The following is a 56825-nucleotide window of genomic DNA, read 5'->3' as shown; positions in this document are numbered from 1 at the left end:
CTTCTCGGCGTCATAGCCGTTGAACAGGCCGTCCTCGAAGCCGAAGCCTTCCTTCACGATGAACGCGACATCGGTGTAGTTGACCACGTACTCGTGCTGGATCTTGTCGTTCTCCAGCAGGTAGTTGATCAGCCCGCCGAGGAAGGCGATGTCGGTACCGGTACGGATCGGCGCATACAGGTCTGCGACCGAGGCCGAACGGGTGAAGCGTGGATCGACCACCACCAGCCGCGCCTTGTTGCGCGCCTTGGCCTCGGTGACCCATTTGAAGCCGCACGGGTGCGCTTCGGCGGCGTTACCGCCCATGATCAGGACCAGATCGGCGTTCTGGATATCGCTCCAGTGATTGGTCATGGCTCCACGGCCAAACGTCGGGGCAAGACTTGCCACCGTCGGGCCGTGTCAGACACGTGCCTGGTTATCGAATCCCAGAATGCCGAGTGAACGCACCACTTTGTGGGTGATGTAGCCGGCCTCGTTGGAGGACGCCGAGGCGGCGAGGAAACCGGTGCTCAGCCAGCGGTTGACCGTCTGGCCCTTGTCGTTGCGCTCGATGAAGTTGGCGTCGCGGTCGTCCTTCATCAGTCGGGCGATACGGTCGAGGGCATCGCTCCACTCGATGCGCTTCCACTCGTTGCTGCCCGCTTCGCGGACTTCCGGATGGGTCAGGCGGTTGGGGCTGTGGACGAAGTCGAGCAGGCCGGCGCCTTTCGGGCACAGGGTGCCGCGGTTGACCGGGTGATCGGAGTCGCCTTCGATATGGATGATGTTCTGCGCGACGTTCTTGCCGCCGCTGCCCTGGCTGTAGAGGATCAGCCCGCAGCCGACGGAACAGTAGGGGCAGGTGTTGCGGGTTTCACGGGTGTTGGTCAGTTTGAAATGCCGGATCGACTCGGCATATGCCGTCGGTGGGGCCATGCCCAATGCCGCCATGCTCGACGCCCCAAGGCCCACACCGCAGACCTTGAAGAACTGTCGACGGTTCATGTCCATCGGTGTTCTCCTTCTCATCAGGCTGGAACGCCGATACTTTGCCGGCGTCTGCTTTAGCAGCTTAGCCAAGCTTTCAAGAAGTGAAGGATTAATGCTGCGCTTCGCTTGTGCCCGCAATCGCAAGGATGCCTAGGATGGACCGGCTGGGCACTCAGGCGCCGGCCGGCCTGGCGAGCTGGTTCTTCCATTCCCGTGGCGACTGCCCGGCTTGCGCCTTGAATGCACGTGACAGCGCCGCTTCGCTGCCGTAGCCGACCTCGGTGGCGATCACCTTCAGCGGTCGCCCTCGCTGCAGCGCCTTCTGTGCCAGACGCACGCGCCAGCCCTGCAGGTACTGGCCGGGCGTCTGCCCGAGCGTTTCGCGGAAGGTGGTGGCGAACACGCTGCGCGACATCCCGGCGACGCGGGCGAGCTCTTCGAGCGTCCAGTCCTGCGCTGGCGCTTCGTGCATCGCCACCAGCGCGTTGCGCAAACGCGGATGGGCGAGGCCTGAGAGCAGTCCGCCGCTGACCTCGTCGCTTTCCATCAGCTGACGCAGGATCTGGATCATCACCACCTCCACCAGGCGCTCGATCAGCGCCATGCGCCCGCAGCGCTGTTCGAAGGCCTCCTCGAACAGCAGCGAGAGCACCGGCTCGGCACCCATGACGCCATCCAGCGGCAGGCAGACCAGATCGGCCAGCGCCGAGGCGATCGGGTTGGCACTGCCGCCCTCGAACGCCAGGTTTGCGCAGACCATGTCCACCTCGCAGCCCGGCGCGGTGATGAAGCGGTGCGTCAGCGGCCGCGGAAACAGCAGCAGGCTCGGTTGCGAGACCTGCAGCACCTCGCGCCCATAGCGGACTTCCACCTCGCCGCGGCGTATTAGGTGCAGTTGCCCGTGCACGCCATCGCTCTGCAGCGTGTTGATGCCACACAGCGGCCCGGCATTGAACACCTGGGCGTGCATCGGGAAGTGCGTCATCAACGCAGCGAGGCGATCGGACATGTAAGTACTCCTGATCAAGTTTCCCGGACTTTACGTCACCAACAGTTTTTTCTGGTGAGCAGAATAGCGCTTACCGGACAACACCGCTCCGGCAACTTCAGAAAACAGGAGTCACCGCCATGTCCATCGAGAAGATCCTCTACACCGCTACTGCCACCGCCACCGGCGGCCGGGAAGGTCGCGCCACATCGTCCGACCAGGCGCTCGACGTGCAGCTGTCCACGCCGCGTGAGCTGGGCGGCGCCGGTGGTGCCGGGACCAACCCCGAGCAGCTGTTCGCCGCCGGATATTCGGCCTGCTTTCTCGGTGCCCTGAAGTTCGTCGCCGGCAAGCAGAAGGTCGCCCTGCCGGCCGATACCCGCATCACCGGCAAGGTCGGCATCGGCCAGATTCCCACCGGCTTCGGCATCGAGGCCGAGCTGACCATCAGCGCCCCCGGCATCGCCCGCGACGTGCTGCAAGCGCTGGTCGAGCAGGCCCACGTGGTCTGCCCCTACTCCAACGCCACCCGCGGAAACATCGACGTCACGCTGATCCTCGCTGACTGAATCCAGACCACTTTATCTACGAACAGGAGACCCACACCATGAACTCGATCACTCGCACCTTCGCCCTCTCGCTGCTGGCCATCGCGCTGCAACCCGCCTTCGCCGCCGAGGCCGCACAACCGGTGAAGCCCGGCAGCAGCGTAGTCGCCGCGCAGACCGCCAGCACCATCACCACCGCCGATGGCGTGCAGCTCTACTACAAGGACTGGGGGCCGAAGGATGGCCCGGTGGTTACCTTCAGCCACGGCTGGCCGCTGAGTTCCGACAGCTGGGAATCGCAGATGATGTTCCTCGCTTCGCAGGGCTATCGAGTGGTCGCTCATGACCGTCGCGGCCATGGCCGTTCCAGTCAGCCCTGGGAAGGCAACGACATGGACCACTACGCCGACGATCTGGCCGCGGTGATCGAGGCACTGGACCTGCAGGACGTGACCCTGGTCGGCTTCTCCACAGGTGGTGGCGAGGTGGCGCGCTACATCGGTCGCCACGGCACCGGGCGGGTGAAAAAGGCTGTGCTGGTCAGCGCTGTGCCGCCGATGATGCTGAAGACCGCGGATAACCCGGGTGGTCTGCCGCTGGAAATGTTCGACGGCATCCGCAAGGCTTCGCTGGAAGACCGCGCGCAGCTGTATCTGGACCTGGCTTCCGGCCCGTTCTACGGCTTCAACCGGCCGGGCGCCAAGGTTTCCCAGGGATTGATCGACAACTGGCGCGCCCAGGGCATGCAGGCCGGGCACAAGAACACCTACGACTCCATCGCCGCCTTCTCGGCCACCGATTTCCGCGAGGATCTGAAGAAGTTCGATGTGCCGACGCTGGTGATCCACGGTGACGATGATCAGATCGTGCCGCTGGACAGCTCGGGCAAGGCATCCGCAGCGCTGATCGAGGGTGCGCAGCTGATCGTCTATCCCGGAGCCCCGCATGGCCTGACCGACACCCACAAGGAACGCTTCAACAACGATCTGCTGGCGTTCCTCAAGAAGTGATGTGCAGCAGCCTCGTCGAGCGGCTCGGAGCACCGCGCCGCTTGCCGCCCAGAAACGACAAACCCCGCCAGATGGCGGGGTTTGTTTTGCAGACTGCGTTAAGGCAGACCGGATTCTCTACACGACGCCGATCAGGCGTTCTGACGGATACCGACGACCAGCCAGGGCTGGTTCTCGCCCTGCACACGCTCCATGCGCCAGCTTTCGCTGAAGGGCTCGCCCTGGTCGAAGCGCGAAGTCTTAGCCACGCCGCTGAAGGTCAGGGTCGCGGTGGTCTTCTCGGCGTTGTCGTCGACGCCGTCGAGCTGGATCTGCAGATCGTCGATGTAGGTCGACTGATAGGCATCACCGATCTCGGCGCGCTCCTGCTTGAGGAAGCCCAGCAGCTGCGGGGTGACGAACTCGGCGATCTTGTCCATCTCGTTGGCGTCCCAGTGCTGCTGCAGCGAGAGGAAGTGCTCGCGGGCCGCGGCGACGAAGCTCTGCTCGTTGAACCAGGCCGGGGCGTTGATCACCGGAGCGGCGGCGGCCGGGGCGGCGCTGCCACCGAAGATGGAGGTCGCGGGCTGCTGCGGCATCTCGCGCTGCATCGGCGCGTGGCCGGCCATGGCCGGTTGCTGCTGGCGACGACGGGCGGCGAGGAAGCGGAACAGCAGGAAGGCGATCAGGCCGAAGATCAGGATATCCATGAACTGGATGCCCTCGAAGCCATCGCCCATGAACATCGAGGCGAGCAGGCCGCCGGCGGCCAGACCGGCCAGCGGGCCGAGCCAGCGCGAGGCACCGCTGGCGGCAGCGGGCGTCTGACGGCCAGCCTGATTCGGTGCGGCCTGGGTCTGCTGGGGCGCCTGGCGGGTCTGGTGGCTCGGTGCCGAGCCGAAGCTCTTGCCGCCGCCGAAGCGCTTGGCGTGGGCGTCCAGCGCGAAGGTCAGGCTGATACACAGCGCCATGAAAATGCTAAGCACACGTTGCATTGAGTGTTCCCGCTTGAATTAAGTGGAGGTACGCGCGCCATCCTGCCGAGCCGGGCAAGGGTTGGCGAGGGGCAGTATGTTACGAGCTTTTGCTTGCGACCGTTGGTCGCGTTCGGCCAGGCCGACCAAGAGTCGGCTGGCCCTGATCGGCGCGCGGAGCCCGGCGGCTCCGCGCGCACGGCAGGTCAACGCCAGTTGTACAGTTCCTTCTCGGAGATCTCGTGCATCGGCTTGACCTGCGCCTGGAAGGCTTTCATCGACGCCCAGATGCGCCCGTTCAGCTCGCTCTGCGCAGCCAGCTCGCCGAGCACCAGCTCCGACTGCTCCTGCATGGCGCCGAGCACTTCGTCGGGGAAGCGCTTGAGCTCGACGCCCTGCTGCTTGAGCTGATCCAGCGCCAGGGCGTTGTTGTAGACGTAGTCATCCATCATGTCGCGGCTGGCCGCGCGGGTCGCTTCGGTGAGGATCGCCTGCAGATCCTCGGGCAGGGTATCGAACGCCTTCTGATTGACCAGCAGTTCGAGCACCGCCTGCGGCTCCTGCCAGCCGGGGTAGTAGTAATACTTCGCGGCCTTGTGCAGACCGAAGGCCAGGTCGTTGTACGGGCTGACCCAGTCGGTGGCGTCGATGGCGCCGGACTGCAGCGCAGTGAACACCTCGCCGCCAGGCAGGTTGACGGTGGTCGCGCCGAGACGTGTCAGCACTTCGCCGCCGAGGCCCGGCATGCGGATCTTCAGCCCCTTGAGGTCGTCCAGCGAATTGATCTCCTTGTTGTACCAGCCGCCCATCTGCATGCCGGTGTTGCCGACCACCATCGGCTTCACGCCGAACGGGGCATAGGCCTCGTCCCAGAACTTCTGGCCTTCGCCCTTGCTCAGCCAGGCGTTCATCTCGATGGCCGACAGGCCGAACGGCACGGAGGTGAAGAACTGCGCGGTGGGCACCTTGCCCTTCCAGTAGTAGGCAGCGCCGTGGCCCAGTTCGGCGGTGCCGCGCGAAACGGCATCGAACACTTCCAGCGCCGGCACCAGTTCGCCGGCGGCGTAGACCTTGATGGTCAGGCGACCGTCACTCATCACCTTGACGCGCTCGGCCAGGCGTTCGGCGGCGGTGCCCAGGCCCGGGTAGTTCTTCGGCCAGGCGGTGACCATCTTCCAGGTGTAGGTTTTGGCGGGTTCGCTGGCGGCCTGCTGGCCGGTGGTTTCGACTTTCTTGTCGTCGTTGCAACCGGCAAGGCCGAGGGTGGCAAGCAAGGCAGCGGCAGCACCGAACAGATGGCGGCGTTTCATGGGTCGGTATCCTTGGAAGATTCTTCTTATAAGAGTGGCTGGTTGGTATGGCGGATTGACGTTAGCGTCAACCTCACAGGGCTTCAAGTTTCGCGTAGCTGAGCATCAGCCATTTGCTGCCCTCGTCCTCGAAATTCACCTGCACCCGCGCCTGGGCGCCGGCGCCTTCGAAGTTGAGGATGGTGCCTTCGCCGAACAGCGAATGGCGTACGCGCTGGCCGAGGTTGAACGGTGTTTCCGGCACGCCGGCGCCGTCGAACAGCGACGAGCCGCTCATGCTCTTGCCGCTGAACGAGCGCGTCACCGTGTTGCTCAGCCGCACTTCCTGCACCAGCGCCGGCGGAATCTCGCGGACGAAGCGCGAGACCTTGTTGTAGGTCTCGCTGCCGTACAGCCGGCGTGTTTCGGCGTAGGTGATCACCAGCTGCTGCATGGCGCGGGTGATGCCGACGTAGGCCAGGCGGCGTTCCTCTTCCAGGCGGCCGGATTCCTCCAGGCTCATCTTGTGCGGGAACAGGCCTTCTTCCATGCCGACCAGGAACACCAGCGGGAACTCCAGACCCTTGGCGCTGTGCAGGGTCATCAGCTGCACGCTGTCCTCGTGATCGCCGGCCTGCTGCTCGCCGGCCTCCAGCGAGGCGTGGTCGAGGAAGGCGGCCAGCGGCGACTGGATGTCGTCGTCCTCTTCGCTGTAGTTGTCGAAGGCGCGGGCGGCGGAGACCAGTTCCTCGAGGTTTTCCACCCGCGCCTGGGCCTTCTCGCCCTTTTCGTCGCGGTGGTAGGCGAGTAGCCCGGATTCCTCGATGACCAGCTGCGCCATGCTGTGCAGCGGCAGTTTCTCGACCTTCAGCGCCAGGGTGTCGACCAGCTCGACGAAGCCGTTCAGCGCGCTGGCGGCGCGCCCGGACACCGCCTTGGTGCCGACCGCCTGGTGCAGCGCAGCCCACATCGACAGGCCCTGTTCACGGGCCAGCTGGCGCAGGCATTCGACGGTCTTCTCGCCGATGCCGCGGGCCGGCACGTTGATCACCCGTTCCAGCGCCGCGTCGTTGTCGCGGGTCTGGATCAGGCGCAGGTAGGCCATGGCGTTCTTGATCTCGGCACGCTCGAAGAAGCGCTGGCCGCCGTAGATGCGGTAGGGGATCTTCTCGCGCAGCAGCGCCTCTTCCAGCACCCGCGACTGGGCGTTGGAGCGGTAGAGGATGGCGATCTCGCTGCGGCTCATGCCGTCGCGGATGGCCTTCTCGATGCTCTCGACCACGTAACGCGCTTCGTCGTGCTCGTTGAACGCGGCGTACAGGCTGATCGGCTCGCCCTCGCAGCCGGAGGTCCAGAGTTCCTTGCCGAGGCGACCCTGGTTGTTGGCGATCAGCGCGTTGGCGGCCTTGAGGATGCAGGCGGTGGAGCGGTAGTTCTGTTCCAAGCGGATGGTTTCGGCATCCGGGAAGTCGGCGCTGAACTGGTGCAGGTTCTCGATGCGCGCGCCGCGCCAGCCGTAGATCGACTGGTCGTCGTCGCCGACCACCATCAGGCTCTCGCCGCCCTTGGCCAGCAATCGCAGCCAGGCGTACTGGACGGCGTTGGTGTCCTGGAACTCGTCCACCAGCACATGGCGGAAGCGCCGCTGGTAGTGCTCGAGCAGGCCGGGGTGGTCGCGCCACAGATCCAGCGCACGTAGCAGCAGCTCGGAGAAGTCGATGACGCCGGCGCGGGCGCAGGCCTCTTCATAGGCCTCGTAGATCTTCAGCTGGGTGGCGAGGAACAGATCACCGCCGGCCTGGATGTTGCGTGGGCGCAGCCCTTCGTCCTTCTGCGCATTGATCCACCACTGTGCCTGGCGCGCCGGCCAGCGCTGCTCGTCGAGGCCGAGCTCGCGGATCACCCGCTTGACCAGGCGCTGCTGGTCGTCGGAATCGAGAATCTGGAAATTCTCCGCCAGCTTCGCCTCGCGCCAGTGCGCACGCAGCAGGCGATGGGCCAGGCCGTGGAAGGTGCCGACCCACATGCCCTGCGGGTTGACGTGCAGCAGCTGCTCGATACGCTGGCGCATTTCCGCGGCCGCCTTGTTGGTAAAGGTCACCGACAGGATCGAGTGCAATGATGCGCGCTCGACCTGGTGCAGCCAGGCGATGCGGTGCACCAGTACACGGGTCTTGCCCGAGCCGGCGCCGGCCAGCACCAGTTGCCGGCCCAGCGGCGCGGCCACGGCCTGGCGCTGGGCATCGTTGAGGGAATTCAGGAGAAGGGAGAGATCGTCATGCATCGCGGCATTCTATTGGAAATGCCCGCGCTGCGCTCGCCCTGCGGTCCGTTTGACCGAGCACCATGCATCGCGGCGGGAGCATGCTTCGCCTTATGGCTTATGCCGGAACTCCGTTGGTCGGTGAGCACGGCCCACAGACCAATTTCCGATGCAGCATGTATGACGCGAGACTAGCAACGTGCCATTATCGGCCGTGTTTTGGTTCCGAGAGAGCCTGATTCGGGTGCAGTTATTACTAGAACAACAGACATGACCGATTCCATTCGAACCGCCTTCCCGGGGGCTGCGACCGCTGTTGCAGACGGGATGGCGCCCTCCGACCACATTGCCGAACGCACGCGTTTGCTCTATCTGGGGTCGCGCGTCCCGGCGCTGTTGCTATTGCTCTCGACGCTGATCTGCGGCGTGGTGCTGTGGGAGGACAACGGCGGCATCGAACTCGGCGGCTGGATCGGCTGGATGCTCGCGCTGGGCCTGCTGTGGCTGCAGCAGGTCATGGCGTTCGGCAAGGCGAGCCCCGAGGGGCAGGCCGATGCGCACTGGCGCTGGCGGTTCTTTCTCGGCAGCAGCATATGTGCGGTCAGCCTGAGCTATGCAATGGTCGCGCTGATACCCGCCGATGCTTTCGCCACGCAGGCGCTGCTGTACGGTTTGATCGGTTCGGTCGTCGTCGCCGCCAGCGTCGCTTATGGCGTCTGCCTTCCTGCTTTCTTCTGTTTCGCCGTGCCCAGCCTGCTGCCGACAGGTTTGCTGTTGATGACCAGCGGCCATCCGTTGCAGCAAGGTTGGGGGCTGCTGGCGATGATCGTGCTGGCGACCTTGAGCCTGACCGCCTGGCAGATCAGTCGATTGATCACTGACAGTATCGAACAACGCCTGCACCGGCAGCGCCTGATCGAACGGCTGGAGAGGGCCGGTCGCGAGGCCGAGCTGCTCAATCGCCGGCTAGGGTCGGAGATCGAACAGCGTTGCCATGCCGAGCAGCAGCTGCGCAGCGCTTACGATGGCCTCGAGCTGCGTGTGGCCGAACGTACGGTGGAGCTTGCCCGGGCCGCGGAAGAACTCGGTGAAAGCGAAGCACGGCTCAATCTTGCGCTCGATGCCAGCGGCCTCGGTCTGTGGGATTGGGACCTGGCGAACAACCGGGTCCACCACTCCCGGCTGGAAGTGGTCTTCGGTGTCGGCCTGCCCGATCGTCGCGATGAGCATGGCTCGCCGCTGCCGGACATCCATCCCGACGATCTGGAAGCCGTCCGTGCGACATTGATCGCGCATCTGAAGGGTGAAACCGAATTCTTTACCGTGGAGTATCGGGCGCTGCGCGCCGATGGCAGCGAACTCTGGCTCGAAGACCGCGGTCGGGTGATCCAGCGCGATGCCGATGGGCGAGCGTTGCGCATGATCGGTACCCGCCGTGACATCAGCGAGCTGCGCAGCCAGGCCGAGCAGCAGCGCCTGGCGGCCACGGTGTTCGAAGCCGCCAGCGAAGGCATGGTGATCATGAACGCCCGCTACCGCGTGTTGGCGGTGAATGATGCCTGCTGCGCGCTATCCGGCTACAGCCGCGAGGAGCTGATCGGTCACAGCGTGGCGCGAATCGCCGGCTCGCAGGAGAGCCAGCGCCAGTACCAGACCATGCGCGAAGCGCTGGAACTGCACGGTCACTGGCAGGGCGAGCTGATCGAGACCCGCAAGAGCGGTGAGGTCTACCCGCAGTGGGTGCAATTGCGCGAGGTGCGCGATGCCAACGACAGCGTCACCCATGTGGTTGCCTTCATCTCCGACCTCAGCGTGCGGCGCAAGATCGAGGAGCGCCTGCGCTACCTGACTCATTACGACGACCTCACCGGGCTGGCCAACCGCGGCCTGCTCAAGGAGCGTCTGCACGAGGCCTGCCAACGGGTACGCCGCAATGGCCGCAACATGGCGGTGCTCTACATCGATCTGGACCGCTTCAAGCTGCTCAACGAAAGCCTGGGCCATGAGGCCGCCGACGCGCTGCTGCGCGAGATGTCGCGACGGATCACCCAGACCCTGGGCGAGGCCGACACCATTGCACGGCTGTCCGGCGACGAGTTCGTCGTGCTGATCGACGCCTACGGCAGTCTCAGCAGCCTCGCGCATCTGGGCAGCCGGTTGCTGCAGCGCATCCGCAAGCCAGTGATCATCGACGAGCAGGAGCTGGTCATCAGCGCCTCGATCGGCGTCAGCCTGATGCCGGATAACAGCCGTGATGCGGAAGTGCTGCTGCGCCAGGCGAACATGGCCATGCAGCAGGCCAAGCACCTGGGCGGCAACACGCTGCAGTTCTTCACCGACCGTCCGCAGGCGTCGAGCATGCAGTACCTGCAGCTGGAGAATCAGCTGCGCAAGGCGCTGGATTCCGGCCAGCTGGAAGTGTTCTATCAGCCTCGTCTGACGCTGGCCAACGATGCCCTGGATGCTGCCGAAGCGCTGGTGCGCTGGCGTCACCCCGAGCGCGGACTGGTCGCCCCGGCGCACTTCATCCCGCTGGCGGAAGAGACCGGTTTGATCATTCCGCTCGGCGAGTTCGTCTTGCGCGAGGCCTGTCGCCAGGCGCGCCAGTGGCAGCAGCAGGGGCTGGCCGAGATCCGCGTCTCGGTGAACCTCTCGGTCAAGCAGTTGCGCCAGGGCAACTTCGTCAGCCTGGTGCGCCAGGTGCTGGAGGAAACCGGCCTGCCGGCGACCATGCTGGAGCTGGAACTGACCGAAAGCCAGTTGCTGGACGACATCGACAACGCCATCAGCATCAGCGAGCAGCTGCGCGCGCTGGGCGTGCGACTGGCGATCGACGATTTTGGCACCGGCTTCTCGTCGCTGAGCTACCTCAAGCGCTTCCCGGTGGATTACGTGAAGATCGACCGCTCGTTTATCAGTGAGCTGGAGCATTCCAGTCAGGATGCGGCGATTACCCGGGCGATCATCGCCATGGTCCACAGCCTGGAGCGCAAGGTGGTGGCCGAAGGGGTGGAAACCCAGGCGCAGATGGATTTCCTCAAGGCCAACCAGTGCGACGAAATCCAGGGTTACCTGCTCAGTCCGCCGGTGCCGGCCGAGCAGTTCGCCGAGCTGCTGCGTTAAGCTGCGACGTCGTAATGCGACGCCAGCTCCGCGCTCAACCGCGCGTGGTGCTGCCGTCCAGTTCGCGCATCAGCAGGGCGTAGCGCAGATCGACGTCTTCCGGTACCGGCAGGTACACCGTATGGCCGTCGCCCGGCGCTACCTCGATGGCTTCGCCGCGCTTGTCCTCCAGCCGCTCAAGACGCAGGTTGAGATTGCCCTGCGGCGTCATCAGCTCCAACCGGTCGCCCACCGCGAAACGGTTCTTCACCTTCACCTCGGCCAGCCCGTTGCGCCGCTCGCCGGTCAGTTCGCCGACGAACTGCTGGCGCTCGGAGAGCGAGAAGCCGCGTTCGTAGTTCTGGTATTCGTCATGCACGTGACGGCGCAGGAAACCTTCGGTGTAGCCGCGGTGCGCCAGCGATTCGAGGGTGTCCATCAGAGACCTGTCGAACGGTCGGCCGGCGAGGGCATCGTCGATGGCCTTGCGGTAGACCTGCGCGGTGCGTGCCACGTAGTAGTGGCTCTTGGTACGGCCTTCGATCTTCAGCGAGTGCACACCCATCTGCACCAGGCGCTCGACATGCTGCACGGCGCGCAGGTCCTTGGAGTTCATGATGTAGGTGCCGTGCTCGTCCTCGGTGGCCTCCATGAACTCGCCAGGACGCGAGACGTCCTCGAGCAGGAATACCTTGTCGGTGGGGGCCCCGACGCCCAGGGTCGGGTCGTCCTGCGCCGCGACCTGCTGTACGGCGATGGGCTCGTAGAGATGAACCGAGTTGCCCAGCTCATCCTCCTTCGCCTCGTGGGTCTTGTATTCCCAGCGGCAGGCGTTGGTGCAGGTGCCCTGATTGGGGTCGCGCTTGTTGATGTAGCCGGACAGCAGGCAGCGGCCGGAATAGGCCATGCACAGCGCGCCGTGGACGAACACTTCCAGCTCCATGCCCGGCACCTGTTCGCGGATCTCGCCGATCTCCTCCAGCGATAGCTCACGGGACAGGATCACGCGGCTGACGCCCTGGCTTTCCCAGAACTTCACCGTCGCCCAGTTCACCGCGTTGGCCTGCACCGAAAGGTGGATGGTCTGCTGCGGGAAGTGCTGGCGCACCAGCATGATCAGACCGGGATCGGACATGATCAGCGCATCCGGTCCCATCGCCACCACTGGCTCCAGATCCTTGATGAAGGTCTTCAGCTTGGCGTTGTGCGGGGCGATGTTGACCACCACATAGAACTGCTTGCCCAGCGCGTGCGCCTCGTCGATGCCGAGCTTGAGGTTGGCGTGGTCGAACTCGTTGTTGCGCACGCGCAGGCTGTAGCGCGGCTGCCCGGCATACACCGCATCGGCGCCGTAGGCGAAGGCGTAGCGCATGGATTTCAGCGTGCCGGCAGGCGACAGCAGCTCGGTGCGGTTGGGGGTGCTCATGGCGCGGAACTCGCAGGGGTAACGAAAGCGCGGCATTTTACTGCGCTTGCCCGGCGATTGCGCGTCGTCTTCGATGGTTGCAGAGCGTGACGGCGCCCCGCGGGGCAGGGCGCCGGGCCGTCAGGCCGCGGATGCTTCCTTGAGCATCTCGTAGAGACGGTCCTTGAGCTGCAGCTTCTGCTTCTTCAGATTCTCCACCTCGCTGTCGGTACCCGGCACGATGTGCGCTTCGATGTTCTTTACGTGCTGGTCGAGGTCGTTGTGCTCGTCGAACAGACGGGCAAAGGTCTTGTTTTCCGCCTTGAGACGAGTGATCAGGTCGCGGTACTCGGGAAACATGGCAACTCCTGCGTTGTGGATGAGCGGGCGAGCCGGTCAGGCGTAAGCCGTGACCGGCCTCTTGTCTCCATAGTCATCCTGCGCGGTGCCGGCGGTATTGATCGGTGTCATGCGTCCAGACAGCAAAACGCCGGGACGAGCCCGGCGTTTCGGTCCTGCACTTGGATCAGGCCGCGGCAATCACGTCGCCGTGATTCTCCGGCTCGATCAGCGCGCGGTGCAGCGCGGCGATGGCGGCGTCGTAGTCTTCCTCGTTGACCACGCACTGCATCTCCACCTGGCGGATCGACTGGTGGATCGCCTGGATGCTGATACCTGCCTCGGCCAGCGCGGCCACGGTCTTGGCCAGGATGCCCTTGACCTTGAGGTCCGAACCGATCGCCGAGACGATCGCCAGGTTATGTACGGTGACCTCGGCGGCCGGATACTTTTCCTCGATCAGGCGAGCGGCGCGGGTGATCAGCTTGCGCGAGCCGGAGGTGTAGTAGGTGATGCTGTTGGCGTCGGAATCCTTGTTCACCACATAGAGCTTGAGCTGCTTGAGCAACTTGCTGATTTCCATGTCATGGCTGATGTCGCCGAGCATGTCCTGATCGAACACCTCGATGCCGAAGACGTCCTTGCGCCCGGCGATGATCTCCACGCAGGGCTTCTCGGACTTGTAGTCCTGGCTGATCAGCGTACCGCCGTGCTCGGGCTCGAAGGCGTTCTTGATGCGCAGCTCGACGCCGGCGCGACGCAAGGTCTTGGCCGCGCGCGGATGGATCGCCTCCATGCCGAGGTTCGACAGCTGGTCGGCGACGTCGTAGTTGGTGCGGCCGATGGTCACCACCTTGTCGGCACCGACCAGGTTCGGGTCGGCAGAGGAGAGGTGGAATTCTTTGTGGATGATCGCTTCATGCGCGCCAGTAGCGGCGGCGATCTGGGCGAAGGTGATCTCGCTGTAGCCGCGGTCGTAGGTGTTCATCAGGCCTTCGGCGCAATGCGTATAGCCGGTGGCGACCACCAGTTCGCGGCTCAGGTCGAAGCCGGCGAAGTGGCTGGCGATCATCTCCTCGAACGGCAGGGGCGCTTCCTGCTGCCAGCCGGTGAGGTCGGCCAGGCGCGCGTTGACGCCGCGCTGCTTGAGCGCCAGCACCGAGTTGAAGGCGCTGTGCGCTTCACCGAGGGAGGCGAGCATCTCGCGCACCTTCATCAGGTGTTCGGAGAGCTGGAAGTGCCCGTAGGCGCAGAGCTTCTGCAGGCTGTGCATGCACTCGCTGGCATCGTCGATGCGCGAGTTGATGAACTGGTTGGCGGCGTGCAGCTCGTACTCGGAGCTGAACAGTTCGGCGTTCTTGGCCAGCATGCGCTGGCGCACGTGCTCCAGCGCCTCGCGCCAGGCGCCTTCGCTCTGGGCGTCGGCGAAGCGCTGATAGACGCCGGGTTCGCCGGTTTTCTTGTGTTCCAGCAGCAGGTTGGTCATGCCGCTGTAGGCCGAGACGACGAAGATGCGCTGGTACAGCGCTGCGCCTTCCCGGCGGCCGATGAAGATATTGTCGAGGACTTCCTCGAAGCGGCTCATCGACGTGCCGCCGATCTTTTCTACGGTATGCATCTTTTTATTGCGTCCGAATCTGGCAGGCCGTTGACGGGCCCGGCGCGGCTGGCGCACCTGTCGATCAACGAGCTGGAAGTGAGTTCATCCCTGGGCGAATAAGCGATCGGCCGAGCCGGGGGATCGGGCCCGTCATCAGACGCGCCCGATCGCCTCAGAGATACTGTTGCGGCTGAATGTCCAGCGGCTTGAAGTTCTCACGCTCGGCGACGAAGGCCGGGCGGGGTTTCTGCTCGCAGAACGGCGGCTGCACGGCATTATCCACGTGGTTGTAGACGTAGAACAGATTGCTCCGCGCGCTGGGTGTGATGTTGCCGTTGGAGCCATGCATGGTGTTGCAGTCGAAGAACACCACACTGCCGGCCGGGCCGGTGGCGCAGTCGATGCCGAAGCGGCTAGCCAGCTCGCTCAGGCTGTTCTGATCGGGCACGCCGAACTCCTGCTTGCGCAGGGATTTCTCGTAGTGGTTCTCCGGTGTGGCGCCGACGCAGCGCACGTAGTGCTTGTGCGAGCCGGGCATGAGCATCAGCGGGCCGTTGTGCGGCTCGTTGTCGGTCAAGAGGATCGAGCAGGACAGGCAACGCATGCGCGGCATGCCGTCCTCTACGTGCCAAGTCTCGAAGTCCGAGTGCCAGTAGAACTCCTTGCCGGTGAAGCCGGGCTTGAAGTTCATCCGCGACTGGTGCACGTACAGATCACCGCCGAGGATGAAGCGGGCGATGCCGGCGGTGCGCTCATCGGAGGCTACGCGGGCGAACAGTTCGTTGTCGCTGTGGATGTCGAACACCGAGCGGACGGCGCCGCTGTCGGGTTCCTTGATGGTCTTGCCGGAGCCGGCGACGGCCGGGTCCTGGCGCATGCGCTCGAGTTCGGCACGGAATACCGCGACTTCATCGGCGCTGAACAGATTGGGGATGACCAGGTAGCCGTCGCGTTCGAAACGTTCGATCAGCTCCGCCGCTATCGGCGCATTCTCCAGGTCGCTGCGGTAGACGACCGGATCCAGGCGTTCTTGCCAGCTGGGCTGGTCTTCCTGGCGCGAGGGATACAGGTCGGCTTGCATAGGGTTCACGCTTACCTCCTCTTCTGGTGATGGTGGGGCGGCGCGGTGGCCGCCCCGGTAAACCGGTATCAGACGGTTTCGGCCTCCAGCGGGTAGACGCCACTCTCGTCATGCACTTCCTTGCCGTTGAGCGGCGGGTTGAAGACGCAGGCCATCTTCATGTCCTCGCTGCCGCCACGCAGCAGGTGCTCGTCGTGCTTGTCGAGGATGTACAGCGTGCCGGGCTCGATCTTGTAGATCTTGCCGTCGGCGATGGTCTCGACCTCACCGTTGCCGCTCATGCAGTACACCGACTCCAGGTGGTTCTGGTAGTGGATGTGCGTCTCGGTGCCGGCGTAGATGGTGGTGATATGGAACGAGAAGCCCATGTTGTCGTCCTTGAGCAGCATGCGTGTGCTGTCCCAGGTACCGGTCTTGCTGTGGACCTTGCGGTCAGTCTGCTCGCAGTCGGCGAGTTTTCTCACGATCATCTGCGGGTCCTCCTCAGGAAGCCTGGTTGGCGGTCTGCTCACCCATCACGGCGGCAAACGCCTTGTCGAGAATGGAAAGCGCACGGTCGATCTGCTCTTCGCTGATGATCAGCGGGCAGAGACACTTGACCACTTCGCTGTGGGCGCCGCTGGTCTCGACCACCAGGCCATTGTCGAAGGCGTGACGGCAGACGGCCGAAGCGATTTCGCCATCCGGGCAGCTGATGCCGAGCATCATTCCGCGGCCCTTGAGGAACAGTGAATCCGGGCCGTGACGGCGGATGATGCGCTGCATGCCGTCGGCGATGCGCTTGCCCTTGGCCTTCACGCTATTGGCGAACTCGTCGTTCTGCCAGAAGTGCTCGACGGCCGCGGCGGCGGTGACGAAAGCGTGGTTGTTGCCGCGGAAAGTGCCGTTGTGTTCGCCCGGCTTCCACTGGTCCAGCTCCTGGCGCAGCAGCACCATGGCGAACGGCAGGCCGTAGCCGGACAGCGACTTGGACAGCGTGACGATATCCGGCTGGATGCCCATCTCCTCGAAGCTGAAGAAGGTGCCGGTGCGGCCGCAGCCGGCCTGGATGTCGTCGACGATCAGCAGCATCTCGTGCTTGCGGCAGAGCTTCTCGAGCTTACGCATCCACTCGGCCGATGCGGTGTTCAGACCGCCTTCGCCCTGGACCACTTCGACGATCACCGCGGCCGGCTTGTCGATACCGCTGGACGGGTCGGAGAGCAGCTTGTCCATCATGCCGATGGTGTTGGTCTTGTCGCCAAAGTAGTTGGCATACGGCATGCGGCTGACGTCGGTCAGGCCGATGCCGGAGCCGCCGCGGTGATGCTGGTTGCCGGTGGCGGCCAGCGCGCCGATGCTGCAGCCGTGGAAGCCGTTGGTGAAGCTGATGATGTTGCTACGCCCGGTGACCTTGCGCGCCAGCTTCATCGCCGCCTCGACCGCGTTGGTGCCGGTCGGGCCGGTGAACTGCATGCGGTAGTCACCCATGCCGCGCGGCTCGAGAATCAGGCGATTGAAGGTTTCGAGAAAACGCTCCTTGGCCGCGGTGTACATGTCCAGGCCGTGGGTGATGCCGTCGCTCTCGATGTAGTCGAGCAACGCCTGCTTGAGCACCGGGTGGTTGTGCCCGTAGTTGAGCGTGCCGGCGCCGGCGAGGAAGTCGATGTAGCGCTTGCCGTCCTGAGTGACCAGTTCGGCGCCCTGGGCCTGATTGAAGACCACGGGGAAGGAACGGCAGTAGCTGCGAACCTTGGATTCGTTCAGTTCGAAAGTTTTCATGCGTGCTCCTTGAGCTCTTCTTCTAGATGGGAAACGGTGAACGGGCCAGCGCGGTAGAGCACCTCGTCCTCGTGCTGTCCGGCGAAATGCTCGGCGCGCGAGAACAGCGTGCGCGTGGTGCAGTCGGCACCCAGCTTGTCGAAGGCCCGCTTGAACAGCGCCTGGGACGCTGCATTGTCCGGGGAGATGGTGGTTTCCATGTAGCGCACGCCGTGCTCACGGGCGACCCGTTCGGTCAGCGCCAGCAGCATGCGCAGGGCCAGCCCCTGGCCGCGCATCGAACTGTCGACGGCGACCTGCCAGACGAACAATGTGTCCGGCCGCGAAGGGGGGCGATAACCCGAAATGAAACCGACCAGCTCGCCCTGGGCGTTCTCTGCGGCGATGGCGGTGTCAGCGAAGTCGGAACACTGCAGCAGGTTGCAGTAGACCGAATTGGTATCGAGGGGCTGGCAGCGCGTCACCAGCTGATGCAGGTTGTAACCGTCGCCGTCGGTTGGGCGACGGAGCATTACGGTGGGGAAACTCAAAACAATGCCTTTGGGGTTGTTGATTGAATTCCTTTTTAGGGTAGGCATATCTTGGAAAGTTTCTCAACCCATGTTTCCCGATATGCGAAGTGCGGCGACGCCTATATATCGCCAGAGCCCGCGTTGTTCCTGCGCTGACGCCGCGGATGTTTCTGTCTGTTTCGGTCTCGACAACTGTCGAGCGATAGGCGAACTGCGTGGAAGTTTGCGGAGTGGCTCGGGAAGTTGGACGTAGGCCTGCCGCAGAAGTTCGCCTGAATCCTCATGCAGTCGGCTGCAGGCCTTGCAGTTGCTGGCTTTTGCTGTGATTTGCGGTGTCCGGATTTGGCGCGGGCGGCGAAAGGCCGATTGATCTGCGACGGTCGCGGAGTGTGACCTGTGGGCGCGCTGGTTGAATTAGCCGAGAAAGCCCTGGATATAAGGCGCGGCTCGCTGATTATATGTCGCTGATATGACCGGAATATGTAGGCGAATCATGGCCTGATCTGGATTAGTTGATTGCACTAGTTCAGCTGGCCATATTCGTCGATTGTGAAAACTCCGCCGATCCGCTCTATCACGCGTTATTCGGCGGCTGCGGCGAAGTTCGGATTAGTTCTTCTGGGTGCCTCATTGCCACCAGCGATGGCCCTGGCGCTCGATGAACTGGTGCGCCTGCTCCGGGCCATCCTCGCCGGCGGCGTAAGGCCGTGGTTTGCGGTAGTAGCTGCTCCAGCCGCGCAGGATCGGGTCGACCCAGTTCCAGGCCGCTTCCACCTCGTCACGGCGCATGAACAGCGTCGAATCGCCTTCGATGACATCCAGCAGCAGACGCTCGTAGGCCTCCCAGCGGCGGGTGCTGCTGAAGGCATGGGCCAGGTTGAGGTCCAGTTCCACCGGCTCGAGCTGCATGCCCTTGCCGGGTGCCTTGGCCATCAGCTGCAGGCTGATGCTCTCCTCCGGCTGCAAGCTGATGATCAGGCGGTTGACCTCGCCCTTGGCGAACAGCAGGTGCGGCACCTGTTTGAAGGTGATGATGATCTCCGAGCGCTTGCGCGCCATGCGCTTGCCGGTGCGCAGGTAGAAGGGCACGCCGGCCCAGCGCCAGTTGTCGATTTCGGCCTTCACCGCGACGAAGGTTTCGGTGTCGCTGTCATTGTCGATGTTCGGCTCGAAGTAGTAGGCCGGCACGTCGTGGCCACCGATGCGGCCGGCGCCGTATTGCCCACGCACGGTCTTGTCCAGCACGTCGTTGCCGGTGATCGGCTTGAGCGCCTCGAGCACCTTCACCTTCTCGCCGCGGATGTGCTTGGCGTCGAAACGCACCGGCGCCTCCATCGCCACCAGGCAGAGCAGCTGCAGGAGGTGGTTCTGCAGCATGTCGCGCATGGCGCCGGCGTTGTCGTAGTAGCCGCCGCGGTTTTCCACGCCGAGGGTTTCGGCCACGGTGATCTGCACGTGATCGATATGCCCGGCGCGCCAGATCGGTTCGAACAGGGCGTTGGCGAAGCGCAGCGCCATGAGGTTCTGCACCGTTTCCTTGCCCAGATAGTGGTCGATCCGGTAGATGCGCGCTTCGGGGAATACCGAGCCGATCGCCTCGTTGATTTCCAGTGCCGAATCCAGTGAATGGCCGATGGGTTTTTCCAGCACGATGCGCGCATCGTCACCGGCCAGCCCGGCGCTTTCCAGGTTGGCGGCGATGGGCTCGAACAGGTCCGGCGCGGTGGCCAGGTAGTAGACCCGCACGCGGCCATCGGCCCGGCCGAGATACTGGGCCAGACGCGCGTATTCGCTGCGCTGGGAGGCGTCCATGGCGAAATAGTCGAGGCGCTGGGCGAAGGCTTGCCAGGTCTCGGGGTTGAAGTCGCTGCGCGCGACCTGGGCGCGGCAATGGCGCTCGGCGAGGGCCAGGTAGCCGTCGCGGTCGAGCTTCTTGCGCGCCAGGGCGAGAATGCGCACGCCGGCATGCAGGCGGCCGTCGCGATGCAGGTGATACAGCGCCGGCAGCAGCTTGTGCAGCGTCAGGTCACCGGTCCCGCCGAACACGAGCATGTCACAGGAAATCGACATCGAATCTCTCCCAGGGGCAAAAAATGGGCGTCATGGCGAGGCTTGTAGTATAACTACCGCCCCACTACAACCCGCTGATGGCCGAGCGGTGCCTGCCGCGCCCGAACGAGCCCTCAGTCGTGAGCATAGCGAGCCCGCCACGTGAATCTGCTGCAACACATCGCCCAGTCGAGAAGTCTGCTACGGAAGTCGGAGTTGAAGGTGGCCGACCATGTCCTGCTCGATCCGGCCTCGGTGATGCACAGTTCCATGGCCGATCTGGCGCACACCGTCGGCGTTAGCGAGCCGACCATCGTGCGTTTCTGCCGGGCCATCGGCTGCCTCGGCTTCCAGGACCTCAAGCTCAAGCTGGCGCAGAGCCTGGCCGCCGGCGCCAGCTTCGGCCAGTTCGCCATCAGCGAGAACGATTCGGTGGCTGACTTCGCGCTGAAGATCTTCGACACCACGCTGCACACCCTGATGGAGGTGCGTGAGCGGCTCGACCCGGATGCCTTGCAGCGCGCCATCACCGCCATGGCCAAGGCCGAGCGGGTCGAGTTCTACGGTTTCGGCGCCTCTGGTGCGGTGGCCACCGATGCCCAGCACAAGTTCTTCCGCCTGCTGCTTTCGGCCGCGGCCTATTCCGATCCGCACATGCAGGCGATGTCGGCGGTGACGCTCAAGCCGACCGACGTGGCGATCTGCATTTCCCAGTCCGGTCGCTCCAAGGACCTGCTGATCACCGCCAACGTCGTGCGTGAATCCGGCGCGACGCTGATCACCCTGTGCCCGAGCCAGACACCCCTGGCCGAGCTGGCCACCATCAACCTGGCGATCGACGTGCAGGAAGACACCGAGATCTACACTCCGCTGACCTCGCGTATCGCTCACCTCGTCGTGATCGATGTGTTGGCCATGGGTGTGGCCATGGCCCGTGGGCCGAGTCTGGTCAACCATCTCAAGAGCGTGAAACGCAGCCTGCGCAGCCTTCGGCTGTCGCCGAAGACGGTCAAGGCCCACGAGGACTGAGCGTCTTCATCGCCGCGTCATCACGCTGACTTCATCCTGTCACTCACGGCGCCGATGCTGGTCTCCCGTTACCTGTTCTGGGAGACCGCTCATGCTCCGGCAAACCGACGTCAGCACCCCACTCGACAGCAAGGCCCGTCGCAAGCAGCAGGACGAGCGCCGCATGCGCTTTCGTCGTGCCATCGAAAGCTACACCGAGCAGCGTCAGCTGCATGCCGAACTGAACGACTATGCCGATGCGCTGGTGCTCAGCTCGCTGCTGGAGTCATCGGCGAGCCGGCGAAGCGCTCCGCCAGCGCACTGATCTGCGCACGCTCTTCACGGAGGAAGGCGAAGAACGCCTGGGCCACCGGGCTCAGGCGCTTACCGCGCGGGTGAACCACGCACCAGCTGCGTTGCAGCGGCAGTTCCTGCACTGGCAGCTCACGCAGCAGTCCGCAGGCCAGCTCCAGATGCACCGCATGGCGCGGCAGCAGCGCCAGTCCCAGGCCGGCCACCACGCATTCACGCAACGCATCCAGCGAGGCGACCTGGATGGTCTGGGTGAAGTGGGCGCGTTTCTGTCGCAGATAATCTTCTGCGGCCCTGCGTGTGCCGGAGCCGGGTTCGCGCGTTAGTAGCGGATAGCTGGTCAGATCCTGCAGCGACAGCGTGGCCGCATGGCACAGCGGATGCTCAGGCGGGGCCACGGCAATGATCGGGTTGTTGAGGAACGGCATGAATTCCAGGTCCATGTCGGTGGGTACCTGGGACATGATCAGCAGGTCGTCACGGCTGACCGACAGGCGTTTCACCGCCTGGGCGTGATTGACCACCACCAGCTGCAGGCTGACCTCCGGATGCAGCCGCTTGAAGGCGGCGAACAGGTGCGGCGTGATGTACTTGGCGCTGGATTCCACGGCCAGGTTCAGCTGCCCCTGTAGCGAGCCCAGCAGGTCGGACAGCTGCATGTCGAGGCTGTCGAGCCGGCCGAAGATATCGGTGCTGGCGCGCTGCAGCGCTTCGGCGGCGTCGGTCAGGTAGAGCTTCTTACCGACGTACTCGAACAGCGGTTGGCCGACCAATTCTTCCAGCTGGCGGATCTGCAGGCTCACTGCTGGCTGGGTCAGCGCCATTTCCTCAGCGGCACGGCTGTAGGAAAGCGTCTCACAGACTGCGCGAAACACCTGAAGCTGGCGCAATGTCATGCGCATCAATGATTTTCGCATCGTTTTCTCGTTGTTTCGATCATCTTTATGGTCGGCGAGTCAGTGCGCGAATTTCCTGCCTGTTCGGTCAGAAAGCAGGCGCACAGCAGGTGTATATAAGTAAATACTTATCCTCAGGAAAACAATTATTCATTTTCAGTAATCGCCCTCACGGGCGTAGGGTGAAATGACTCGTTGCAAATGCGAGTGATCATGACCCGCTCGCGGGTCGCCTGCTCAACGATCCGAGGGAAGACAGCGTGATCAAGAAGCTGCTGATCGCCAACCGCGGGGAAATCGCGGTACGCATCGTCCGCGCCTGTGCCGAAATGGGCGTTCGCTCGGTGGCGGTGTTCTCCGAAGCCGACCGCCATGCGCTGCACGTCAAGCGCGCCGACGAAGCCTATTTCATCGGCGAGGACCCGCTGGCCGGCTACCTGAACCCGCGCAAGCTGGTCAATTTGGCGGTGGAAACCGGCTGCGATGCTTTGCATCCGGGCTATGGTTTCCTCTCCGAAAATGCGGAACTGGCGGATATCTGCGCCGAACGTGGAATCAAGTTCGTCGGCCCCAGCGCCGAAGTGATTCGTCGCATGGGCGACAAGACCGAAGCCCGGCGCAGCATGATCAAGGCCGGCGTGCCGGTCACGCCGGGCACCGAAGGCAACGTCAAGGACCTCGCCGAGGCGCTGCGCGAAGCCGAGCGCATCGGTTACCCGGTGATGCTCAAGGCCACCTCCGGCGGTGGCGGCCGCGGCATTCGCCGCTGCAATTCGCGGGCAGAGCTGGAATCGGCCTATCCACGGGTGATCTCCGAGGCGACCAAGGCCTTCGGCAGCGCCGAGGTGTTCCTGGAAAAGTGCATCGTCGAACCCAAGCACATCGAGGCGCAGGTGCTCGCCGACAGCTTCGGCAACACCGTGCACCTGTTCGAGCGCGACTGCTCGATCCAGCGGCGCAACCAGAAGCTCATCGAGATCGCGCCGAGCCCGCAGCTCACCCCCGAGCAGCGCGCCTATATCGGCGACCTGGCCGTGCGCGCGGCCAAGGCGGTGGGCTACGAGAACGCCGGTACCGTGGAGTTTCTGCTCGCCGATGGCGAGGTGTACTTCATGGAGATGAACACCCGGGTGCAGGTGGAGCACACCATCACCGAGGAAATCACCGGTATCGATATCGTTCGCGAGCAGATCCGCATCGCTTCGGGCCAGCCGCTATCGGTCAAGCAGGAGGACATCCAGCATCGCGGCTTCTCCCTGCAGTTCCGCATCAACGCCGAAGACCCGCGCAACAACTTTCTGCCCTGCTTCGGCAAGATCACCCGCTACTACGCGCCCGGTGGCCCCGGCGTGCGCACCGACACGGCGATCTACACCGGTTACACCATCCCACCGTATTACGACTCCATGTGCCTGAAGCTGGTGGTCTGGGCGCTGACCTGGGAAGAGGCGCTGGCCCGGGGGTCGCGTGCACTGGACGACATGCGCGTGCAGGGCGTGAAGACCACCGCCACCTACTACCAGCAGATTCTCGCCAACCCGGATTTCCGCAGCGGCCAGTTCAACACCAGCTTCGTCGACAACCATCCGGAACTGCTGAACTACTCGATCAAACGCAAGCCGGGCGAACTGGCCCTGGCCATCGCCGCCGCCATCGCCGCCCACGCAGGCCTGTGAGGAACGCACCATGACCGTCCAGAAGAAAATCTCCGTCACCGACACCATCCTGCGTGACGCCCATCAGTCGCTGCTGGCCACCCGCATGCGCACCGAAGACATGCTGCCGATCTGCGACAAGCTCGACCGCGTCGGCTACTGGTCGCTGGAAGTCTGGGGCGGCGCCACCTTCGATGCCTGCGTGCGCTTCCTCAAGGAAGATCCCTGGGAGCGCCTGCGTCAGCTCAAGGCTGCGCTGCCCAATACCCGCCTGCAGATGCTGCTGCGCGGGCAGAACCTGCTCGGCTACCGCCACTACAGCGACGATGTGGTCGAGGCATTCGTTGCCAAGGCGGCAGAGAACGGCATCGACGTGTTCCGCATCTTCGATGCGATGAACGACGTGCGGAACCTGGAAACCGCCATCCGTGCGGTGAAGAAGAGCGGCAAGCACGCTCAGGGCACCATCGCCTACACCACCAGCCCGGTGCACACCACCGAGGCGTTCGTCGAGCAGGCACGGCAGATGGCGGCCATGGGCGTCGACTCCATCGCCATCAAGGACATGGCCGGCCTGCTGACCCCTTATGCCACGGGCGAACTGGTCAAGGCGCTGAAGGCCGCACTGCCCGAGCTGGATGTGGTGATCCACTCCCACGACACCGCTGGCGTCGCCAGCATGTGCCAGCTCAAGGCCGTGGAGAACGGCGCCGATCGCATCGACACCGCCATCTCCAGCATGGCCTGGGGCACCAGCCATCCGGGCACCGAGTCCATGGTCGCCGCGCTGCGCGGCACGCCATACGACACCGGCCTCGATCTGGAGCTGCTGCAGGAGATCGGTCTGTACTTCTACGCCGTGCGCAAGAAGTACCACCAGTTCGAAAGCGAATTCACCGGCGTCGACACCCGTGTGCAGGTGAACCAGGTGCCCGGCGGGATGATTTCCAACCTCGCCAACCAGCTCAAGGAGCAGGGCGCGCTGCACCGTATGGATGAAGTGCTGGCCGAGATCCCCAAGGTGCGCAAGGATCTCGGCTACCCACCGCTGGTTACCCCGACCTCGCAGATCGTCGGCACCCAGGCGTTCTTCAACGTGCTCGCCGGTGAGCGCTACAAGACCATCACCACCGAGGTGAAGTACTACCTGCAGGGGCGCTACGGCAAGGCGCCGGCGCCGGTGTGCGAGCACCTGCGCTTCCAGGCCATCGGTAGCGAGGAGGTCATCGAATGCCGCCCGGCCGACCTGCTGGCGCCGGAGCTGGACAAGCTGCGCAAGGACATCGGCGGACTGGCCAAGAGCGAAGAAGACGTGCTGACCTTCGCCATGTTCCCGGACATCGGCCGCAAGTTCCTCGAGGAGCGCGAGGCAGGCACGTTGCAGCCGGAAGTGCTGCTGCCGATTCCCGATGGCAATGTCGCGGCGGCCAGCGTCGAAGGTACGCCGACCGAGTTCGTCATCGATGTCCACGGCGAGAGCTACCGTGTCGACATCACCGGTGTCGGCGTCAAGGGCGAGGGCAAGCGGCACTTCTACCTGTCCATCGACGGCATGCCGGAGGAAGTGGTGTTCGAGCCGTTGAACGCTTTCGTCGGCGGTGGCGGCAGCGGGCGCAAGCAGGCCAGCGCGCCGGGTGACGTCAGCACCACCATGCCGGGCAACGTGGTCGACGTGCTGGTCGCCGTCGGCGATGCGGTGAAGGCCGGGCAGACGGTGCTGGTCAGCGAGGCGATGAAGATGGAGACCGAGATCCAGGCACCGATCGCCGGCACCGTGAAGGCCGTTCACGTCGCTAAAGGTGACCGGGTGAACCCGGGAGAAGTCTTGATAGAGATCGAGGGCTGAGTGAAGGGTGGCGTGGCGAGCCGATCGCGCCACGCCAGCGTCGTTTCGATCCGCCTGCCCGCGCGCTGTAGCGGGCGGCGGAACGTAGCGCGCTGGCAATGTGTCCCCTTTGGGAGCCCCAGCGGCTCCTTTTTTTCGAGCCTGTGGATGCCAGGGAGCGGTTCAATTTCCGAGCTGTGGAGAATCTAGATGGGTATCGACCCGGTAGTGCTGTTCTTCGTCTTCGGCCTGTTAGCCGGGCTGGTGAAGAGCGAGTTGAAGTTGCCACCAGCGCTGTACGAGACGCTGTCGATCGTGCTCTTGCTGGCGATCGGTCTGCATGGCGGGGTGGAGCTGGCCGAGCAGGCCAGTGCCGCGTTGCTTGGCCAGTCGCTGCTGGTGCTGGCGCTGGGTGTGCTGCTGCCGATCCTGGCGTTCGGCCTGCTGCGCGGCCTGCGCTTCGATAGGGTCAACGCCGCGGCGGTGGCGGCGCACTACGGGTCGGTGAGCGCCGGTACCTTCGCCGTGGTGGTGGCGTACCTGGCGGCGCGCGAGGTGTTCTTCGAAAGCTACATGCCGCTGTTCGTGGCGATCCTCGAGATCCCGGCGATCCTGGTGGGCATCCTGCTGGCCAAGGGTGTGTCGAAGGACACCGACTGGAAGGAGCTGGGCCGCGAGATCTTCCTCGGCAAGAGCATCATGCTGCTGCTCGGCGGCCTGCTGATCGGCGCCATTGCCGGCAAGGAGGCGATCAAACCCCTCGAACCCTTGTACACCAGTATGTTCAAACCGGTACTGGCGTTCTTCCTGCTGGAGATGGGCCTGATCGCCTCCGGGCAACTCGGCTCGCTCAAACGCTACGGTGCCAAGCTGGCTGCCTTCGCACTGGTCATGCCGCTGATCGGTGCGCTGATCGGCGCTCTGCTGGCGCGCTTCATGGGGCTTTCGCTGGGCGGCACGGCGATGCTCGCCACGCTGGCCGCGAGTGCGTCCTACATCGCGGTGCCGGCAGCGATGCGTCTGGCGGTGCCGGAGGCCAATCCGTCGCTGTCGCTGACCGCGTCGCTGGGCATCACCTTTCCGTTCAACATCCTGATCGGTATTCCGCTCTACCTGGCCCTGGCCGAGCGGCTGATCGCCTGGGGGTTCTGACATGAACGCGCACAACCGAACACTGCTGACCGTGATCTGCGAAGCGGCTCTGGAACACAAGCTGGAGGCCGACCTGAAAACCCTCGGCGCTCCGGGCTGGACGCTGTCCGATGCCCGCGGCAGCGGCAGTCGCGGCGTCCGCAGCGCCGGCTGGGAGACCGATGGCAACATCCGCCTGGAAGTGATCTGCAGTCGCGACGTCGCCGAGCGCATCGCCGAGCACCTGCAGGCGCGCTACTACGCGAATTTCGCCATGGTCTGCTACCTCAGCGAGGTGGAAGTGCTGCGCCCGGAGAAGTTCTGATCCGCGCTGTGATGCCGCCTGGCCGGCGGGCGTCCATCCTCGACCAGGAACCGACGGAGCTGCCGATGCACGCCCTGCTGCAGGAGATTCTCGACGAAGTACGCCCGCTGCTCGGGCGCGGCCGTGTGGCTGACTACATTCCGGCGCTGGCCGACGTGCCAGCCGACCAGCTGGGGATTGCCGTGTGCAGCGCCGAGGGCGAATTGTTCGAGGCCGGCGATGCGCGGACGCCGTTTTCGATCCAGAGCATCTCCAAGGTGTTCAGCCTGGTGCAGGCCATCGGCCATCGGGGCGAGTCGCTGTGGGCGCGTCTCGGTCACGAGCCGTCCGGGCAGCCGTTCAATTCGCTGGTGCAGCTGGAATTCGAGCGCGGCCGCCCGCGCAACCCGTTCATCAACGCCGGCGCGCTGGTGATCTGCGACGTCAACCAGTCACGCTTCGCCACTCCGGAGCTGTCGATGCGCGACTTCGTCCGGCACCTGTCGGGCAACCCGCTGATCGTCTCGGACACCAAGGTCGCCGAGTCCGAATACCAGCATCGCGCACGCAACGCCGCCATGGCCTACCTGATGCAGGCCTTCGGCAACTTCCATAACGACGTCGAGGCGGTGCTGCGCAGCTACTTTCATCATTGCGCGCTGCGCATGAACTGCGTCGATCTGGCCCGAGCGTTCGGCTTCCTCGCCCGCGACGGCATCTGTCCGCAGGGCGGCGAGGCCGTGCTCTCGCCGCGCCAGACCAAGCAGGTCAACGCCATCATGGCCACCAGTGGCCTCTACGACGAGGCCGGCAACTTCGCCTACCGGGTCGGTCTGCCCGGCAAGAGCGGCGTCGGCGGCGGCATCGTCGCGGTGGTGCCCGGGCGCTTCAGCGTCTGCGTCTGGTCCCCGGAACTCAACGCCGCCGGCAATTCGCTGATCGGCATGGCCGCACTCGAGGCGCTCTCGCAGCGCATCGGCTGGTCCGTCTTCTGACGGCAGCGGCCCATCACCTATAACCATTGGAGAGAAGCGACATGAGTGACGACAGGAGAAGTGAAACCGCCGAGGAGGCCCTCGAACAGATCGTCACCGGCGTGCGGCGCTTTCGCGAAGAGGTGTATCCCGAGCAGCGCGAGCTGTTCAAGAAGCTGGCCCATGAGCAGACGCCAAGGGCCATGTTCATCACCTGCGCCGATTCCCGGATCATCCCCGAGCTGATCACCCAGAGCTCACCGGGCGATCTGTTCGTCACGCGGAACGTCGGCAACGTGGTACCGCCCTACGGGCAGATGAACGGTGGTGTCTCGACCGCCATCGAATTCGCCGTCATGGCGCTCGGCGTGCAGCACATCATCGTCTGTGGGCATTCCGACTGCGGGGCGATGAAGGCGGTGCTCAATCCAGCCGAGCTGAAACGCATGCCCACGGTGAAGGGCTGGCTGCGCCATGCCGAGGTGGCGAAGATCGTCGTCGAGCAGAACTGCGGCTGCGCCGACCACAACACCCTCGGCATCCTCACCCAGGAGAATGTCGTGGCGCAGCTCGACCACCTGCGCACGCACCCGTCGGTTGCCGCACGGCTGGCCAGTGGCGAGCTGTTCATCCATGGCTGGCTGTACGACATCGAAACCAGCGAGATCCGCGCATACGATGCCGAGCGCGGCGAGTGGCGGGTGATCGGCGACGGACCGCTGCCGATGGCGACGCCGCGGCCGCGCTACCGCGCGAGCTGAGGCTCAGCGGTTGCCGGCCAGTGCCTTGCCGCGGTGCTGGATCAGGTAGCACAGGTCCGGTGTCTTGCTGCAACCGGCATAGCCCTCGGCGATCACCTCGTCCAGGGCCTTCTGCAGGCGGCTTATGACCTCGTCCGGGGTGTCGGGGCTCAGCGCCAGGTACAGCGGTTCGCTGCGATAGCTCAGCACGACCTGCAGCTGGCTCTCGTCGATGCCCTGCTGTCGGGCGTGATAGCGCCACACCGGATCGGCCGCCGCCCACAGGTCGATCCGCCCGGTCATCAATTTGCGCAGGTTCTCGGCATCGTTGAGGCTGTTGCTGACGTCCAGGTTCTGGCTCTCCAGATACAGGCTGACGCTACCGGCGCTATGTGCGCCGACCCGATAGCCTCGGGCCTGGGCAAGACTGTCGAGCCTCAGGCCATTGCCGGCGGGCGCCAGCAGCACGCTGTCGTGGTGCGCCAGGGGCCCGACCCACTTGAACTGACCGGCGTTCTGCGGCGTGCGCGCCACCGAGAACAGACCATGGGCGGGCTGCTGCTGGGTCTGCTCGTAGAGTCGGCTCCAGGGGCCGCGCAGGGTCAGGTTGTAGGCGATGCCGGCGCGGCGGAAGATGTCGCGCACCGTATCGGTGCCGATGCCTTCGATGTTGTCACCGCGGGCGAAGGTCTTGCTGTTGGGGCCCATGTTGAAGGGCGGGAAGCTGTCGGTTTGCAGGGTGATTTCGTAATTGGCGGGCAGTTCGGCCTGGGCGGCGAATGCTGCACCGATGAGCAGGGCGAACAGCGCCCCGGTGGTACCGGATCTGGCCATGGCATCGGCTCCTTGACGCTTTTCTTGTTGTTGTCGGCGTAAGCAAGGGTAGTGGTGCGGCGGGCACACTGCCAGCCAGCTGCGCCTGCCATGCGGGGCAGCGCGCATTTTCTGGCTGTTCAGCCGGCCATTTCGCCGCACAGATCGCGGCCGAACCAGTGTTCCACCTGGGCCTGATCGAGGCCGGCGGCGAGCAGGGCGAACAGCTTGCCCAGCGCCGCTTCGCGGGTCATGCCGCCGCCGGAGATCAGCCCGGCATCACGCAGCGCGCTGCCGGCGGCATAGACGCCGAAATCCACATGGCCGCCCGGGCACTGGCTGATTGCCGCCAGCACCACGCCCTGGCGGTGCGCCTGGCGCAGCGCCGCGATGAAATCGACGTCGTCCGCCGGCCCGGTGCCGCTGCCGTAGCATTCCAGCAGCAGCGCCTGGGCACCGCTGGCCACCAGCGCCTGGACCTGGGCCGCGCCGACACCGGGATATAGCGGCAGCACCATGACCTGCGCCGAGCGCTGCGGCAGCAATGCCGGCGCTCGCTCGGTTGTGACCGCTGCCAGGCGCTGGCGCGGCGCTTCGGCGAAGGCATCGAAGGCTTCGCTGCGCAGCTTGCTGACCCGCGCACCGTGCAGCAGCGCACCGTTGAAGTACAGCTGCACACCTTGCACCTGCCCGGCCTGCAGGGCGCGCATGGCGCCGAACAGATTGGGCCAGGCGTCACTGCCCTCGCTGCCGGCCGGCAGCATGGCACCGGTGAGCAGCACCGGTACCGGCAGGTCGAGCAGCAGGAAGGACAGCGCGGCGGCGCTGTATGCCAGGGTATCGGTGCCATGCAGCAGCAGGACCGCATCGCAGCCGTCCACCGTCACCGCGCTGCGGATGCTTTCGGCCATCTGCAGCCAGTGGCGCGGCTGCATGTTGGCGCTGTCCAGCAGCGGCTGCAGTTCGTGGAAGGTCCAGTCCGGCAGCGGCCCGGCCTCGTGCGCCTGCTGCTCGCGCATGCGGGCTTCGAAGCCGGAGGCCGGCAGCAGCCCGGCGGCGCTTTGCTGCATGCCGATGGTGCCGCCGGTGTAGAGCACCAGCAGACGTTGAATAGATGGGTTCACGCACGCTCCTCGCTCGTCGGCGCAGCCGTCGAAAAAATAAGGCGGGTAGGGCTGGCACCCGCCGCCGCATGTTAACGGAGCGGCGGGTGTCCGGCTGTCGCGTCGCGCTGTCAGTGGCGCGAGGAGGCATCCGTCGTGGCTGGCGCGTTGGCCTGCCAAACGGCCGGGTCGAGGTCCAGGTCGGCGAAGTCCTTCGGATCGAGCACCGGTTGCTCGATGCCGGCGCGGACCTGTCGGTCATAGTCGCGCATCAGGCGCAGGCCGACCTTGAACAGCAGGGCCACGGCGATCAGGTTGGCGATGGCCAGAAGGCCCATGGTGACGTCGGCGAAGGCGAACACGGTGCCCAGGTCCTGCACAGAACCCCAGAGCACGAGGATGATCACCAGCACGCGGTAGATCACCACCGGGGTGCGCTTCTCGGTGAAGAAGCCCAGCGCGTTCTCGCCCAGGTAGTAGTTGTAGATCAGCGTGGTGAACACGAACAGCAGCAGCGCGACGCTGACGAACACCCGGCCCCACTCGCCGACGACGGCGGCGACGGCGGTCTGGGTCAGCACCACGCCGGCCTGGTCCATGCCCGGCTCGTAGACGCCGGAGAGCAGGATGATCAGCGCGGTGCAGCTGCACAGGATGATGGTGTCGATGAACACCGACAGCGACTGCACGATGCCCTGCGCCACCGGGTGCTTGACCTCGGCCACCGCGGCGACGTTCGGCGCACTGCCCAGGCCCGCCTCGTTGGAGAACAGGCCGCGCTTGACGCCCATCAGAATCGCCGCGCCGATGCCGCCAGCGAAGGCCTGCTCGAGGCCGAAGGCGCTGCGGAAGATCAGGCCGAAGGTCTCCGGCACCGCGCCGATGTTGCTGCCGATGACGAACAGCGCCATGGCCAGATAGGAGAAGGCCATGACCGGCACCAGCACGTCGGCCCATTTGGCGATACGGCGGATGCCGCCGAAGATGATGCCGCCGATCACCAGAGTCAGGGCGATGCCGCTGGCCACGGTGGGTACGCCGAAGGTGTCATGCAGCGAGCTGGCGACGGTGAAGGACTGCACGGCGTTGAAGCCGAAGCCGAAGGTCATCAGCAGCAGGATCGAGACGACGATGCCCAGCCAGCGCTGGCCAAGACCGTGCTGGATGTAGAAGGCCGGGCCGCCGCGGTAGGTGCCGTCGGGCTCGCGGCGCTTGTACAGCTGGGCCAGCGAGCACTCGAAGTAGCTGGTCGCCATGCCCACCAGGGCCACCACCCACATCCAGAAGATCGCGCCCGGGCCGCCGAGCATGATCGCCACCGAGACGCCGGCGATGTTGCCTGCACCGACGCGGCCGGCGACCGAGAGCATCAGCGCCTGGAAGGAGGAGAGCTGCCCCGGCTGCCGCTCGAAGGCGTGGCCGAAGATCGTGAACATGTTGCCGAAATAGCGGAACTGGACGAAGCCGGAACGGATGGTGAAGAGCAGACCCAGGCCGATCAGCATGACGATCAGCAGTTTGCTCCAGATAAGGTCGTTGAGAAGGTCGAGCATGGCGATGTTCACCTTGTTGTCGTTGTTAGGGCGTCCGGCGCGCGCCGCTGCGCCGTGCAAGCGGGGGATGTTTCAACAGCAGGGCGTGCGGAGCAATTTCGCGGCTGGCCGCGATGTGGCGCGACCTGATGCTACAATGGCGCCACTCGCGCCAGATCAGGGCCATCTCCTGTGACCTCCCACTTTGCTGAAAATCTCAAGCTGCTGTGCGGCCATTACCGTTCCATCGCCGAGGTGTGTCGCAAGCTCGCTATCAACCGCGCCCAGTTCAACAAGTACCTGGGTGGGCAGAGCCGGCCGACGCCGTTCAATCTCAAGCGCATTGGCGACTTCTTCGGCGTCGAGGGCTACGAGCTGGAAATGCCGCCCGAACAGTTCGCCCGGCTGGTCGGCGCCCGCCATCCGGAAGCCCAGGCGCTGCCGCGGACCGATCCGTTGTTGGCCCTGCTGCAGCCGTTGCGCGACCAGACCACCAGCCTGTCGCGTTATTGCGGCTACTACTTCGAATACGCCAACTGCATGTCGGTGCCGGGCAGCGTGCTGATCTCCCTGGTGCATCTGCGCGAGGAAAACGGCCTGTACCTGTTCGAGCGCCAGGAGCGCCAGGAACGCGCCAGCCCTACCCTCGGCCAGGCCGAGGACTGGGTGCGCTGTCGTTATCTGGGCGCCGCCTTCGGCCTGCAGGACCGGCTGTTCCTGATCGATTACGAATCGCTGACGCTCAACGAGATGAGCCAGACCATCCTCATCCCCAGTTTCAAGAGTCGCATCACCCGCCTCAACGGCCTGAAGACCGGCGTCTCCTCCGGCGACCGTCGCACCCCGGCCTGTACCTCGGTGGTCTGGGAGTACCTGGGGCGCGAGATCAACCGGGTCAGCGCCTATCGCCAGGTGATGCTCTACAGCCCGGACGACCCGCGCATCGATCCGGGCATTCGCGAGCGCCTGGCGACACCGCGCGTGGAGGTGGGGCTGTTCCAGATCGACTAGCCGGCGCGCCTTCACTCCTTGGCGCTGCTGTCGTACACCGCACGGTCGAGTTCCTGCTCGCTGCGACCGACCAGCGTGGTGGTCATCAGGTCGCCGGCGACGTTCACCGTGGTGCGGGCCATGTCGAGGATGCGGTCGATCCCGGCAATCAGCGCGACGCCTTCCAGCGGCAGGCCGGCGGCGGTGAGTACCAGGCCGAGCATGATCAGTCCGGCGCCGGGGATGCCGGCGGTGCCGATGGAGGCCAGCGTCGCGGTGAGGATGATCATCACGTACTGCCCGGCGCTGAGGTCGATGCCAAAGGCCTGGGCGATGAACAGTGCGAGCACGCCCTGGTAGATCGCCGTGCCGTCCATGTTGATCGTCGCGCCCACCGGTAGCACGAACCCTGCGACGCCCTCGGATACGCCGAGGTTCTTGCGTGCGCATTCGATGGACACCGGCAGGGTGCCGGAGCTGCTCGAGGTGCTGAAGGCCACCGCCAGCGCCGGGGCGATGCCCTGGAAGAAGCGCAGCGGATTGAGCCGTGCCAGCAGGCCGAGCAGGCCGCCATAAACCAGCAGTACATGGGCGATGCTGGCCAGGTAGATCACCCCGATCACGCCCGCCAGCGGCAGCAGTACTTCGGCACCGTGGCTGCCGACCACGCCGGCGGTCAGGGCGAACACGCCGATCGGCGCGACGCGCATCACCAGGTCGGTGAGCTTGTAGAAGGTCTCGGCCAGCGCATCGAACAGGCGCACCGCCGGCGCGCCGCGCTCGCCGATCAGGTTGATGCTTACGCCCAGGGCGATGGCGAAGACGGTGATCTGCAGGATATTGCCCTCGGCGAAGGCGGTGACCGGGTTGGACGGCACCAGACCGACCAGAATGGACACCAGCGAGGGCGCCTGCTTGGCCTGCTCGCTGCCGCTGGCGACCATGTTCATCCCTTCGCCGGGGCTGAACAGCGCGCCGAACAGCAGGCCGATGCTGACCGCGAAGGCGGTGGTCACCAGGTAGATGACGATGGTCTTGAGACTGATGCGGCCGAGCTTGGCGCTGTCCTGCATCGAGGTGATGCCGGCCACCAGCGAAACGAACACCAGCGGCACGATTAGCATCTTGATCGCATTGAGAAACAGCGTGCCGATCGGTGCCAGCAGCTGCGCGTCTGCGCCGAAGGCCATGCCGGCGGCGACGCCGAGGGCCAGGCCGATGAGGATCTGCTGCCAGAGCGGCAGGCGGACGAGCAGGCGCAGGGGAGCGGAGAGGGTCGTACTCTGAGTCATGGGTCTTCCTGTTGTTTTTATTGTGCGAACGGGCCGGGCTGGCGGCCCGTAAAGCGAGCGCCCGACGTCGGAGTCGGGCGCAGGGGAGCGATCACACCGCCAGCGGGGCCAGGCGTGGCGCGATCATGTTTTCCGGGCGCAGGATCTCGGCCAGCATGGCCTCGTCCAGTAGCCGCTCTTCGCGCACCAGCTGCAGCACGCTACGGCCGCCGAGCAGTGCCTCGCGGGCCAGGCGGGTGCTGTTGTCGTAGCCGATGTAGGGGTTCAGCGCGGTGATCAGGCCGATGGAGCTTTCCATCAGCTCGCGGCAGCGATCTTCGTTGGCGGTGATGCCTTCGATGCAGTGCTCGCGCAGCATGTCCATGGCGCGCTGCAGCAGGCGGATCGAATCGAACAGCTTGTAGGCGATCAACGGTTCCATGACGTTGAGCTGCAGCTGCCCGCCCTCGGCGGCCATGGTCAGCGCCAGGTCATTGCCGATCACTTCGAAGGCGACCTGGTTGACCGCTTCCGGGATCACCGGGTTGACCTTGCCCGGCATGATCGAGCTGCCCGGCTGGCGCGGCGGCAGGTTGATCTCGTTGAAGCCGGTGCGCGGGCCGCTGGAGAGCAGGCGCAGGTCGTTGCAGATCTTCGACAGCTTCACCGCCAGGCGCTTGAGCATGCCGGAGAACAGCACGAACGAACCCATGTCCGAGGTGGCCTCGATCAGGTCGGCGGCCTGGCGCAGCGGCTGGCCGCTGATCTCGGCCAGGCGCTGCACGGCGATGGCCTGGTAGCGCGGGTCGGCATTGATGCCGGTGCCGATGGCGGTGCCGCCGAGGTTCACTTCCAGCAGCAGCTCCGGGGCGAAGCGGCGCAGGTGCTGCAGATCCTCGCCGAGGGTGGTGGCGAAGGCGTGGAATTCCTGGCCGAGGGTCATCGGCACCGCGTCCTGCAGCTGGGTGCGGCCCATCTTCAGCACATGGGCGAAGGCGTGACCCTTGCCGGTCAACGCTTCGCAGAGGCTGTCCAGGCTGGCCAGCAGGGTGTCGTGGCCGAGCAGGAGGCCCAGGCGAATCGCGGTGGGATAGGCGTCGTTGGTGGACTGCGCCATGTTCACGTCGTTGTTCGGGTGCAGATGCTGGTACTCGCCCTTGGCGTGGCCCATGGCCTCAAGACCGAGGTTGGCGATCACCTCGTTGGCGTTCATGTTGGTCGAGGTACCGGCGCCGCCCTGGATCATGTCCACCACGAACTGCTCGTGGAATTCGCCGCGAATCAGTCGTGCGCAGCCCTGGCTGATCGCCACGTGCTTGGCTTCGGGCAAGTAGCCCAGCTCGCGGTTGGCGTCTGCGGCGGCCTGCTTGACCATCGCCAGGGCAACGATCAGTTTGGGGTAATGCGACAACGCCACGCCGGAGAGGCGGAAGTTGTGCAAGGCGCGCAGGGTCTGGATGCCGTAGTAGGCGTCGGAAGGAACGGGGAGGGTGCCAAGCAGGTCTTTTTCGATTCGCGATGATGCAACTTCGGACATGATGGTGACGTGGCTCGGATAGACGCAGTCAGTGCTGCAGTGCGCCTAAAGTAAGGTCTGCGGCCTGTTCGAGGCCAATGCCGTTGATGGCTGGCTCATGCCGAAACGGCATAATGTTGGTGTGACTTCCCGCTCGTCGCCATCGTATGAGGGTCCTTTCACATGAATCTGGAAACCAAGTGGCTGGACGATTTCGTCGCCCTCGCGGCGACTCGCAGCTTCTCCCAGGCGGCGCAGCGCCGCTTCGTCACGCAGCCGGCGTTCAGTCGGCGCATCCGTTCGCTGGAAGAGGCTCTGGGCCTGCAGCTGATCAACCGTTCACGCACACCTATCGAACTGACGGAGGCAGGCCAGCTGTTTCTGGTCAGCGCACGCAACATGGTCGAGCAGCTCGGCGAGGTGGTGCGTCATCTGCACCATGTCGAGGGCCAGCAGGGCGAGGTGCTGCAGATTTCCGCGGCGCACTCGCTGGCGCTGGGCTTCTTCCCGGCGTGGATCGCCGGTCTGCGCAACGATGGGCTGAACCTGGCTACCCGACTGATCGCCACCAACGTCGGCGAGGCGGTGCATGTGCTGCGCGAAGGCGGCTGCGACCTGATCCTCGCCTACTACGACCCGGATGCCGCGCTGCAGCTCGACCCGGAGCTGTTCCCTTCGCTGCACCTGGGCCGTACCGAGATGCTGCCGGTCTGTGCAGTCGGCGCCGACGGCGTGCCGCTGTACGACGTCGACAGCGGCCAGACCGTGCCGTTGCTGGCCTATAGCGCCGGCGCCTTTCTCGGCCGTTCGGTGAACCTGCTGCTGCGCCAGCGCGCGCTGCGTTCGACCACCGTCTACGAGACAGCCATGGCCGACAGCCTGAAAAGCATGGCGCTGCAGGGGCTGGGGATCGCCTGGGTGCCGCGGCTGAGCGTGGAGCCAGAGCTCGAGCGCGGCGAGCTGGCGATCTGCGGCGGTGAGCAGTGGCGGGTACCGCTGGAAATCCGCCTTTACCGCTGTTCGCTGATGCGCAAGGGTGCGGTGCGCCTGCTCTGGCGGCGCTTGGAAAACCGCACTGTTGACGCGCAGCGAGCGGCGGACGAAGCCGCCGGTTAGGGCACTTTGCGCAGGCAACTGAGCGCATCAAGCGGTTAACTGCACACATTTTGTTGCGGGGCGCTGGGCAACTTTTTCTTGCAACACTGTCTTAGCTGAGCAATCCGAGCCATGGCCAGGCCCGGACTCTAGCCAAGGACAGACAGCCGTGAACCACGACTCCGACGCCACCGTCCCCGCTACGGAGGCGGACTTCGTTATGCCCGCCCCGGCGACCGCCAGCATCGCGCCCGTCACGCTGCATGCCGCGCTGACCCGCATCGCGCAAGCCTCCCCCGATCGAGCGGCGGTGCTTTCGACCCGCTTCGCACCGCTGGACCATCGCGGCCTGCAGCAGATGATCGAGCGGACCCAACGCCAGTTGCGCCTGGCCGGTTTCGGCCGCGACGCGCGGATCGGTGTATTGCTGCCGGAAGCGCCGCAGGCGGCGGTCGCGATCATTGCCATCGCCTGTTCCGCGGTTGCCGTACCGCTCGATCCGCGTCTCGGACCGGCCGAGCTGGACCAGTTTCTCCAGCAGCTGCCGCTCGATGCCCTGCTGATCGGCAGCGATGGCGACCAGCAGGGCCGCGCGGCCGCCGAGCGCCACGGACTCTTGCTGATCAGTGCCGAAGCGGCGGAAGATGGCAGCCCGGCACTGCGCCTTGCGATGCCGGTTGCGGCGCAGCCGGCGCCGGACGAGCTGCCTGAGCCAGATGCCCCGGCGTTCATCCTGCGCAGCTCCGGCACCACGGCGCTGCCCAAGCTGATTCCCTTTACCCATCGCAACATGCTGACCGCTGCACGCAAGTGGCAGCGCTGGTTCGGCCTGGATGCCGGCGATCGTTGCCTGTGCGTGTCGGCGCCCTATTACTCCCACGGATTGAAGGTCACGATCCTCACGCCGCTGCTCACCGGCGGCAGCGTCGCCTTTCCGCTCAGCCCGGCGGTGGTGGACCTGCACGAGTGGTTCGCAAGTCTGCGCCCCAGCTGGTATTCCGCCGGTCCGGCACTGCACCTGGCGATTCTCGAGGCAGCCCGGGCGCACCCCGAAGGGCTGAGCACACAACGGCTGCGCTTCGCCTCATCCGGCGGCGCGCCGCTGGGGCAGGAGATCATCGACAGCTTCGAGCGCATCCTGGGCCTCCCGCTGCTGGAGCACTACGGCTCCAGCGAGGCCGCGCAGATCGCCGCCAACACCCCGGACGTGCGCAAGGCCGGCACGGTCGGGCGGCCCTGGCCGGAGACCCTGAGCATCGTCGGCGAAGACGGCCAGTCGGTCGCCCCTGGCGAGCGCGGCGAGATCCGCGTGCGTGGCGTTACGGTGATGCCCGGCTACCTCGGCGACGAGGCGCTCAACCGCGAGGTGCTGCGCGACGGCTGGTTCCACACCGGCGACATCGGCAGCCTCGATGAAGAAGGCTTCCTGCGCCTGCACGGGCGTCTGCGCGAGGTGATCAACCGCGGTGGCGAAAAGGTCAGCCTCTCGGAAGTCGATGCCGCGCTGCTGCGCCACCCGGCCGTGGCGGAAGCCGCGGCGTTCGGCGTACCCCATCAGCGCCTCGGCCAGGACGTCGCCGCGGCCGTGGTACTGCGTCCGGCAATGGAGGTGACGGGTGTCGAGCTGCAGCGTTTCCTGCGTGACGAGCTGGTCTACTTCAAGGTGCCACGCCGTGTGCAGATCATCGAGGCCTTGCCGCGCGGGTTGACCGGCAAGGTGCTGCGCCATCGCCTGGCTGACGCCTACGTCCAGCAGCGCAACGAGCGTGCCCGCCTGTCGACCGGCGCGGTCGCGGCTTCGCAGCTGGAGCAGGACGTGCTGGCCATCTGGCGGCGCCTGCTGAAGACCGAGGCGGTCGGCCCGGAGGACAACTTTCTCGACAGCGGCGGTGATTCGCTGCTGGCTACCGAAATGCTCACCGAGCTGGAGCAGATGCTCGGCCGGGTGATTCCCGAATCACTGCTGATCGAGGCCGAAACCGCCCGCGAGCTGGCGGCGCGTCTGGAAAACCTTGCCAACCACGTCATTCCGGTCATCGATTTCAACGCCCAGCCGGGGCGCACGGCGCTGTTCTGGTTCCACGGTGATTTCGCCCACGGTGGCTACTACATCCGGCGCCTGGCTCGGCTGCTCGGCCCGCAGCAGCCGCTGACCGCCATCGCCCCCCATGGCATGGCCAACGAGCCGATACCGGCGTCGGTGCAGCAGATGGCGCGTGAGCGCCTGCCGCTGATCCTCGAGCGTCAGGCGCAGGGGCCGTATCGCATAGGCGGCTACTGCAATGGCGCACTGGTGGCCTTCGAGGCCGCACGCCTGCTGATCGAGGCAGGCCATGAGGTGGAGATCGTGGCGCTGATCGATCCGCCCACCGCCAATGTTCGGCCTTGGTCGCGCGCCATTCTGCGCAGCCTCGACCGCGTGCTGCCGGACATGCACCTGGCCCGCGCCTACGAGGCCCTCAGTCGCTTCGGGGAGACCAGCAAGTGGCCCTATCCCAAGCGCATCGCCAACCTGGTCTGGAAAGTCTCGCGGCGCAGCGTGCGCATGGTGCGCCAGCGCCTGGCCGGCCATGTGCCGACGCCACCCACGGCGCGTGATCGCGAGGTGCGGGTGCGCTTTCTGCGCTACTCGCTGGTGATGGCGCGTTACCTGCCCGAACGCATCGACGCGCCGGTGGTGTACTTCTCGGCCGACTACACCAGCCGGGCTTGGCGCGACATGGGCACCAGCTTCGAGAGTTACGACGTACTCGGCGGCCATCACCGCTGCGTCAAGGACTACACCGCCTCCATCGCCACGCCACTGCGCGCGCTGCTGGAGGATTCGGCTGCGGCGATGCCTGGTCAGAGTGGCTTGATGTTGCCGCTGACCGAGCCGGGTGAGCGCGATGGCCTGGTGCCCTGATCATGTACGTGTCGAACCCGCTGCTGCCGCACAGCTTCCCGCGTCCCTCGGTAACAGGAGTAACCGCATGAAACGCTCGATCGCCACCGTGTCCCTGAGCGGTACCTTGCCGGAGAAACTGGAAGCCGTGGCCGCCGCCGGCTTCGACGGCATCGAGCTGTTCGAGAATGACCTGCTCTATCACTCCGGCAGCCCGCAGGACATTCGTCGACGCTGCGAGGACCTGGGGCTCGAGATCACCCTGTTCCAGCCGTTTCGCGACTTCGAGGGCTGTCCGCGCGAGCGTCTGCAGCGCAACCTCGATCGCGCCGAGCGCAAGTTCGACCTGATGCAGGAACTCGGCGCCGAGCTGATGCTGCTGTGCAGCAATGTGCAGGCCGATGCGTTGGGCGACCGCGAGACCTTGCTCGGCGATCTCGCCCTCATCGCCGAGCGCGCCGGTGCGCGTGGCCTGCGGGTCGGTTACGAGGCCCTGGCCTGGGGCCGTCACGTGAAGACCTGGCGCGATGTCTGGACGCTGGTGCAGCAGGTCGACCATCCGGCGCTGGGCGTCATCCTCGACAGCTTCCACACCCTCGCCCTGCGCGACGATCCCAACGCAATCGTCGAGATTCCGGGTGAACGAATCTTTTTCGTGCAACTGGCCGATGCGCCGCTGCTGAGCATGGATGTGCTGGAGTGGAGCCGGCATTTCCGCTGTTTCCCCGGCCAGGGCGAATTCGATCTGGCGGGTTTCCTTGCGCCCGTGCTGCAGGCCGGCTACGGCGGTCCCCTGTCGCTGGAAGTGTTCAACGATGGCTTTCGAGCCGCGCCGCCGCGTGGTGTGGCTGCCGATGGCCTGCGCGCCCTGCTGCACCTGGAGGAACTGACCGGCCAGCGCTTGAACGCTGCCGCCAGGCCCGCGCCGACTGCCCAGGCACTGTTCACACCGCCGCCGGCGCCGCGCTACGAGGGCATCGACTTTCTCGAATTCGCGGTCGACGAGCCGCACGCGGCGCGGCTGGGCGATTGGTTGCAGCGGCTGGGCTTCGCCCACGTCGGCCAGCATCGCTCCAAGGCGGTGCAGCTGTATCGCCAGGGTGAGATAAACATCGTGCTCAATGCTGAGCCGTACTCGTTCGCACACAACTATTTCGAGGCGCACGGGCCATCGGTCTGTGCCATGGCATTGAAGATCGACGATGAGGCCTCGGCCCTGGCGCGCGCCTGCGCCTTCGGCGGGCAGCCCTACCGCGGGCTGATCGGGCCGAACGAGCGGCAGATTCCGGCCGTGCGTGCGCCGGACGGCAGCCTGATCTATCTGCTCGAGTCCGGCGCGCCGGGGCAGAGCAACTACGACATCGACTTCCGCCTGCACGCCGTCGCGTCAGCAGGCACTGGCCTGCAGCGCATCGATCACATGGCCACCGCACTGCCGGCCGAGAGTTTGGCCAGCTGGGTGCTGTTCTACCGCAGTCTGTTCGACTTCGAGGCCGACGACGAGCTGCTCCTGCCCGATCCCTACGGCCTGATGAAGTGCCGCGCCATGCGCAGTCCCTGCGGGCAGGTGCGGCTGCCGCTGAACACCTCGCAGGACCGCCACACCGTGATCGGTCAAACGCTGTCCAGCTACCGCGGCGCCGGCGTGCACCATGTGGCATTCGCCTGTGAAGACATCTTCGCCGAGGTCGCACGGGCGCAGGCGGCGGGAGTGCCGCTGCTGAAGATTCCGCGCAATTACTACGATGATCTGGCCGCGCGCTTCGATTTCGACGACGTTTTGCTCGCCGAGCTCGCCCGCTACAACGTGCTGTACGACCGCGATGCCGACGGCGGCGAACTGTTCCACGTCTACACCGAGCCGTTCGAGGGGCGTTTCTTCTTCGAGATCCTGCAGCGCTGCAACGACTACGCCGGTTACGGAACGGCTAACGTGGCGGTACGCCTGGCCGCCATGGCCAAGCAATGCCGCCGCGCTGCCCCGGCCACGCGTGTCATGGCCAGCGCCGGCTGATGGTTCATTAGCCAAAGGCCCTAGCTCGTGGCTGCGGCAGCGATGCTATGATCGCGAGCGGCCCGCCCCCTTGCGGATTGCCTGTTTCGTGCGGCCGCTGGAGCCCTGTCGTGCCCACCCCAAAAACAATCGGCCTGCGTCAATGGATCTGGCGGGCTTTCGTTCGCAGTGCGCTGATTCCACTGGTGCTGGTGGAGGCGGGGCTGATCGCCATCTACCTGCTGACCAACAGCGCGATCCGCGACGCCCAGATCGAGCACCTGCGCGAGACTGCACTGAACGATCTGCAGGCGTCGGCCAGCCTCGAGTCGCGGCTGATCAGCGAGCAGCTGGAACAGGTCGCCTCGCTCACCGAGCTTTATCGCAACCTCACCGCACAGGCCCTGCTGGGTGACGCGCCGGTCGCGCCGCCGGAGCTGGCGCTGAGTGGCGACGGGGTGCGCTACAGTCCTGAGAACAACGGTGGCGCCGCGGTCTTCTACTCCAACGCCACGCCGGCCGAGCGCCACGACCTGGAGAAGATCGCGCGCTTGCGGCAGCTGGAGCCGCTGATGAAGGAGATCGAGGCGCGCAATCCGCTGGTCGCCAGCCTCTACTTCAACAGCTGGGACAGCTTCAACCACATCTATCCGTGGTTCTTCACCCTCGACCAGTACCCGGCGGATATGGACATCCCCCAGTACAACTTCTATTACCTCGCCGACGCCGAGCACAACCCGGGGCGCGGCGTGGTCTGGACCGACGTCTACCTCGATCCGGCCGGGCATGGCTGGATGATGTCGGCGATCGCGCCGGTCTATCGCGATGATTTCCTCGAAGGTGTGGTCGGCATCGACATCACCGTCAGCGGCATCCTCGAACAGATCGGCCAGTTGCAGGTGCCCTGGGGCGGCTACGCCATGCTGGTCAGCGACGACCTGTCGATCATGGCGCTGCCGGAGCCCGGCGAAGAGGATTTCGGCCTGGCCGAGCTGACCGAGCACTCGTACCTGGATGCGATCCGCAGCGAGATGTTCAAGCCCGAGGACTTCCGCCTCGATCGCCGCCGCGAAACCGCCGAGCTGGCTGCGGCGATATCGGGCTCCGACCGTGGCGTACAGCAGGTGATGCTCGGCGGCAGGCCGCAGCTGGTGGCCTGGACTACCGTGGCGCAGACCGGCTGGCACCTGCTGACGGTGGTGGACGAGGCCGCGGTGTTTCGCCAGACCAATGCCCTGGCCAGCCGCTACCGGCAGATCGGCTATCTGCTGATCGCCGGGCTGCTGCTGTTCTACATCGGCTTCTACGCGGTGATGTGGCTGCGCGCGCGCCAGCTCAGCCAGGCATTGCGCGATCCCATCGCCGGTATCTCGCAGATGATGAAGGAGATCGGCCGCGGCCGCTGGCGACCGGCTGCGGTGCACGCCGATATCCGCGAACTTGACGATATGTCGCGCCAGACGCTGGAACTCGGCACCCGCCTGGCAACCAGCGAGGTTCAACGCGGCGACACCCAGCGACGCCTGGAGCTGGTGCTGGAAAGCGCCACCGAGAGCCTCTGGGAATACGACATGGTCAACCAATCGCTGCGCGTGCGCGGCAACCTGGTGGCGCGCTTCGGGCTGCCGGCCGCGCAGCTGTCGGACAGCCAGTTCCGCCAGCGTATCCATCCTGACGACCTGCAGCAGGCGCTGGCCCAGATCGAGCGCATCAAGCTGGGGCTGCAATCGCGCTACGAGGCCAAGTACCGCTTCGTCGACGCGCTTGGCGAATACCACTGGCTGCTCAGCCGCGGGCGGGTTCTCGAGCACGACCCGGATACTGGTGCGCCGCGGGTGCTGGCCGGTACCCACGTCGACATCGATGCGCTCAAGCGGGTCGAGGAGGAGCTGCGCGCCGCCACCGTGCAGGCCCAGGCCGCGAGCGAAGCCAAGGGCCGGCTGCTGTCGGGCATCAGCCACGAACTGCGCACGCCGCTCAACGCCATCCTCGGTTTCGCCCAGTTGATGCGGATGGACTGCGATGACGAAAGCCAGGCCGAAGCGGCCGAATACCTCGACGAGATCTTGCTGGCCAGCCGCCATCTCAACCAGCTGCTGGGCGAGATTCTCGAATGGTCGAGCCTGCAGCAGGAAGCGCCTCAGCTGGAATTGCAGGCCGTCGATGTCTGCGGCCTGATGCGCGAATGCGCCGAACTGGTTTCGCTGGAAGTGCAGCAGCGGGGCCTGCAGCTCGAGCTGTCGCTGCCCGACGAGGACCTGCAGGTGCTGGCCGAGCCGCGGCGCCTGCGTCAGGTGGTGCTCAACCTGCTGTCCAACGCGATGAAATACAACATCCCCGAGGGCCGCATCGCCTTGCGCGCGGAAACCACCCCGACGCTGGTTCGCCTGCTGGTCGAGGACACCGGGCTGGGTATCGACCCGGCGCAGCAGGGGCAGGTGTTCGAGCCTTTCCAGCGGCTCGGGCGGGAGAACAGCATGATTCAGGGCACCGGTATCGGCCTGTCGCTGTGTCTGGAGTTCGCCCGCCTGATGAACGGCCAGATGGGCCTGCACAGCGAGCCGGGTGTGGGCAGCCGCTTCTGGATCGAGCTGCCGCGGCTCGTGCCGCACCCAGCGCGGTAACCGGTCGACCGTCCGGGGTACTGGCCAGTCATGCCTTGCGCTATACTGCGCGGCTTTCGCGCGCGGGCGGTTCTGGCCGGTTCGCGCCCATCCAGGCCACGCTCTTTTGCGTGGTTTGTTGTTATTGACGCGCCCGCGGGCGCCCGACGAGAGGCACGACGATGAGCGCACTGGTAGGCGTGATCATGGGCTCCAAGTCCGACTGGTCCACCCTGAGCCACACCGCCGAGATGCTGGAAAAGCTGGGCATTCCCCATGAAGTGACGGTGGTGTCCGCCCACCGCACCCCCGACCTGCTCTTCCAGTACGCCGAACAGGCCGAAGCGCGTGGCCTGCGCGTGATCATCGCCGGTGCCGGCGGTGCCGCCCACCTGCCGGGCATGTGCGCCGCCAAGACTCACCTGCCGGTGCTCGGCGTGCCGGTGCAGTCGTCGATGCTCTCCGGGGTCGATTCGCTGCTGTCCATCGTGCAGATGCCGGCCGGCGTGCCGGTCGCCACCCTGGCCATCGGCAAGGCCGGTGCGATCAATGCCGCGCTGCTCTCGGCAAGCATCCTCGGCCACGAATTCCCCGAGTATCACCAGGCGCTGAAGAAATTCCGCGACGAGCAGACCCAGACGGTGCTCGATAATCCGGACCCGCGCGGTTGAGCCGGAACTAAACTTTGCTTCCCAGTGCTGCGCCCACAGCGCGCTGGATCTGCCGCCTTAGTGAAGGGCCGTTGATATGAAAATTGGTGTGATCGGTGGCGGCCAGCTGGGCCGCATGCTGGCCCTGGCGGGCACTCCGCTGGGCATGAGTTTCGCCTTCCTTGACCCGGCGCCGGACGCCTGCGCCCAGGCCCTCGGCGAGCACATCCGCGCCGACTACGACGACAAGGATCACCTGCGCCGGCTGGCCGACGAGGTGGACTTGGTCACCTTCGAGTTCGAGAGCGTGCCGGCCGAGACGGTGGCCTTCCTCTCGCAGTTCGTGCCGGTCTACCCGAGCGCCGAATCGCTGCGCATCGCCCGCGACCGCTGGTTCGAGAAATCCATGTTCAAGGACCTCGGCATTCCCACCCCGGAGTTCGCCGACATCCAGTCCCAGGCCGATCTCGACGCCGCGGTAGCCAGCATCGGCCTGCCTGCGGTGCTCAAGACCCGCACGCTGGGCTATGACGGCAAGGGCCAGAAGCTGCTGCGCAAGCCGGCCGATGTCACCGGTGCGTTCGCCGAACTGGGCAGCGTGCCGTGCATCCTTGAGGGCTTCGTACCGTTCACCGGTGAAGTCTCGCTGATCGCCGTGCGTGGCCGGGACGGCGAGACCTGCTTCTACCCGCTGGTGCACAACAGCCACGAGAGCGGCATCCTGCGGCTGTCGGTGGCCAGCAGCAACCATCCGCTGCAGGCGCTGGCCGAGGACTATGTCGGTCGTGTACTCAAGCAGCTCGACTACGTCGGCGTGCTGGCTTTCGAGTTCTTCGAGGTCGACGGCGGGCTGAAGGCCAACGAAATCGCCCCGCGTGTGCACAACTCCGGCCACTGGACCATCGAAGGTGCCGAGTGCAGCCAGTTCGAGAACCACCTGCGTGCCGTCGCCGGCCTGCCGCTGGGCTCGACCGCCAAGCTGGGCGAGAGCGCCATGCTCAACTTCATCGGCGAAGTGCCGCCGGTGGACAAGGTGATCGCCATCGAGGACTGTCATCTGCATCACTATGGCAAGGCCTTCAAGGCCGGACGCAAGGTCGGCCATGCGACGCTGCGTTGCCCTGATCGCGCCACGCTGGACCGCCAGATCACCGCAGTAGAGACGCTGATCCCGCATTCTTGACGCCCGGCCGTCCGGCGACGGCGAACGGCGGTAGCCCCCTCGGGTCCATTGGTTACCCACCTTTCGGACCTGAGGAGCACAACCATGGGCATCATCGGCACCATCATCATCGGCCTGATCGTCGGCCTCATCGCGCGCTTCCTGAAACCTGGCGACGACAGCATGGGCTGGATCATGACCATCCTGCTGGGTATCGGCGGCTCGCTGCTGGCGACCTACGGCGGCCAGGCGCTCGGCCTGTACCAGGCGGGCGAGGGCGCAGGCTTTATCGGCGCCGTGGTCGGTGCGATCATCCTGCTGGTGATCTACGGCATGGTCACCAGCCGCAAGCACTGACCCGCCGCGGGGCCGCGCCCTGCGGCCCCGTTCCCTTCTCACGTAGTGATCTCATGCGTTCATTTCTCGCCTCGCTGTTCTGCTGTCTCGCCCTCGTTGCCACCGTTCATGCCGCGCCATCGGAACTCGACTGGCTGGAACTGATGCCGCCCGAGGATCGCCAGGCGCTGGAGGAGATGCCGGAAATCGGCCATGCGACGCCCGAGGACCTGGGCTTCAGCGATCAGGGCGGGCTCAAGCAGGAGGCCGGACTGCCGGCGGTGATGTACTCGGCCAAGACGGTCGCCGAGCTGAACGGCCGCGAGATCCGCCTCGGCGGTTACCCGGTGCCGCTGGAAAGCGACGCCCGCGGACGCAGCACCGAGTTTTTCCTCGTCCCTTATCCCGGTGCCTGCATCCACGTGCCGCCGCCGCCGCCGAACCAGATCGTGCTGGTGCGTTACCCCAAGGGCATCGTCCTGGAAGATATCTACGCGCCGCTGTGGGTCGACGGCCGCCTGCAGATCGAGCCGGTCAGCAACGATATGGCCGATGCCGCCTATGCCCTGGACGCCGCGGCGGTCGAGCTGGTCGAAGAAGACGACTATTGAACCGCGTGCCTGCATCGCTGCGCCAGGCGCTGCGTGACCTCGCTGCCGACACCGACGGCATCGATACGGCGATCTATGCAACCTACGACCGTGATCCGCTGGAGCCGATCATCGGCCTCGGTGACGCTGACGCACCGCTCTGCTTCTTCGGCCGCGACCCGGGCCGCGAGGAGGTGCGTCATGGCGAACCCTTCATTGGGTCCGGCGGGCAAATCGTCCGGCGCGTGCTCTATCGCCACCTGCACGGCGCAGAGATGCCGGACTTCGAGGCGGGCCGGGCGCTGGGCCGGCACTACTTCTGGATCAACACCGTGCCGTACAAGCCCATCGGCAACAAGGCCTGGTCCATGGCGGTGAAGCGCCGCTTCCAGCCGCTGATGCGCCAGTTGCTGATCGACAGCTGGCATGGCCGGCATATCGTCACGCTCGGTCGCGAGGCCTTTCTCTGGTTCGCCATCGGCCAGCCGCGCGAGGCGCGCCAGCGCCTGGAGGCGTTCTGGCAGCGTGAGGATCGCTTTACGGCCAACCTCGATATCGACCTGCAGGACGCGCAAGGCCATGCACGAACCTTCACCCTGCACCCGCTGCCGCACCCCTCACCGCTGAACCAGACCTGGTTCAAACGCTTCCCCGCGTTGCTGGAAGCGCGCCTGCGCCAGCTCGACGCTAGTCGCTGACCTGATTGGCGAGCTGCCCGGCCTGCCAGGCAGCGACGTTGCCCAGGGTGGTGCCGGCGATGGCTGCCAGCGCCTCCTCGGTGAGGAAGGCCTGGTGGGCGGTGACGATCACGTTGGGGAACGACAGCAGCCGCGCCAGCACATCGTCCTGCAGCGGCAGGCCGGAGTGATCCTCGAAGAACAGCCCGGCTTCTTCCTCGTAGACATCCAGCCCCAGATAGCCGAGCTGGCCGCTCTTCAGCGCGCCGATCAGCGCCGGCGTGTCGATCAGCGCGCCGCGGCCGGTGTTGATCAGCATGGCGTGCGGTTTCATGGTCGCCAGGCTCTGCTGGTTGATCAGGTGACGGGTCTCTTCGGTGAGCGGGCAGTGCAGGCTGACGATATCGCTGCCGGCCAGCAGCTCGTCGATCGCCACGTAACGCATGCCGAGGCGCTCCAGCTCCGGGTTGGGGTAGGGGTCATGGAGCTGCACCTCGCAGCCTAAGCCCTGCATGATCCGCGCGAACACCGCGCCGATCTGCCCACTGCCGACCACACCGACGCGCTTGCCGACCAGGTCGAAGCCGGTCAGCCCCTGCAGCGAGAAGTTGCCTTCGCGGGTGCGGTTGTAGGCACGCGGCAGGCGGCGATTGAGCGCCAGGATCAGTGCCACGGTGTGCTCGGCCACGGCATGCGGCGAGTAGGCCGGCACCCGCACCACCGGCAGACCGAGACGCCTGGCGCAGGGCAGATCGACGTGGTTGTAACCGGCCGAGCGCAATGCGATCAGCCGCGTGCCGCCGGCCGCGAGCTGCTCCAGCACGGGGGCGGAGAGCACGTCGTTGACGAACGGGCAGACCACTTCGGCGCCCGTCGCCAGGGCCGCGGTGTCAGGGTCCAGGCGGGTCTCGAGAAAGTGCAGCTCGAAGCCGTGGGCGCGGTTGGCGGCCTGGAAGCTGTCACGGTCATAGGGCTTGCTGCTGAACAGGGTGATGCGCATGGGAGCCTCGCGATAAGGGGCGACTGCCGACAGGGTGCGACAGTTGCCCGCCGCGGCCAAGTCGCTTCTGTCGCCCGATATGACCGGCGGCACGCATCAGCCTGCGCGCAGTGCCTGCCCTTTGGGCTGGAAGTACAGCGTGCAGCCGCGTTGCACGCCCACCAGGCTGGCGTGGTCGTTGCCGACCTCCGCTTCGATCGGCTCGGCTTGCCCTGCGACTTTCAACGTGACGCGGGTCAGCGCGCCGAGCGGGCGGATGTCGCGCACCTCGCCGGCCAGGTGCTCGGCCAGCGCTTCACGGCTCAGGGAAACCTCATGCGGGCGGAACAGCAGGCTGCGCTGTTCGTCCAGCTGCAGGCGATTGGCGTCGCCGAGGAAGTGGTAAACGAACTCGCTGGCGGGGTTGGCGTACACCTCCGCCGGCGTGCCGATCTGCTCGATCACACCCTTGTTCATCACCACGATGCGATCGGCGACCTCCATTGCCTCCTCCTGGTCGTGGGTGACGAATACGGAGGTCAGGTGCACGTCCTCGTGCAGCCGCGCCAGCCAGCGGCGCAGTTCCTTGCGCACCTTGGCGTCCAGCGCGCCGAACGGCTCATCGAGCAGCAACACCTTGGGCTCCACTGCCAGCGCGCGGGCCAGGGCAATGCGCTGGCGCTGGCCACCGGAGAGCTGTTCGGGGTAACGGTCCGCGAGCCAGTCCAACTGCACCAGATTCAGCAGCTCGTGCACCTTGGCGGCGATCACCGCTTCGCTCGGGCGCAGCTTCTTCGGCTTCATGCGCAGGCCGAAGGCCACGTTGTCGAACACCGTCATGTGGCGGAACAGTGCGTAATGCTGGAAGACGAAGCCGACGTTGCGGTCGCGCACATCGCGGCTGGAGACATCCTCGCCATGGAACACGATGCTGCCGCTGTCCGGCGTTTCCAGCCCGGCGATGATGCGCAGCAGGCTGGTCTTGCCGCAGCCGGACGGGCCGAGCAGGGCGACCAGTTCGCCGCTCTGGATGTGCAGGTCGATCGCCTGCAGCGCCTGGAACCCGCCGAAGCGCTTGTTGACGTCACGGACTTCGATACTCATGGCTGTGCTCCGGTTTTCAGGCGCGCGATGCGCGATTCGCTCCACTGCTTGAGCAGCAGGATCACCAGCGCCAGGGCCAGCAGCAGGCTGGCCACGCTGAACGCGGCGACATGGTTGTATTCGTTGTAGAGAATCTCGACGTGCAGCGGCAGGGTGTTGGTCAGCCCGCGGATATGCCCGGAGACCACCGACACCGCGCCGAACTCGCCCATCGCCCGCGCGGTGCAGAGCACCACGCCGTAGATCAGGCCCCATTTGATGTTCGGCAGGGTGATGTGCCAGAACATCTGCCAGCCGCTGGCGCCGAGTAGCCGCGCGGCTTCTTCCTCGGTGCTGCCCTGTTCCTGCATCAGCGGGATCAGCTCGCGGGCGACGAAGGGCACGGTGACGAACAGCGTCGCCAGGACGATGCCCGGCACGGCGAAGACGATCTGGATATCGCGATCACTCAGCCACTCGCCGAAATAGCCCTGGGCGCCGAACAAGAGCACGTAGATCAGGCCGGCGATGACCGGGGAGACCGAGAACGGCAGGTCTATCAGGGTCACCAGCAGGCTCTTGCCGCGGAACTCGTACTTGCTCACGCACCAGGCGGCGGCGACGCCGAACACCAGATTGAGCGGCACCGAGATGCCCACGGCAAGCAGGGTGAGCTTGAGCGCGGCCAGGGCATCGGGCTCAAGGATCGCCGTGTAGAAGGTGCCGACCCCTTGCTTGAAGGCTTCGCCGAGGACGATCAACAGCGGCAGCAGAAGGAACAGCGCGAAGGTCAACCAGGCCGCGCCGATCAACAGGCGGCGGGCCGTTTGCTTGCCGCGACGGGTAGTGGTGGCGCGGGCATTCGCCGACACGGGCAGGGAAGCGGTAGTCATGCTGGCCTCCTCAGCCGTGGGCAATGCGGCGCTGCAGCAGGTTGATCGCCAGCAGCAGGATGAAAGACACCACCAGCATCAGCACGCCGATGGCCGTGGCGCCGGCGTAGTCGTACTGGTCCAGCTTGACCATGATCAGCAGCGGCAGGATCTCGGTCTTCATCGGCATGTTGCCGGCGATGAAGATCACCGAGCCGTACTCGCCGACGCCGCGGGCGAAGGCCAGGGCGAAGCCGGTCAGCCAGGCGGGCAGCAGCGCTGGCAGCAGCACATGGCGAACCACCTGCAGCGGACGCGCGCCGAGGCAGGCCGCGGCTTCTTCCACTTCATGCGGGATATCGGCGAGCACCGGCTGGAGGGTGCGCACCACGAACGGCAGGGTCACGAAGGTTAGTGCCAGGGTGATGCCCAGCGGACTATAGGCGATCTTGAAGCCCAGGTCGGTAGCGAACTGGCCGATCGGTCCGTTCGGCGCGTACAGCGCGGTGAGGGCGATGCCTGCCACCGCGGTCGGCAGGGCGAAGGGCAGGTCGATCATCGCCTCGATGATCTTGCGGCCGGGGAAGCGATAGCGCACCAGCACCCAGGCCAGCAGCGTGCCGATCACGCCATTGAGCACGGCGGCCGCGAAGGCGGTGCCAAAGCTCAGCTTGAGCGCCGCCAGCACGCGCGGCGCGCTGACGATGGCGATGAACTGCGCCCAGGAGAGTTCGGTGGTCTTGAGAAACAGCGCACCCAGGGGAATCAGCACCAACAGGCTGAGGTACACCAGGGTGTAGCCCAGCGTCAGCCCGAAGCCGGGTATGACGGGGGAGGTTCGGCGGGACATGACTATTCCTTCGACAGGGCGGACAAGAATCCGCCGTGGTCATAGCGATCCGATTGAGGAGGTTCGGCTGAAGCGTCACGAGCTGCGTAGGGTGGAAGTCGCTTTTTACTTCCACCACCGCGCTCCGAGCGGGAGCGATGGTGGATCGGTGAAGCGCGATCCACCCTACGAACTGCCGAGTATTCTCAGCGGTTTAAGCGCAGTGCTTCATTCGGTCAGATAGATCTGGTCGAAGATGCCGCCATCATTGAAGAACTTCGGTTGCGCGGCCTTCCAGCCACCAAAATCCCCGTCGATGGTGACCAGCTTCAGCGCCGGGAACTGATCCTTGAATTCGGCCGTCACGGCCTCGTTGCGTGGCCGGTAGAAGTTCTTCGCCGCGATGCGCTGGCCTTCCTCGCTGTACAGGTAGTTCAGATAGGCCTCGGCTAGCGCCCGCGTGCCCTTGCGCTCGACGTTCTTGTCCACCACTGCCACCGGTGGCTCGGCAAGGATCGACAGCGAAGGCGCGATGATCTCGAAATCTTCACCGCCCTGTTCCTTCAGGGCCAGGAAGGCCTCGTTCTCCCAGGCCAGCAGCACGTCGCCGATGCCGTTGTTGACGAAGGTGACAGTCGAGCCGCGGGCGCCGGTATCGAGCACCGGCACATTCTTGTAGAGCTTCTCGACAAAGGCCTGGGCCTGCTGCTCGTCGCCGAATTTCTGCTGGGCGTAGGCCCAGGCGGCGAGGAAATTCCAGCGCGCACCGCCGGAGGTCTTCGGGTTCGGCGTGATCACCTCTACGCCCGGCTTGACCAGGTCGTCCCAGTCCTTGATGCCCTTCGGATTGCCCTTGCGAACGAGGAACACGATGGTCGAGGTATAGGGCGTGCTGGCGTCCGGCAGGCGGGTCTGCCAATCCTCGGGGATCAGTTTGCCGAGGCGATGCAGCTCGTCGATATCGCCCGCCAGTGCCAGGGTCACCACGTCGGCGCGCAGGCCGTCGATCACCGCGCGGGCCTGCTTGCCCGAGCCGCCATGGGACTGCTGGACCTTGATCGGCTCATGGCCCTGGGCCTGCCAGTGCTTGTTGAAGGCGTCGTTGAATTCCACGTAGAGCTCGCGCGTCGGATCGTAGGACACGTTGAGCAGGGTATCGGCGGCCAGTGCAGGGCCGGCGATCAGCGCGCTCGCCAGGGCGGCGAGGGCGAAGCGACGGATGGACATGGTGCAGCTCCTGAAAAAACTAATTTGGTATGCGTTGGCGCTTCAGGGGCGGTCGCTGAAATCACGCTGGAAGACAGGCAGGGCGAGGCAGAAGCAGCCTGGCGGGTTGCAACCTGGTCTAGCGGTGTCAGGTGGTTTTCAGTGACTCGATTAATTAGCTCCGCATTCGCGGGCGACAGCTGCAGTACCGGTGCGTGTTCATGGTCTCGGCTCGTTTCATGGTCACGCCCTCCGGTGGTCCAGTCGGGCTGATGGTTGGGGTAGTCCGGGGGTCAGGCGTTCTTGCCGGTCGGCTGCAGGCGGAACTTCTCCTTGCGCTCGATCTGCACGACCTGGCCGTTGTGCACGGTGATTTCAACCGAGCCGAACTTGAGGCCGCTCAGGGCACTGTGGATCTCGCGCTGGATGCTGGCTTCGTCCTGCCCCTCGAGGTTGCGAATGGTCGCGGTCATTGCTGTTCTCCGTGAAGCCTTTCGTGACGACCGGAACGGCCGTAGCCAGCAAGGCGTGGAGCGGATGATAGGTTCGGCCGAAATATTCTTAAAAATATTGTTTAAGAACATTTATAGACCGTTATGGAATAACAGGACGACTCTTTATCAGGCGCCAGATAGGCTTAAAAAGAATAAATAAAGAATTCTTTATTCTTTTTAAGTGAGTTGATCTGCTGTCTAGACTGGCCGCCATGAATCACAGGAGGCGCCGATATGCGCAGCATCCGATATCTGATCGTGCCGGGCTGGCACGGCTCGCCCGATGAGCACTGGCAGAGCCATTGGCAACGCACCCTGCCGGGCAGCGCCCGAGTGGAGCAGCAGGATTGGCTCCTGCCGCGTCGCGAAGACTGGGTCGCCGAGCTGCAGCTCAGCGTTGCCGCCCATGTCGAACCGGTCATCTTGCTGGCGCACAGCCTGGGCTGCATCACGGTTGCGCACTGGGCGGCGCAAGCGCCTGCGCAGCTGCTGCAACGGGTGCGCGGCGCCCTGCTGGTGGCCCCCGCGGATGTCGAGCGCAGCGGCTGCCCGGAACCCTTGCGCAACTTCGCCCCGATCCCTCGCCAGCCTTTGCCATTCGCCAGCCTGCTGATCGGCTCGGACAACGACACTGCCGCCAGTGCCGCGCGTGCCGTCGAGATGGGCCACGCCTGGGGCAGCGAGACCACGATCCTGGCCGGCGCCGGGCATATCAACGTGGCCTCCGGACATCGGCGCTGGGAGCAGGGCTTCGCCAGCCTGTACCGCTTGCAGAGCCGGATCGAGCGACAGGCGCAACGGCGCGCCTGAATCGCTCTCAACCAATGCCGCAACCCACGCAAGAAAGGAGAACGAAGATGAGCATCCGCCTCGGCGACATCGCCCCCGATTTCGAACAGGATTCCAGCGAAGGCCGCATCCGCTTCCACGAGTGGCTGGGTGACAGCTGGGGTGTGCTGTTCTCGCACCCGGCCGACTTCACCCCGGTGTGCACCACCGAACTGGGCTTCACCGCCAAGCTGAAGGACGAGTTCGCCAAGCGCAACGTCAAGGCCATCGCCCTGTCCGTAGACCCGGTGGATTCGCACATCAAGTGGATCGACGATATCAACGAGACGCAGAACACCCGCGTCAACTTCCCGATCCTGGCTGACGCCGACCGCAAGGTCTCCGAGCTGTACGACCTGATTCATCCGAATGCCAACGACACCCTGACGGTGCGCTCATTGTTCGTCATCGATCCGAACAAGAAGGTGCGGCTGACCATCACCTACCCGGCGAGCACCGGGCGCAACTTCCACGAGATCCTGCGGGTGATCGATTCGTTGCAGCTGACCGACAACCACAAGGTCGCGACCCCGGCCAACTGGCAGGACGGCGACGAGGTGGTGATCGTGCCCTCGCTCAAGGACGAGGAGGAGATCAAGCAGCGCTTTCCCAAGGGCTATCGCGCGGTCAAGCCGTACCTGCGTCTGACGCCGCAGCCCAACCGCTGAGACAGGATCCCGGCTGGGCGGTTAAGTCTTGGTCAGCCCTCGCTGCGACGCGGATCGGCACTGCGCGGGTAGGTGCGCTCTTCCTGGATGGTGCCGTCCTTCTTGTGGATCTTTACCGAAGCCGTCCTGCCTTCGAGAAAGGCCGCGGTGACCTGCAGCATCTCGTCCTTGGTGGCAGCGGTCTTCGAGGCGCGAGTCGCCCCTTGCTTGCGCAGTTCCCAGCCCGAATCGGTGACATTGATGTGGTAGTTGTCCATGCATGAGTCCTCCGCTGTGGGTTGCGGTATAGAGTGCTGGACAGAACAGGGGTTCGCTAAGACGGGGCACCGGCAGCGTCGTCGTGCGCCACCTGCTAGCCTGGCCGCTTCCAGTCGCCAGGACCGAGCTCATGCCGACACACGCCCAGTTGCGCGCCATCATCGCCGCCGATCCGCTGCGCATGCGCTGCCTTGCCCACGTCAGGGCGCTCGGCTTGCCGGATTGCTGGGTGGCCGCCGGATTCGTGCGCAGCGCGGTCTGGGATCACCTGCATCGGCGTGGCCGCAGCGCCTTGCCGGCGGACATCGACGTCATCTGGTTCGACCAGGCTCGCTGCGACGCGGCGGTGGACTCCGAGATCGAAGCGACATTGCGGCGTGCCGACGCCTCGCTCGAATGGTCGGTGAAGAACCAGGCGCGCATGCATCTGCACAACGGCGACCGGCCCTATAGGACTGCGGCAGACGCGATGTGCCATTGGCCGGAAACGGCCACGGCCATCGGGGTCAGACTGGGCGAGGAAGGCGAGATCGAGGTCTCCGCCCCGCTGGGTCTGGACGACCTTTTCGCGCTGATCGTCCGTCCCACCGCGGCCTTTCGTGGCCGTAAACGGCAGGTCTATCTCGATCGTCTGGCCGCGAAGCGCTGGTCCGAAACCTGGCCGGACCTGCGCATCGTGCAGGGCTGAGCGCTGCGACGCTTGGCGTTCTAGATGAAGGCCTGCCGCGCGACGCCACGAGGCTGGCGGTTGCGTCCCGGCAGCTGCTCGAGGCGCTTGTGCCATTCGGCACGCACGGACGGAACGGCACCCGGCTTCGCTGCCGCGTCGGGCGCAGTCGGAGCGGCCTTGATCGCCGCTGCGGGAGCAGTGGTTGCAGTCGTCGCGACCGCCGCGGGCGCAACCGCCACAGTTTTCGCCGCCTTTGCGGCAGCCCGCAGTTCGGCGAGGCTCGGTGTCTTGCGTACAGGCTCGCTTACCGCCTTTTCCACGCTGCGCAGGCACAGCTTGCAGGAAACCTGAGTGGCGTCCGCCGAACTGTTCAGACTCGATCCCGTGCGCCCACATGCGACATTGCCATTGGAGGCGGAGTAATGAATCACCAACGTTCTGTCTCCTGATTTTGGGGCGCGGGATTCTACACGCTCATGTCCAGGAGGCAACGCGGCGGGCGAAACTTACAGCTGAGCGCCCATGCCAGTACGCGGCGCAGTAACGAAAAAGGCCCGCATTTCTGCGAGCCTTTGACTTCCCCCGGCCTACAACCCGGTGCGGCATCTATCAGCCGAGCGATTCGTCGAAGTAGTCGCTGTCGAGCCTCGGCACCTTGTAGAGCTGCGAGCTGACGCCAACCTCGTGATCGAGCATCAGGTTGACCAGGCGCTTACCATCGACCAGCACCAGGCCTTCGACCGAACGTGCGAAGTCGATGGCCTGGGCGGTGAAGCCCGAGGTGGTGATGAACACGCCGCGCCGTGCTTTCTGCCCGGCCAGGGCGCCGTAGAAGGCCTGCAGTTCGGGGCGGCCGACCGTGCTCTGCCAGCGCTTGGCCTGCACATAGACCTTTTCCAGCCCCAGCGCATCGAGCGAGATCACCCCGTCGATACCGCCATCGCCGCTGCCGCCCACCTGCTGCAGGGCCTGGCGGTTCGCGCCGTAACCCAGGCTATGCAGCACG

At 65.3% G+C, this 56825-nt stretch carries 52 protein-coding genes (2 of these 52 running past the window's edge); 24 read left to right on the top strand and 28 right to left on the bottom strand.

Annotated elements, in window-relative coordinates; translation table 11 throughout:
- Together fdnG and NAO55_RS02445 are read right to left on the bottom strand one after the other, a co-directional pair.
- Positions 1-993 carry the 5' portion of a formate dehydrogenase-N subunit alpha gene (gene fdnG / locus NAO55_RS02450; protein WP_102839302.1) on the bottom strand. The gene continues 2082 nt to the left of window position 1, outside the view, so only the first 993 of its 3075 coding nucleotides appear in the window; it begins with the start codon at positions 991-993; its stop codon lies off the left edge, out of view.
- Between the two features lie 151 nt (positions 994-1144).
- Positions 1145-1981: an AraC family transcriptional regulator gene (locus NAO55_RS02445; protein WP_011911414.1), complete on the bottom strand. Its 837-nt coding sequence runs from the start codon at positions 1979-1981 to the stop codon at positions 1145-1147.
- A 119-nt stretch (positions 1982-2100) separates the two neighbouring features.
- Between NAO55_RS02445 and NAO55_RS02440 the strand changes: the two genes are divergently transcribed.
- On the top strand, positions 2101-2529 hold the full coding sequence (locus NAO55_RS02440; RefSeq protein WP_011911415.1) for an organic hydroperoxide resistance protein: 429 nt from the start codon (positions 2101-2103) through the stop codon (positions 2527-2529).
- Positions 2530-2567: 38 nt separating this feature from the next.
- Positions 2568-3518, top strand: coding sequence for an alpha/beta fold hydrolase (locus NAO55_RS02435; protein WP_102839303.1), 951 nt, complete (start codon positions 2568-2570; stop codon positions 3516-3518).
- Positions 3519-3649: 131 nt separating this feature from the next.
- On the opposite strand, the gene NAO55_RS02430 is transcribed toward NAO55_RS02435, so the two are convergent.
- From NAO55_RS02430 to uvrD, 3 genes are all read right to left on the bottom strand, one after another.
- Entirely contained in the window at positions 3650-4492 is an 843-nt protein-coding gene (locus NAO55_RS02430; protein ID WP_102839304.1) for a Tim44 domain-containing protein, read from the bottom strand.
- A gap of 185 nt (positions 4493-4677) precedes the next feature.
- Positions 4678-5781, bottom strand: a complete 1104-nt coding sequence (locus NAO55_RS02425) for a TRAP transporter substrate-binding protein (protein WP_102839305.1) — start codon at positions 5779-5781, stop codon at positions 4678-4680.
- 73 nt (positions 5782-5854) lie between these two features.
- Complete coding sequence (gene uvrD / locus NAO55_RS02420; protein ID WP_102839306.1) at positions 5855-8044, bottom strand: DNA helicase II; 2190 nt, start codon at positions 8042-8044, stop codon at positions 5855-5857.
- A 249-nt stretch (positions 8045-8293) separates the two neighbouring features.
- On the opposite strand from uvrD, the gene NAO55_RS02415 reads away from it, so the two are divergent.
- Complete coding sequence (locus NAO55_RS02415) at positions 8294-11146, top strand: putative bifunctional diguanylate cyclase/phosphodiesterase (protein ID WP_102839307.1); 2853 nt, start codon at positions 8294-8296, stop codon at positions 11144-11146.
- A 34-nt stretch (positions 11147-11180) separates the two neighbouring features.
- Here the strand turns inward: NAO55_RS02415 and trhP are convergent, their stop codons facing one another.
- The 8 genes from trhP to zwf form a co-directional block, all read right to left on the bottom strand.
- Positions 11181-12551, bottom strand: a complete 1371-nt coding sequence (gene trhP / locus NAO55_RS02410; RefSeq protein WP_053527139.1) for a prephenate-dependent tRNA uridine(34) hydroxylase TrhP — start codon at positions 12549-12551, stop codon at positions 11181-11183.
- Between the two features lie 120 nt (positions 12552-12671).
- On the bottom strand, positions 12672-12890 hold the full coding sequence (locus tag NAO55_RS02405) for an HP1242/YdcH family protein (protein WP_095461209.1): 219 nt from the start codon (positions 12888-12890) through the stop codon (positions 12672-12674).
- Between the two features lie 166 nt (positions 12891-13056).
- Positions 13057-14487 carry an aspartate kinase gene (locus NAO55_RS02400; protein WP_102839308.1) on the bottom strand — a complete coding sequence of 477 codons (1431 nt, stop codon included), beginning with the start codon at positions 14485-14487 and terminating at the stop codon, positions 13057-13059.
- A 154-nt stretch (positions 14488-14641) separates the two neighbouring features.
- Positions 14642-15550 carry an ectoine hydroxylase gene (thpD, locus tag NAO55_RS02395; protein ID WP_102839309.1) on the bottom strand — a complete coding sequence of 303 codons (909 nt, stop codon included), beginning with the start codon at positions 15548-15550 and terminating at the stop codon, positions 14642-14644.
- A 68-nt stretch (positions 15551-15618) separates the two neighbouring features.
- Positions 15619-16020: an ectoine synthase gene (locus NAO55_RS02390; protein WP_063541230.1), complete on the bottom strand. Its 402-nt coding sequence runs from the start codon at positions 16018-16020 to the stop codon at positions 15619-15621.
- Between the two features lie 13 nt (positions 16021-16033).
- Positions 16034-17311 carry a diaminobutyrate--2-oxoglutarate transaminase gene (gene ectB / locus NAO55_RS02385; RefSeq protein ID WP_102839310.1) on the bottom strand — a complete coding sequence of 426 codons (1278 nt, stop codon included), beginning with the start codon at positions 17309-17311 and terminating at the stop codon, positions 16034-16036.
- A complete protein-coding gene (gene ectA / locus NAO55_RS02380) occupies positions 17308-17823 on the bottom strand; it encodes a diaminobutyrate acetyltransferase (protein WP_102839311.1) in 516 nt (171 codons plus the stop codon). Before ectA ends, ectB begins: the two co-directional genes overlap by 4 nt.
- Positions 17824-18450: 627 nt before the next feature.
- Positions 18451-19893 carry a glucose-6-phosphate dehydrogenase gene (gene zwf / locus NAO55_RS02375; protein ID WP_102839312.1) on the bottom strand — a complete coding sequence of 481 codons (1443 nt, stop codon included), beginning with the start codon at positions 19891-19893 and terminating at the stop codon, positions 18451-18453.
- A gap of 141 nt (positions 19894-20034) precedes the next feature.
- Here zwf and hexR point away from each other — a divergent pair, with 141 nt between their 5' ends.
- Both hexR and NAO55_RS02365 read left to right on the top strand, forming a co-directional pair.
- Positions 20035-20901, top strand: coding sequence for a transcriptional regulator HexR (hexR, locus tag NAO55_RS02370; RefSeq protein WP_014595478.1), 867 nt, complete (start codon positions 20035-20037; stop codon positions 20899-20901).
- Positions 20902-20992: 91 nt separating this feature from the next.
- Positions 20993-21205 carry a PA3496 family putative envelope integrity protein gene (locus NAO55_RS02365; protein WP_003296781.1) on the top strand — a complete coding sequence of 71 codons (213 nt, stop codon included), beginning with the start codon at positions 20993-20995 and terminating at the stop codon, positions 21203-21205.
- Here NAO55_RS02365 and NAO55_RS02360 read toward each other — a convergent pair.
- Positions 21150-22109 (bottom strand): LysR family transcriptional regulator, encoded by a 960-nt coding sequence (locus NAO55_RS02360; RefSeq protein ID WP_063541226.1) that lies wholly within the window; start codon positions 22107-22109, stop codon positions 21150-21152. The two genes, NAO55_RS02365 and NAO55_RS02360, sit on opposite strands and share 56 nt — an antisense overlap.
- Before the next feature lie 239 nt (positions 22110-22348).
- On the opposite strand from NAO55_RS02360, the gene NAO55_RS02355 reads away from it, so the two are divergent.
- The 6 genes from NAO55_RS02355 to NAO55_RS02330 all read left to right on the top strand — a co-directional run bounded on the left by NAO55_RS02355 (position 22349) and on the right by NAO55_RS02330 (position 28738).
- Complete coding sequence (locus NAO55_RS02355) at positions 22349-23764, top strand: acetyl-CoA carboxylase biotin carboxylase subunit (protein WP_102839313.1); 1416 nt, start codon at positions 22349-22351, stop codon at positions 23762-23764.
- Between the two features lie 10 nt (positions 23765-23774).
- The gene (oadA, locus tag NAO55_RS02350; protein WP_102839314.1) at positions 23775-25589 is read left to right on the top strand and encodes a sodium-extruding oxaloacetate decarboxylase subunit alpha; all 1815 of its coding nucleotides are present in this window, start codon (positions 23775-23777) and stop codon (positions 25587-25589) included.
- A gap of 189 nt (positions 25590-25778) precedes the next feature.
- Entirely contained in the window at positions 25779-26720 is a 942-nt protein-coding gene (locus NAO55_RS02345; RefSeq protein WP_102839315.1) for a sodium-dependent bicarbonate transport family permease, read from the top strand.
- Position 26721: 1 nt separating this feature from the next.
- On the top strand, positions 26722-27024 hold the full coding sequence (locus NAO55_RS02340; RefSeq protein WP_011911435.1) for a P-II family nitrogen regulator: 303 nt from the start codon (positions 26722-26724) through the stop codon (positions 27022-27024).
- A gap of 65 nt (positions 27025-27089) precedes the next feature.
- Positions 27090-27998 carry a glutaminase B gene (glsB, locus tag NAO55_RS02335; RefSeq protein WP_102839316.1) on the top strand — a complete coding sequence of 303 codons (909 nt, stop codon included), beginning with the start codon at positions 27090-27092 and terminating at the stop codon, positions 27996-27998.
- 41 nt (positions 27999-28039) lie between these two features.
- A complete protein-coding gene (locus NAO55_RS02330; RefSeq protein WP_102839317.1) occupies positions 28040-28738 on the top strand; it encodes a carbonic anhydrase in 699 nt (232 codons plus the stop codon).
- 3 nt (positions 28739-28741) lie between these two features.
- Here NAO55_RS02330 and NAO55_RS02325 read toward each other — a convergent pair whose 3' ends face one another.
- The 3 genes from NAO55_RS02325 to NAO55_RS02315 form a co-directional block, all read right to left on the bottom strand.
- A complete protein-coding gene (locus tag NAO55_RS02325; protein ID WP_102839318.1) occupies positions 28742-29551 on the bottom strand; it encodes a substrate-binding periplasmic protein in 810 nt (269 codons plus the stop codon).
- Between the two features lie 119 nt (positions 29552-29670).
- Positions 29671-30654, bottom strand: a complete 984-nt coding sequence (locus tag NAO55_RS02320) for an asparaginase (RefSeq protein ID WP_102839319.1) — start codon at positions 30652-30654, stop codon at positions 29671-29673.
- 110 nt (positions 30655-30764) lie between these two features.
- Positions 30765-32186 carry an alanine/glycine:cation symporter family protein gene (locus NAO55_RS02315; RefSeq protein WP_102839673.1) on the bottom strand — a complete coding sequence of 474 codons (1422 nt, stop codon included), beginning with the start codon at positions 32184-32186 and terminating at the stop codon, positions 30765-30767.
- Positions 32187-32357: 171 nt separating this feature from the next.
- On the opposite strand from NAO55_RS02315, the gene NAO55_RS02310 reads away from it, so the two are divergent.
- Entirely contained in the window at positions 32358-33176 is an 819-nt protein-coding gene (locus NAO55_RS02310; protein ID WP_102839320.1) for a helix-turn-helix domain-containing protein, read from the top strand.
- A gap of 11 nt (positions 33177-33187) precedes the next feature.
- Here NAO55_RS02310 and NAO55_RS02305 read toward each other — a convergent pair whose 3' ends face one another.
- Both NAO55_RS02305 and NAO55_RS02300 read right to left on the bottom strand, forming a co-directional pair.
- On the bottom strand, positions 33188-34447 hold the full coding sequence (locus NAO55_RS02305) for a dicarboxylate/amino acid:cation symporter (protein WP_102839321.1): 1260 nt from the start codon (positions 34445-34447) through the stop codon (positions 33188-33190).
- Positions 34448-34538: 91 nt separating this feature from the next.
- Positions 34539-35963, bottom strand: a complete 1425-nt coding sequence (locus NAO55_RS02300; protein ID WP_102839322.1) for an aspartate ammonia-lyase — start codon at positions 35961-35963, stop codon at positions 34539-34541.
- Positions 35964-36125: 162 nt separating this feature from the next.
- Here NAO55_RS02300 and NAO55_RS02295 point away from each other — a divergent pair, with 162 nt between their 5' ends.
- The 9 genes from NAO55_RS02295 (at position 36126) to NAO55_RS02255 (ending at position 47953) form a co-directional block, all read left to right on the top strand.
- Entirely contained in the window at positions 36126-37058 is a 933-nt protein-coding gene (locus tag NAO55_RS02295) for a LysR substrate-binding domain-containing protein (RefSeq protein ID WP_102839323.1), read from the top strand.
- 148 nt (positions 37059-37206) lie between these two features.
- Complete coding sequence (locus NAO55_RS02290; protein ID WP_102839324.1) at positions 37207-39942, top strand: AMP-binding protein; 2736 nt, start codon at positions 37207-37209, stop codon at positions 39940-39942.
- Positions 39943-40009: 67 nt separating this feature from the next.
- Positions 40010-41935 carry a bifunctional sugar phosphate isomerase/epimerase/4-hydroxyphenylpyruvate dioxygenase family protein gene (locus tag NAO55_RS02285; RefSeq protein ID WP_102839325.1) on the top strand — a complete coding sequence of 642 codons (1926 nt, stop codon included), beginning with the start codon at positions 40010-40012 and terminating at the stop codon, positions 41933-41935.
- Positions 41936-42045: 110 nt separating this feature from the next.
- The gene (locus NAO55_RS02280; RefSeq protein WP_102839326.1) at positions 42046-44538 is read left to right on the top strand and encodes an ATP-binding protein; all 2493 of its coding nucleotides are present in this window, start codon (positions 42046-42048) and stop codon (positions 44536-44538) included.
- Between the two features lie 161 nt (positions 44539-44699).
- Entirely contained in the window at positions 44700-45188 is a 489-nt protein-coding gene (gene purE / locus NAO55_RS02275; protein WP_003297758.1) for a 5-(carboxyamino)imidazole ribonucleotide mutase, read from the top strand.
- Positions 45189-45264: 76 nt separating this feature from the next.
- Positions 45265-46350, top strand: a complete 1086-nt coding sequence (locus tag NAO55_RS02270) for a 5-(carboxyamino)imidazole ribonucleotide synthase (protein ID WP_102839327.1) — start codon at positions 45265-45267, stop codon at positions 46348-46350.
- Positions 46351-46434: 84 nt separating this feature from the next.
- Positions 46435-46686, top strand: a complete 252-nt coding sequence (locus tag NAO55_RS02265) for a GlsB/YeaQ/YmgE family stress response membrane protein (protein ID WP_003297756.1) — start codon at positions 46435-46437, stop codon at positions 46684-46686.
- Positions 46687-46739: 53 nt separating this feature from the next.
- Positions 46740-47276, top strand: coding sequence for a DUF3299 domain-containing protein (locus tag NAO55_RS02260; protein ID WP_102839328.1), 537 nt, complete (start codon positions 46740-46742; stop codon positions 47274-47276).
- Positions 47273-47953: a uracil-DNA glycosylase family protein gene (locus tag NAO55_RS02255; protein ID WP_102839329.1), complete on the top strand. Its 681-nt coding sequence runs from the start codon at positions 47273-47275 to the stop codon at positions 47951-47953. The genes NAO55_RS02260 and NAO55_RS02255 overlap by 4 nt, the downstream gene beginning before the upstream one ends.
- On the opposite strand, the gene NAO55_RS02250 is transcribed toward NAO55_RS02255, so the two are convergent.
- The 6 genes from NAO55_RS02250 to oscA all read right to left on the bottom strand — a co-directional run bounded on the left by NAO55_RS02250 (position 47943) and on the right by oscA (position 53374).
- Entirely contained in the window at positions 47943-48932 is a 990-nt protein-coding gene (locus NAO55_RS02250) for a 2-hydroxyacid dehydrogenase (protein WP_102839330.1), read from the bottom strand. The genes NAO55_RS02255 and NAO55_RS02250 overlap by 11 nt on opposite strands.
- Positions 48933-49028: 96 nt before the next feature.
- Positions 49029-50015, bottom strand: coding sequence for a sulfate/molybdate ABC transporter ATP-binding protein (locus NAO55_RS02245; protein ID WP_102839331.1), 987 nt, complete (start codon positions 50013-50015; stop codon positions 49029-49031).
- Entirely contained in the window at positions 50012-50887 is an 876-nt protein-coding gene (gene cysW / locus NAO55_RS02240; RefSeq protein ID WP_102839332.1) for a sulfate ABC transporter permease subunit CysW, read from the bottom strand. The genes NAO55_RS02245 and cysW overlap by 4 nt, the downstream gene beginning before the upstream one ends.
- Before the next feature lie 10 nt (positions 50888-50897).
- Complete coding sequence (gene cysT / locus NAO55_RS02235) at positions 50898-51716, bottom strand: sulfate ABC transporter permease subunit CysT (RefSeq protein ID WP_102839333.1); 819 nt, start codon at positions 51714-51716, stop codon at positions 50898-50900.
- 207 nt (positions 51717-51923) lie between these two features.
- Positions 51924-52922 carry a sulfate ABC transporter substrate-binding protein gene (locus tag NAO55_RS02230; protein ID WP_102839334.1) on the bottom strand — a complete coding sequence of 333 codons (999 nt, stop codon included), beginning with the start codon at positions 52920-52922 and terminating at the stop codon, positions 51924-51926.
- Between the two features lie 272 nt (positions 52923-53194).
- Positions 53195-53374, bottom strand: a complete 180-nt coding sequence (oscA, locus tag NAO55_RS02225; RefSeq protein WP_102839335.1) for a sulfur starvation response protein OscA — start codon at positions 53372-53374, stop codon at positions 53195-53197.
- A gap of 255 nt (positions 53375-53629) precedes the next feature.
- Here oscA and NAO55_RS02220 point away from each other — a divergent pair, with 255 nt between their 5' ends.
- Both NAO55_RS02220 and NAO55_RS02215 read left to right on the top strand, forming a co-directional pair.
- The gene (locus tag NAO55_RS02220) at positions 53630-54205 is read left to right on the top strand and encodes an alpha/beta hydrolase (protein ID WP_102839336.1); all 576 of its coding nucleotides are present in this window, start codon (positions 53630-53632) and stop codon (positions 54203-54205) included.
- A gap of 47 nt (positions 54206-54252) precedes the next feature.
- Positions 54253-54891 (top strand): peroxiredoxin, encoded by a 639-nt coding sequence (locus NAO55_RS02215; RefSeq protein WP_003284022.1) that lies wholly within the window; start codon positions 54253-54255, stop codon positions 54889-54891.
- A gap of 32 nt (positions 54892-54923) precedes the next feature.
- Here the strand turns inward: NAO55_RS02215 and NAO55_RS02210 are convergent, their stop codons facing one another.
- Entirely contained in the window at positions 54924-55148 is a 225-nt protein-coding gene (locus NAO55_RS02210) for a DUF2188 domain-containing protein (protein WP_003284021.1), read from the bottom strand.
- Between the two features lie 131 nt (positions 55149-55279).
- Between NAO55_RS02210 and NAO55_RS02205 the strand changes: the two genes are divergently transcribed.
- The gene (locus NAO55_RS02205) at positions 55280-55837 is read left to right on the top strand and encodes a nucleotidyltransferase family protein (RefSeq protein ID WP_102839337.1); all 558 of its coding nucleotides are present in this window, start codon (positions 55280-55282) and stop codon (positions 55835-55837) included.
- A 20-nt stretch (positions 55838-55857) separates the two neighbouring features.
- Here NAO55_RS02205 and NAO55_RS02200 read toward each other — a convergent pair whose 3' ends face one another.
- Positions 55858-56253 carry a hypothetical protein gene (locus tag NAO55_RS02200; RefSeq protein WP_102839338.1) on the bottom strand — a complete coding sequence of 132 codons (396 nt, stop codon included), beginning with the start codon at positions 56251-56253 and terminating at the stop codon, positions 55858-55860.
- 175 nt (positions 56254-56428) lie between these two features.
- Positions 56429-56825 carry the final stretch of a restriction endonuclease gene (locus tag NAO55_RS02195; protein ID WP_061339128.1) on the bottom strand. Its footprint extends 539 nt past the window's final position, so only the last 397 of its 936 coding nucleotides appear in the window; the start codon falls outside the window, past its right edge — the gene reads right to left on this strand; it ends in the stop codon at positions 56429-56431.

It is taken from the genome of Stutzerimonas frequens, from assembly GCF_024448335.1.
GTDB classification, from domain to species: Bacteria; Pseudomonadota; Gammaproteobacteria; order Pseudomonadales; family Pseudomonadaceae; genus Stutzerimonas; species Stutzerimonas frequens.
Note: the sequence above shows the minus strand (reverse complement) of the source record. Positions and strands in the feature narration are given on the sequence as shown.

Bases quoted from the DNA above. Each gene is read 5' to 3' on its own strand.
- NAO55_RS02210 (WP_003284021.1), bottom strand. From the start codon at position 55,148: ATGGACAACTACCACATCAATGTCACCGATTCGGGCTGGGAACTGCGC.
- NAO55_RS02300 (WP_102839322.1), bottom strand. From the start codon at position 35,963: ATGTCCGAAGTTGCATCATCGCGAATCGAAAAAGACCTGCTTGGCACC.
- zwf (WP_102839312.1), bottom strand. From the start codon at position 19,893: ATGTCGATTTCCTGTGACATGCTCGTGTTCGGCGGGACCGGTGACCTG.
- NAO55_RS02220 (WP_102839336.1), top strand. From the start codon at position 53,630: ATGCGCAGCATCCGATATCTGATCGTGCCGGGCTGGCACGGCTCGCCC.
- NAO55_RS02400 (WP_102839308.1), bottom strand. From the start codon at position 14,487: ATGCATACCGTAGAAAAGATCGGCGGCACGTCGATGAGCCGCTTCGAG.
- NAO55_RS02440 (WP_011911415.1), top strand. From the start codon at position 2,101: ATGTCCATCGAGAAGATCCTCTACACCGCTACTGCCACCGCCACCGGC.
- purE (WP_003297758.1), top strand. From the start codon at position 44,700: ATGAGCGCACTGGTAGGCGTGATCATGGGCTCCAAGTCCGACTGGTCC.
- NAO55_RS02390 (WP_063541230.1), bottom strand. From the start codon at position 16,020: ATGATCGTGAGAAAACTCGCCGACTGCGAGCAGACTGACCGCAAGGTC.
- oadA (WP_102839314.1), top strand. From the start codon at position 23,775: ATGACCGTCCAGAAGAAAATCTCCGTCACCGACACCATCCTGCGTGAC.
- NAO55_RS02285 (WP_102839325.1), top strand. From the start codon at position 40,010: ATGAAACGCTCGATCGCCACCGTGTCCCTGAGCGGTACCTTGCCGGAG.
- uvrD (WP_102839306.1), bottom strand. From the start codon at position 8,044: ATGCATGACGATCTCTCCCTTCTCCTGAATTCCCTCAACGATGCCCAG.
- NAO55_RS02365 (WP_003296781.1), top strand. From the start codon at position 20,993: ATGCTCCGGCAAACCGACGTCAGCACCCCACTCGACAGCAAGGCCCGT.
- NAO55_RS02340 (WP_011911435.1), top strand. From the start codon at position 26,722: ATGAACGCGCACAACCGAACACTGCTGACCGTGATCTGCGAAGCGGCT.
- cysW (WP_102839332.1), bottom strand. From the start codon at position 50,887: ATGACTACCGCTTCCCTGCCCGTGTCGGCGAATGCCCGCGCCACCACT.
- oscA (WP_102839335.1), bottom strand. From the start codon at position 53,374: ATGACCGCGACCATTCGCAACCTCGAGGGGCAGGACGAAGCCAGCATC.
- NAO55_RS02330 (WP_102839317.1), top strand. From the start codon at position 28,040: ATGAGTGACGACAGGAGAAGTGAAACCGCCGAGGAGGCCCTCGAACAG.
- ectB (WP_102839310.1), bottom strand. From the start codon at position 17,311: ATGAAAACTTTCGAACTGAACGAATCCAAGGTTCGCAGCTACTGCCGT.
- NAO55_RS02325 (WP_102839318.1), bottom strand. From the start codon at position 29,551: ATGGCCAGATCCGGTACCACCGGGGCGCTGTTCGCCCTGCTCATCGGT.
- NAO55_RS02260 (WP_102839328.1), top strand. From the start codon at position 46,740: ATGCGTTCATTTCTCGCCTCGCTGTTCTGCTGTCTCGCCCTCGTTGCC.
- trhP (WP_053527139.1), bottom strand. From the start codon at position 12,551: ATGAGCACCCCCAACCGCACCGAGCTGCTGTCGCCTGCCGGCACGCTG.
- NAO55_RS02445 (WP_011911414.1), bottom strand. From the start codon at position 1,981: ATGTCCGATCGCCTCGCTGCGTTGATGACGCACTTCCCGATGCACGCC.
- NAO55_RS02415 (WP_102839307.1), top strand. From the start codon at position 8,294: ATGACCGATTCCATTCGAACCGCCTTCCCGGGGGCTGCGACCGCTGTT.
- NAO55_RS02435 (WP_102839303.1), top strand. From the start codon at position 2,568: ATGAACTCGATCACTCGCACCTTCGCCCTCTCGCTGCTGGCCATCGCG.
- NAO55_RS02250 (WP_102839330.1), bottom strand. From the start codon at position 48,932: ATGCGCATCACCCTGTTCAGCAGCAAGCCCTATGACCGTGACAGCTTC.
- NAO55_RS02230 (WP_102839334.1), bottom strand. From the start codon at position 52,922: ATGTCCATCCGTCGCTTCGCCCTCGCCGCCCTGGCGAGCGCGCTGATC.
- thpD (WP_102839309.1), bottom strand. From the start codon at position 15,550: ATGCAAGCCGACCTGTATCCCTCGCGCCAGGAAGACCAGCCCAGCTGG.
- cysT (WP_102839333.1), bottom strand. From the start codon at position 51,716: ATGTCCCGCCGAACCTCCCCCGTCATACCCGGCTTCGGGCTGACGCTG.
- glsB (WP_102839316.1), top strand. From the start codon at position 27,090: ATGCACGCCCTGCTGCAGGAGATTCTCGACGAAGTACGCCCGCTGCTC.
- NAO55_RS02425 (WP_102839305.1), bottom strand. From the start codon at position 5,781: ATGAAACGCCGCCATCTGTTCGGTGCTGCCGCTGCCTTGCTTGCCACC.
- NAO55_RS02305 (WP_102839321.1), bottom strand. From the start codon at position 34,447: ATGACTCAGAGTACGACCCTCTCCGCTCCCCTGCGCCTGCTCGTCCGC.
- NAO55_RS02345 (WP_102839315.1), top strand. From the start codon at position 25,779: ATGGGTATCGACCCGGTAGTGCTGTTCTTCGTCTTCGGCCTGTTAGCC.
- NAO55_RS02430 (WP_102839304.1), bottom strand. From the start codon at position 4,492: ATGCAACGTGTGCTTAGCATTTTCATGGCGCTGTGTATCAGCCTGACC.
- NAO55_RS02315 (WP_102839673.1), bottom strand. From the start codon at position 32,186: ATGCTCGACCTTCTCAACGACCTTATCTGGAGCAAACTGCTGATCGTC.
- NAO55_RS02295 (WP_102839323.1), top strand. From the start codon at position 36,126: ATGAATCTGGAAACCAAGTGGCTGGACGATTTCGTCGCCCTCGCGGCG.
- NAO55_RS02270 (WP_102839327.1), top strand. From the start codon at position 45,265: ATGAAAATTGGTGTGATCGGTGGCGGCCAGCTGGGCCGCATGCTGGCC.
- NAO55_RS02205 (WP_102839337.1), top strand. From the start codon at position 55,280: ATGCCGACACACGCCCAGTTGCGCGCCATCATCGCCGCCGATCCGCTG.
- NAO55_RS02245 (WP_102839331.1), bottom strand. From the start codon at position 50,015: ATGAGTATCGAAGTCCGTGACGTCAACAAGCGCTTCGGCGGGTTCCAG.
- NAO55_RS02265 (WP_003297756.1), top strand. From the start codon at position 46,435: ATGGGCATCATCGGCACCATCATCATCGGCCTGATCGTCGGCCTCATC.
- NAO55_RS02215 (WP_003284022.1), top strand. From the start codon at position 54,253: ATGAGCATCCGCCTCGGCGACATCGCCCCCGATTTCGAACAGGATTCC.
- ectA (WP_102839311.1), bottom strand. From the start codon at position 17,823: ATGCTCCGTCGCCCAACCGACGGCGACGGTTACAACCTGCATCAGCTG.
- NAO55_RS02360 (WP_063541226.1), bottom strand. From the start codon at position 22,109: ATGCGAAAATCATTGATGCGCATGACATTGCGCCAGCTTCAGGTGTTT.
- NAO55_RS02405 (WP_095461209.1), bottom strand. From the start codon at position 12,890: ATGTTTCCCGAGTACCGCGACCTGATCACTCGTCTCAAGGCGGAAAAC.